Below are 57,671 nucleotides of genomic sequence, written 5' to 3' on the forward strand. Positions count from 1 at the left end.
ATGACTTGCCCCCATGAACAGCCCTAACCCGCCACCCATGATAATGCCATCACCCCAAACAATCAGTGGTTTACCAAAGTTGTGCAGTAGATAGTCAACTTGATACTCAGCAATAAAATATTCACTCACGACCTGCTGCTTAGCCTCATGACCCTTAGTGGCCACTAACACTTGTTGTAATGATTTAACATCGCCACCGGCACAAAAGGCTTTCTCGCCAGTGCTGGTCAACAATACACTGACAATACGTTTATCATCCTGCCAAGCCAGTAACTGCCGATGTAACAAAGGGAACATATCGGCGCTCAGAGCATGCAACTGTCGTGCTTTATTAAGGGTAATAATACCAATGGCATGACCATCATCCGTGGCTAACTCATCAAATAATACGCTTGCTTCCATGTGAACTCCGACTGATAAAAAACCAGTGTAGCGACATCAACCGTTAGAAGCTATTGTGAGATACCCAAAATACTTCCGCTGTGGCATAATAGCCCCACAAAATTTAGAGGATTAATCAATGACTATCGAAACAACGCTATTACAACGCAGTGGTTCTAAATGTGAAATGTGCACAGCAGAATCTAACTTAACCGCTTATGAGCTACCTGAATCACCAGAAAAAAGCTCTGACTGTGCAGTAATGCTTTGTGGTACTTGCCTTGAGCAAATCAACAACTCAGATACTCTTGATGAAAATCACTGGCGTTGCCTAAACGACAGCATGTGGAGCCAGGTACCAGCAGTACAAGTACTTGCATACCGCATGTTAAGCCGCCTAGATGCAGACTGGTCACGTGACCTACTTGATATGATGTATCTAGAAGAAGATGTTAAAGCATGGGCTGAAAAAGGCGTATTAATTGCGGCGATGACTGACACGCCTGCGCGTGATGTTAACGGCACAATCTTAAAAGCTGGCGACAACGTAAATATCATCAAAGACTTACCAGTTAAAGGTTCAAGTTTAGTGATTAAACGTGGCACCGCAGTGCGTAATATCGGTTTAACCGATAACCCATTACACATTCAAGGCCGCGCCAACGGTACTGCAATGGTGATTATTTCTGCATACTGCAAAAAAATGTAATTTGCTTAGCTTGTTTCGTTATTGAACGTGACTGTTAACCAGATCAAAAAAGGCCGATTACTCATTCTGATAAAGAAACGGTAATCGGCCTTTTTTATGCGCGGTGTTAATAACCGCTTATCATTGACTAATTAGTCAATGATTGCATTGTGATATACGTCTTGTACATCATCACTGTCGTTTAGTGCTGCAAGGAAACGTTCGAACATTTCAGCATCGTCACCAACAACTTCAATTTCTACTTGTGGTAAGAATGTAATGTCTTCTGCATCAAATTCAATACCTGCAAATGCGTCTGATAATGCTACTTTCGTTTTGTAGAATTCAGTGTGTGGAACATAAACAGTAATCGTACCGTCTTCGTTCTCAACATCAGCAACATCAATTTCCGCTTCCATCAATGTTTCTAATACCGCATCTTCGTCATCAAATTTGAATTCGAATACCGCTTGATGATCGAACATGTGTGATACTGAACCTTGAGCACCCAATTTCGCGCCATTCTTAACGAATGCTTGACGAACTTCAGTGAAAGTACGTTTACCGTTGTCCGTTAGACATTCAACAATAACCATACAGTTACCAGGACCAAAACCTTCATAACTTGCGCGTTCATAATCTTCACCACCAGCGCCTGATGCTTTTTCAATTGCACGCTCAATAACGTGACTAGGAACTTGATCTTTTTTCGCTTTTTCAATGATGCGGCGAAGACTTAAGTTGTGGTCAGGGTCGCCACCACCAGTTTTTGCACAGACATAGATCTCTTTACCATATTTAGAGTAGATCTTAGTTTTCATGCCAGCTGTTTTAGCCATCGATAATTTACGGTTTTGGAACGCTCTGCCCATCTTAATTCACTCTCATTTTAAATTTGAAATAAATACTTACCGATTTTAGCAGGATTAACAGCATTTTTTCCACAAAAGCGTAAATATCTTATCTTTCTCCAACAAAAATTGACTAAACATCCCACGGAACTATAACCAATATAGGCTATCTGACTATTTGTCATTGTTATCAGTTAATAATATGTTCTACTATGTTAACTAGTATTTACTTAGTTTTCATCGCATAGGTCGCCACTTGTATTTAAAAAAAATGTATCTCAAAAAAATATTACGTTTGACCAGTACAGCATTATTTGTCGGCGCGTTAGGTCTCGTTAGCTCAGTACAGGCTAGCAATAAACTGCCCGAAATCGGTACCGCAGGTATTACCGCCTTATCGATCGACCAAGAACGCCAATACGGCGCGGCTTTTATTAAAGTGGCGCGAGGCTCTTTCCCTATGGTCAGCGATCCGGTGTTACAAGAATACATTGCTGAATTGGGCGCTAAACTCATTAGCCAAGCCGATTCAGTACGCTTCCCGTTTAATTTTTTCCTGATCAAAAATGATGAAATCAATGCCGCGGCTTTTCTTGGTGGTTATGTAAAAGTGCACACTGGCTTATTCTTATATGCCGAAAGCGAAGCTGAATTTGCATCAGTTATTGCCCATGAGATCTCACACATTACCCAACGCCACCTTGCCCGTAGCTTAGAAGCACAAGCAGGCAATAGCCAACTTACAGTAGCTGGTTTAGTCGGTGCGGTATTATTAGGTATTGCTAATCCAGTAGCTGGTATTGCCATGTTACAAACCACTGTCGCCATTAATGCTCAGTCTGCGATTAACTATACCCGCGCCAATGAATTTGAAGCCGACCGTATTGGTATTCAGGTTATGGTGAATGCGGGTTACGATCCGACTGCAATGTCGACATTCTTTGGTAAGTTATCCGAGCAATATCGTTTTAGTTCAACACCACCACAAATGTTGATCACTCACCCATTACCAACCACCCGGATCACCGAAGCACGTGACAGGGCCGCGCTGTACCCAAATAAATACTACCCGCCAAGCCTCGACTATCAATTAGCCAAAGCCCGTATTCAAGTCCGTTATGGCGTATTAAAACCAGAAGAAGCACTGCAATTTTTTCAGCATCAGCTTAAAACCAGAACGTTCAAGCTAAAAGATGCGGCACTCTACGGTCAAGCGTTGGCGTTACTGCAATTAGACAAAAATAACCAAGCGAAGAAGATTGTGGTCGAATTGGCGAAAACGCAGCCAAACAACCTATTTTATCTTGATACCCTTACCGATATCGATTTAGCCCTCAAACACAATGACGAAGCCATCGCACGATTACAGAAAGCCAATAACAGATATACCAATAACCCAGTTACCACCATCAATTTAGCCGTGGCGCTACAGCAAGCAAAAAAATATAATCAAGCGAAAAAACTCATTCGAGATTATTTACGCAGTAATGAAACCGATATGATTGCGTTGAGTATTTATATTGATTTACTTAATCAAACCGATGATAAAGTAATTATGTATATGCAACGTGCCAATATGGCGCAACTCAGTGCTAACTATCCAAAAGCCCTAAACGAGCTGCAATCTGCCCGCACACTCGCGACAAGCTCGGCTGATATAGCACGCATTGATGCGCATATGGAGCAAATTGAGTTAGAAAAGCAAGAAATGCAAGCATTGCAAAACTAGCCAAGGGACAGGAAACAAGGCAAAATGGGGACTTTAAGGATCCCAATTTATTTTAAGATTGTTTTAAGGAATAAACCAAGCCATGACTAATGTCACTATTTATCACAATCCGCGTTGCTCTAAAAGCCGCCAAACTCTTGCATTATTAGAAGAACAAGGCGTGCAGCCTAGCATCGTGAAATACCTCGAAACGCCACCATCAGCAGCACAACTGCAAGAAATCCTAACCTTACTCGCATTAACTCCTCGTCAATTAATGCGTATTAAAGAAGCTGAATATAAAGCACTTGGTTTAGATGATGAAAGCTTGTCTAATGACGAACTCATTGCCGCAATGATCGCAACACCGAAATTAATCGAACGTCCAATTGTGCTAGCAAACGGTAAAGCTACGATTGGCCGTCCACCTGAAAATGTTTTAGCCATTCTCTAACAACGAGCAAATAATGCAAACAACACAAGAAAGACAAAAACGTATTACGCAGTACCGATTTCTGGGACTGTTTGGCTTCTTTGGCCTGATCATACTCATGTTCGTATGGCAGTTATGGCTAACGCCAGAAAAACTACAAGACCATACCCAATCACAAGCATTAGCTGAATTAACAGCAATGGCAGAAGCAAATCCAGAATTATTACCGCAGGTTGAAGCTGAAAAACAGAAATGGTTAGAGCGCCAAGCATCACACGAGTCAAATCCATTAGCCAAAGCCTTTATTTGGATCTTGCCATTATTATTCCCCTTCTACGGATTAGTCAAAGGCAAACCTTACACGGCCGCTTGGAGTAACTTTGTGGTGATGATCTATTACATGCATTCATTAACCATCATGTATACAGATCCAGATGAACGTTATCTTGCGATCCTAGAGTTTGCCTTAGCCAACTGTATGTTGTTTGGTAATGGCCTTTATGCCCGGATGCAGGGCAAAGAGTTAGGGCTAGGTTTTGATAAGCTAAAAGTAGTGATGGCTGCAGAAAAAGAACGCGAAGAAGCATACAAAACGCAAAGCAAAGATTAACCTTGTGTAGGCTCGTGCTAACAGTCACACTGAAATAACAAAAAGGAAATAGTGTCATCGACCCTATTTCCTTTTTACTTTTTACTTTTTCAATATGTTGTAAGTCGTTTTGGCTTTGTTAATTATAAAGAAAGGGTTTCTTTTACAAAGGGGATAGTCAATCGACGTTGCGCACTAATTGACGCTTGGTCTAATCGATCTAATGTGGCAATAAGCGTTTTCATATCACGTGATGAGCGGTTTAACAGAAAGCGAGCTACATCCATTGGCAGCTTCAATCCTCTAAACTCAGCACGTAGTTGCAGTGCAGCTAACTTGCCATCATCATCCAATAACTGCAATTGGTAACTCACACCCCAATCTAATCGCGATAACAGATCTGGTAACTGAATACCTAAATGTCGCGCCGCGCTATTACCGGTGACGATCAATGAACCTGGGGTATTTTTATCATGGCTATCGAGCCAACGGTTATAAAAGTTGAATAAGGCCACTTCCCACTCACGGTTCCCCGCGATCAATTCAATATTATCGATACATACAAGATCAAGATGTTCCATACCATCAAGTACGGATGGAATCATCATAGAAGACATTTCCATCGGTAAATAAGCCGCTGAGCGATCAGCATCGGAACATTCAGTACACGTAGCATGAAGTAAATGAGAGGTGCCGGAACTCCGGTTACCAAATAGATAAATAAATGGATCACCGTCGCCTACAGCGGCATTTTTTAGCGCTGTCAGTAGCTGGACATTAGCACCGGGGTAAAAACTCGCGAAAGTTTCACCGTCGGGTAATTGTACTGGTAAAGAAAGTTGTGCTGGAGTGTTCAATATCACCCTTTCATACAATCATAAGATTAGTGTGGCCATTGTAGCATCTCAATGGCCGATAGAAAACGACTAGTAAAAAAACACATTATAAAATGTGCTTAATTTATCGAGTTCCACTGGAAATTCATGTCACCAAAGGCATTTTCACTACTTTTGATCCGTTGATCTAACGACAGTTCCATTAATAGATCTTGCTGGGTACCCAGTAACACCAATTTTAATTGAATACTTGATCCTGACACGGCTTCAAGATCAGCTTGAGCAACGGCTGATAACTCAGAAAACATCTCAATTAACTTGGCATAATCAGTAATGCCAGATACTGCATCAACATTTAAAAACACCACTTCATTGTTTCCGGATGCTTTTACGCTATAACGTTCAGCAAGATGGTTAGCGAGATTATCTGTTAGCTCAGTACCGATTACAGTAAGCGCACCTTGACCTTGGCCATTCAACCAAACCTCATACGCTTGCTTGCTATTGCTGCGACCGTACATACTCCAATCTAGTTTATAATCATCATTCTGTTTAATTATCTTAGCAATAATATAATTGTCGGCGGCATAACGGGTTGAAGCAAGTTCTACCGGATCGGTAAATTTACCCCATAAATCGCGACTACTTACTTGCAATTGATCATCGAGATCCATGACTGGAAATAATACCGGGATCGCACGTTTATTTGCTTGCGCTTTAATCGCATCAATGAACTCTGCATAGTCACTGTCACTTTCGCCTCTGACACTGCGGCTAAAATCTTCATCAACGACTAACCACACAATTAACTGTGGACGATTCGAGCTCCACACACCAAATTTGCTGCTGCGTAATAAGCGGTTTATTTTTTGATCATTAAAACTTGTTTGTAAATAACGTTCGCCATCAACATGTTCTTCAGCTTGTTTCACTAAATATTGACGTGCATTGATTAACGCTTTTTTGATTACCGGATCCGCAGTTATTGTGGCATTGCCAGAAACTTTAACCAGCACTTCAGCAAAGGCGACTTTTTGTAAAGTGCGGTTAGACTGATTATTCTCCGCCATAACAGATGCAGAATACAACTGCTCAACCTCAACCGCACGCGTGGTGAGAGGGAGAAGAGATAACAATGATAATAAAATAGGAAATAAACGCTTCATACGATCCTTTTAAGAGTAACGTGATGACTCAAATTGATGATGGGATAATAATAACCAAACCATTCGCTATGTCCAAACATATTCCATCGCATTAACTAATTAGCGAGATAGAGAAAGAGTGACCATACTAAAGTATCAAGGAGTTAGATTAAAATGAAGGAATAATAGCGATGGATAATAAACAAACTGAAAATGACCGATATTTTGATATCGATATTGAAGATATATATATATTAAATATGTTATTGCTGTGGGGCGGATATTTGGTCGGAAATCAAGTTGAGTAAAAGAAAGAACAAAGAAACAGACATCAATAGTAGCAGTTGATGTCTGTCGAATTCAATTAAGATTGAATCTGGATACTATTTAGTACCAAAGATCTTATCGCCTGCGTCACCAAGACCAGGAACGATATAACCTTTTTCGTCTAAACGCTCATCAATAGATGCAGTGTAAAGCTCGATATCTGGGTGTGCTTCTTCTAACGCTTTTAGACCTTCTGGTGCCGCAACAAGTACAAGTACTTTAATGCGCTTACAACCTTTTGCTTTTAGCAGGTCTAATGTTGAGATCATAGAACCACCCGTTGCTAACATCGGGTCAATTACAATCGCTAAACGCTGGTCTATACTGTGAACGATTTTTTCAAAGTAAGGTATTGCTTCTAATGTTTCTTCATCACGGTAGATACCAACAACGCTTACTCGTGCACTTGGCATATGTTCTAACACACCATCCATCATGCCTAAACCAGCACGTAGGATTGGCACAACAGTTACTTTTTTGCCTTTGATTTGATCAACGGTAACATCACCATTCCAACCTTCAATTGTCTTCTGCTCTAGCTCTAAATCAGCCGTTGCTTCATAAGTAAGTAGGCTGCCCACTTCTGTTGCTAATTCACGAAAACGTTTAGTGCTGATATCAGCCGCGCGCATTAAACCCAATTTATGACGTACTAACGGGTGTTTAACCTCAACAACTTTCATGGAAACTCCTAATAAAATCAAAGTAAGTGCAATATAAAAACGCGTAATATTACCAATAACGCCCATATAATGATAGCTTATTCCAAGGAAAAGCCAGAGTTAAGAATAAAATCTATTAGCAGGTCAAACAAGGCATAATATTGTTTCTATTCTGTGATTAAAATTGTTAACATGGCGGCGATTTTTTAATCCAATTGATACGATTAGTTTGTGAGGGATCCAGTGAGCAACCAAAATACTTCTCTAAGTTATAAAGATGCAGGCGTTGATATCGACGCAGGTAATGCATTAGTAGAACGCATTAAAGGTGTAGCGAAAAAAACTAAACGCCCAGAAGTTATGGGTGGTCTAGGTGGCTTCGGCGCTCTTTGCCAAATACCTACTGGTTATAAAGAACCAGTGTTGGTCGCAGGAACAGACGGTGTAGGAACGAAACTACGCCTCGCTATCGATTTAGCTAAATATGATACGGTTGGTATTGATTTAGTTGCTATGTGTGTGAACGACCTTATTGTACAAGGTGCTGAACCACTCTTCTTCTTAGATTACTATGCAACAGGCAAGCTAGATGTAGATGTAGCGACAGCTGTTGTTACCGGTATCGGCGAAGGTTGTTTATTATCTGGCTGTGCATTAACAGGTGGTGAAACAGCTGAAATGCCTGGTATGTACCACGATAAAGATTTTGACATTGCTGGCTTCTGTGTTGGTATTGTTGAGAAAGCAAATATCATTGACGGCACTAAAGTTGCTGCGGGTGATAAACTTATCGCTTTAGGATCGAGTGGCCCTCACTCAAACGGCTATTCTTTAGTGCGTAAGATCCTTGAAGTTTCAAAAGCAGATCCAAGTCAAGCATTTGGTGATTCAACGCTAGGTGATACGCTGCTAACGCCAACTAACATCTATGTTAAGTCTGTGCTAGCTGTGCTGAAAGAGTGTGAAGTTCACGCTTTATCACACATTACTGGTGGTGGCTTCTGGGAAAATATCCCACGTGTACTACCAGCACTAACAAAAGCGGTCATTGATGAAAATAGCTGGCAGTGGCCTGAAATTTTCAACTGGTTACAAGAAAAAGGTAACGTTGAACGTACAGAAATGTATCGTACGTTTAACTGTGGTGTAGGTATGGTTATTGCGCTACCTGAATCACAAGTTGAAAAAGCACTGGAAATCTTCACTGCACACGGCGAAAATGCGTGGCTAATCGGTGAAATTGCAGACGCTGCAGAAAATGAAGAACAAGTAGAGATAAAATAATGTCTAAACAAGCATCTATCGTAGTATTAGTGTCTGGTCATGGCAGTAATTTACAAACCATTCTAGACCAGTGCGAACAAGGTTCTATTAACGGTAAAGTAACTGCCGTTTTTAGTAACAAAAGTACTGCATATGGCTTAGAGCGCGCACAACAAGCAGGTGTGGACGCAATATCACTGGCTCAAGGTGATTTTGCTGACCGTGCTGCATTTGATGCAGCGTTAATGACACAAATAGATCAGTATCAACCCGATCTAATTGTGTTAGCAGGCTATATGCGTATTCTGAGTGATAACTTTGTACAGCATTATGCTGGCAAGATGCTTAATATACATCCTTCTCTATTACCTAAATATCCAGGTTTAGATACACATCAACGTGCAATTGATAATTGCGATGAAGAACACGGTGCTTCTGTGCACTTTGTAACGCAAGAATTAGATTCCGGTCCTGTTATCTTGCAAGCAAAAGTACCTGTATTTGCTGACGATAGCGTCGATGATTTAAGTTCACGGGTGCAAACTCAAGAACATATGATCTACCCTATGGTTGTGCAGTGGTTCTGCGCTGAACGTTTAGCAATGATCGACGGTAAAGCCGTACTTGATGGTAAAGAATTAGCACAAAGCGGTTATGCTGCTGACTAAGCTAATTCATTGAACCTAGATAATAAAAAGCCTTTATCGCATTGCTGCATAAAGGCTTTTTTGTGATTGTAATTTTTATAGCGGTAATAAAATTAAGCGCTACTTATTCGTTAGCATGATCGTGCCGCGACAGAACACACAATACTCACCCGGCTGCATTTTGTGCCACACTTCATTATCCGTCAGCGGTTGTGTCGCGATTATAGCGACAACGTCAGAGTCTGACGTTTCATTCGCAAAATTAATTTCAATATTTTCATCAATTAACTGGGCATGACCAAACGGTGCTTCGCGTATAATATGATGTAAATTATTAGTACAGTAGGCAAATACAAAGTCGCCATCTGTTAATAACAAATTAAATACACCTAATGCCCGCAACTGATCACATAAGCTAGCAATAAAACGAAACACAGGTTTCATATCATCTGGCTTAACTGGAAACTGTTTACTTACTTCTTGTAAGATCCAACAGAATGCGAGCTCACTGTCAGTCTCACCAATTGGCGTATAAAAACCCGTCGCTAAACCTTGATAATCGGTTAGTTGACCATTATGCGCATAGGTCCAATTTTTACCCCAAAACTCACGGGTAAAAGGATGGGTATTCTCTAATGCAACACCACCACGATTAGCTTGGCGAATATGTGAAATAACCGCTTGGCTTTTAATCGGGTAATTTTTGACTAATTGCGCGACTTTTGATTCGCAGCTTGGCTTTGGATCACGAAAAGTACGGCAACCTTTGCCTTCATAAAAAGTAATTCCCCAACCATCAGAATGCGGTCCAGTCTTACCACCACGCTGCATCAGCCCAGAAAAACTAAAACAAATGTCGGTAGGTACATTTGCGCTCATACCTAATAATTCACACATATACTGATAACTTCACTTTTATGGCTGACAACATTAACCACTCAGGGTTAAATTAATTTCACACTCTTTCATTCTACTTAATGCCAAGCCGCTGTCTATGGAAAATACCACAATAAACCGTATTATTGGGTACTGTCATATAACGAAATACGTTGGCTTAATCAGCATAACCCATCATTTTTTCAACTAACTGGATTAATAAGTGGATCACTTTAATGTGGATCTCTTGAATACGGTCAGCATAACCAAAGTGTGGCACACGAATTTCGATATCAGCGATACCCGCCATTTTGCCGCCATCTTTACCTGTTAAGGCAATCGTTTTCATGCCTTTTGCTTTCGCTGCCGCAAATGCATTTAATACATTTTGTGAGTTACCACTGGTACTTATACCTAATAGCACATCACCTTTCTGGCCAATGCCTTCAACATAGCGTGAAAATACATATTCATAACCAAAATCGTTGCTAACACAAGACATATGGCTCACATCAGAAATGGCAATACCTGGCATTGCTGGACGATTTTCACGATAACGGCCTGATAACTCTTCAGCAAAATGCATCGCATCACAATGTGAACCGCCATTACCACAAGATAATACTTTACCACCGGCTTTAAATGAATCCGCTAATAATGCCGCTGCGGCTTCGATATTTTCACCCTGTTTCGGGTCGGCTAAAAAATCATTTAAAACTTTTGCTGCTTCGACTAATTCTTGCTGAATTAAGCCTTGATAATTTGTCATTTAATATCGCCTCTATACCAAAAATATATTTCTATAATAGTACTATTCTTTCACAAAATAATGTACCTGTATCACCCACATAAATAAAAGGTTAACCATCACCAAAAATAAGCAAAAGGCATTGAAAAGTGCTTAGTTAACACCCACTTAATACCTACTTGTGAGTAAGTTTAAGTCCAGTTTCTTGACCGAACTGACCTAAAATAAAAGCAAATAGGCAATTAAATTATCAATTCAATAACGCTACTATCAGTGAACACTTGTAACCCCAATGGGTCAAAAACAAGCGTTTAGTTACAGGTTCTATAAATAGTATGTAAATTGCATGTAAAAAACTTGCTAATTTAATAATTATCAACTAGAACTAATACTCAAACCAGTCTTCTGGTCTGACCTCTGACTTTGCTATTTAGTTGCTTAATGAAAGGAGAAAATCATGGCAACCACAATTTCACTCTTAGCCTTAGTGGCAATATTTGGTACATTATCTTACCAAAGAGCATCATTAGCTGCTTTTACCGGTGCGTTTTTTATTGCACTTGCAGCCGTTTCATATTTCGGTGATGTGCCATTAGCTATCTGGATAATAACAGCTGTAATTGCGATACCATTAAATATAACCAGTATTCGTCAAAGCTATTTAACAGCGCCTATCTTAAAAGGCTTCCGTAAGATCATGCCGGAAATGTCTCAAACAGAGACAGAAGCATTAGAAGCTGGTACCACTTGGTGGGACGCAGATTTATTCAGCGGTAAGCCAAATTGGGAAAAACTTCATAACGTGCCAGCGCCTGCGCTAACTGCTGAGGAACGTGCTTTTCTAGACGGTCCAGTAGAAGAAGCATGTCGCATGGCTGATGAGTTTGATATCACACATAACCGTGCTGATTTACCTCCAGAGCTGTGGGAATTCCTTAAAACTAAGGGTTTCTTCGCCATGATCATCAAGAAAAAATACGGTGGTCTCGAATTCTCTGCATTAGCACAATCAATGGTACTACAAAAATTAACTGGCTCAAGCGCAGTAATGGCGAGTACAGTTGGTGTACCTAACTCATTAGGACCTGGTGAACTACTACAACACTACGGTACTAAAGAGCAACAAGATTACTACCTTCCTCGTCTTGCAGCTGGTGATGAAATTCCATGTTTCGCACTAACAAGTCCTGAAGCGGGTTCTGATGCAGGTGCGATCCCTGATTTCGGTATCATATGTAAAGGCGAATTCGAAGGTAAAGAAGTTCTAGGTATGAAACTGACTTGGAACAAACGCTACATTACACTGGCACCTATTGCGACTGTACTTGGTCTTGCGATTAAACTGCGCGACCCAGATGGTCTAATCGGTGATAAAGTAGACATCGGTATTACTTGTGCGCTTATCCCTACGGATATCCCAGGTGTTGAAACTGGTCGTCGTCATTTCCCACTTAATTTACCGTTCCAAAATGGTCCAACTATAGGTAACGAAGTATTCGTACCATTAGATTACATCATTGGTGGTCCAGAAATGGCTGGTCAAGGCTGGCGTATGCTAGTTGAATGTCTATCTGTGGGTCGTGGTATTACCTTGCCATCTTGTTCTGCGGGTGCCGTTAAACTTGCTGCACTAGGCATGGGTTCTTATACTGCTATTCGTCGTCAATTTAAAGTGGCGATTGGTAAAATGGAAGGTATCGAAGAGCCACTAGCACGTATTGGTGGTAATGCTTACTTAATGGGCGCTGCATCGACGTTAACTACAAGTGCCATTGATTTAGGTGAAAAACCATCGGTGATCACTGCGATTATTAAAATGCATTTGACCGACCGCGCACAGAAATGTGCAATCGATGCAATGGACATTTCAGGTGGTAAAGGTATCTGTCTTGGTCCAAATAACATGGCAGGTCGTGGTTACCAAGCGGCGCCAATTGCAATTACGGTAGAAGGTGCAAACATTCTTACCCGTAACCTGATCATTTATGGTCAAGGTGCTATCCGCTGTCATCCGTTCGTATTAGCTGAATTAAATGCAGCAGCACTTGACGATCAAAACAAAGGCCTGCAAGACTTTGATGCCGCATTATTCGGTCACGTTGGCTTTGCAATGTCTAACTTCTTCCGTTCATTTGTAATGGGTATTACTAACGGTAAAGGTTCTGCAGCACCATTTAAAGATGAAACTGCACAATACTACCAACAGATGAACCGTTTAAGTGCCAACCTAGCCTTCCTATCTGATGTAGCGATGGGTGTACTTGGTGGTGAGCTTAAACGTAAAGAACGTGTTTCTGCTCGTCTTGGTGATATCTTAAGTCAACTGTACCTATCATCAGCAACGCTAAAACGTTTTGAAGATGAAGGTCGTCAAAAAGATGATTTACCATTTGTTCATTGGGCACTACAAGATTCATTATTTAAAGCTGAGCAAGCAATTGATGAGTTATTACGTAACTTCCCTGTTCGTGTTGTAGGTATCGCACTTCGTGCAATGGTATTGCCAACTGGTACGCGTCTATCACGTCCGACGGATAAGCTAGACCATGTTGTGGCAGGTTTACTACAAGTTCCTTCTGCAGCGCGTAGCCGTCTAGCAACAGACATGTACCTAACTGAAGAAGAAGGTAACCCTGTTGGTCTACAAGAGAAAGCCTTGAGAGACATCATTGTTGCTGAACCTATCTTCATCCGTGTTTGTAAAGAGAATGGCGTTAGATTACCACTTATTTACTTAGACAAATTTGCTGACGAAGCACTGGCTAACAAGCAGATCACAGCTGATGAAGCGGAACTATTGAAAGTTGCTGAAGAAGGTCGTTTACGTACAATTAACGTTGATGACTTTGATCCTGAAGTACTTGCTGCAGATAAGTCGTTAGTTAACCAACTAAACGGTGACTGGCGTGCACGTGCAAATGGCACAGCGAAACCAGTAAAAAAGAAAAAAGTAAAAACTGAAGCTGTTGCTTAGGTCGTTACGAAACAAGTCGCGATGAATCAATAACGGTTAATCGCAACATAAAAAAATCCCACTGGTCATCATTGATGACAGTGGGATTTTTTTTAGCCGTTAAATTTTATAACCACAGAAATTGAAGCTAATAACTTAAGCGTCTAATAATGTTTTAGCTAATGTACGTATACCGTGCCCTTTCGCGCCAGTCGCCCATAAATCATTGGCCGCTTTTTGATACGAACCCGCTAAATCTAAATGTAACCAACCTTGCCCATCTTCACGCACAAAACGCGATAAGAATGCTGCAGCTGTAGATGCCCCAGCACGTCCTTCTCCGGCATGGATGTTCGCCATATCAGCAAAGCTTGACGGTAATTGTTGTTGATGCCATTTTTCGAGCGGTAGTTGCCAAGCAAACTCATTTTCTGCTTTGGCATTCGCTAATAATGAATTAACAAAGCGCTGATCAAAACCAAATACCGCATTATAATCACGGCCAAGTGCCATCTTAGCTGCACCAGTCAGTGTAGCAGCATCAATCAAGCGCTGTGGCGAGTTTTCTTCTGCGGCAAGTAAACCGTCAGCTAACACTAAGCGGCCTTCAGCATCAGTATTAAGCACTTCTACTGTAATGTCATTTTTGTAGGTAATGATATCGCCAAGTTTAAATGCATTGCTGCTGATCATATTTTCTGCACAGCACAAGAATAACTGCACGCGTTGGTTTAAACCTTGGCGGATTGCTAATGCTAACGCACCAGTCAATGTCGCAGCGCCGCCCATATCACTCTTCATGGCCGTCATCGGCTCTGATGGCTTGATACTGTAACCGCCCGAATCAAAGGTAATGCCCTTACCCACTAATGCCGTCACTACAGGTGCATCTGCGTCACCCGTAGGATTGAAATCCAATTGCAGCATTGCAGGCGGGTGTTGACTGCCACGACCAACAGTATGGATCCCGGTAAAACCATGGGTTAACAAATCATCACCAGCAATAATCTTGTAAGTAATCGATTCTGGTGCCAATTGTAATAATAAGTCTGCCGCACTTTGCGCTAATTTAAGCGGGTACATTTCTTCTGCATCGGTATTAATGGTTTTACGCACCCAATGACTTGCTTGTTGAAAATCAATGAACGCCTTTTTTTCAATACTGCTCACTTGATCTAAACCAAAACAAGCTTGTTGATTTTCTTTCGCAGTGTAATAACCTTGATCAAATGCAATACGTAATTCAGTATTCCATAACTCGCCTTTTAAGGTTACTTTAGCTATGCCTTGATTCGATAGCTTACGTGCAGCGCGTTGAACTTGTAATGCACTCTCTGCACCATCTTCACCAAGGTGAATCGATGCGACGCCAGCATTAAAACTGATTAATGCATTATTACCCCAAAAACTGTCAGCAGGAGCAACCGTTAGCTCAACGCTCATGAAATCCTTCATTGAATATCCTTTATTTAGACGTGTTAGCAATACGTTATGTTATATAGCACTTATTTAGCTTTCATATTAACAAGTTAAAGCACAAAAAAAAGCCCATACTCAGCGTTATGCTAACTATGGGCTTATTCAGTATTTAATATTCATCAATCCAAGCAAGCATTACGGCTTCCAGTACTCTTTCACCACAATGATTAGGATCATCGGTAAAATCGTCCAACCCTAATATCATCCTACGCAAGTCTGTAAACCTAACTTGCTGCGGATCTTGCTCTGGATAATTTTCAGCTAATGTAATGGCAATTTCTGTACTATCCGACCACGCTAATGCCATAAAAAACCTCCCTAAAAATAGGTGCCGCAACAAATAGGCTGCACAGTTACTTTCAGTTTAGTTTGCTTACGCTATTTATGCGTAGGATAAAGATACCTTAGCTGCACAATCAATTAATGGCTTTCAGATACCATGTTGATCGTGTATTTAGGGATCTCTACAACCAAATCTTCATCTGCGACGATCGCTTGACAACCTAAACGAGAGTCGGGTTCTAAACCCCATGCTTTATCTAACATGTCATCTTCAAGTTCATCACTTTCTTCTAATGAATCAAAGCCTTCACGTACAATCACATGACAAGTAGTACAAGCGCATGATTTCTCACAAGCATGTTCAATGATAATTTTATTTCTTAATGCAACATCAAGAATGGTTTCACCTTTCTCAACCTCTACAGAGAGACCTTCTGGGCATAAATCTTCATGAGGTAAAAATATAACTTTTGGCATTTCTTAGACCTTATCTACCGACTGACCCTGCAACGCTTTACGGATTGATGCATCCATACGACGAGCAGCAAAATCTTGTGTTAATTTATCGACTGTTTCAATTTCTTTTTCAATAGCATCTCTATCATCACTTTGGCGAGTTTGATAAAGCTTTTGCATTGCTGTTTCAATCGCATTTTGTTCTGCATCTGACAATAAAGCTTTACCATCTTGCTGCAAGGCAACAATCAGACTTTCCATGACACGGTCTGCTTCTAGCTGTTGTTCAGCTAGCATACGCGCAGTCACATCTTCTTTCGCATATGTCATTGAATCTTTAAGCATGTTAGCCACTTCATCATCACTTAAACCATAAGACGGTTTAACTTGGATAGAAGCGGATACACCCGATGATTTCTCCATCGCTGATACACTTAATAACCCGTCTGCATCCACTTGGAACGTCACACGAATATGCGCTGCACCCGCTGCCATCGGTGGAATACCCGTTAATGAGAATCGCGCTAATGAACGGCAATCACTGACCAATTCACGTTCGCCTTGCAACACATGGATTGTCATGGCAGTTTGACCATCTTTAAAGGTGGTAAACTCTTGCGCGCGTGCGACAGGTATAGTGGTATTACGTGGGATCACTTTTTCAACTAGGTTGCCCATGGTTTCTAAACCAAGAGATAACGGCGTAACATCCAGTAGTAATAAATCTGAATCAGGTTTATTACCGACTAATACGTCAGCCTGGATCGCAGCGCCAATCGCAACCACTTTATCTGGGTTGATACTGGTCAGTGGCTGTTGGGCAAAAAACTCACCGACTTTTTCACGTACTAATGGCACCCGTGTTGAACCGCCAACCATAACGATTTCAAGTACATCGTCTTTACTGATATCAGCGTCTTTTAACGAACGACGACAGGCTAATAAAGTGCGTTTAACTAATGGTTGAATAAGACCTTCAAATGTTGAACGGCTTAATGTTCCCTGCCAATTAACATCATCTAATACGATATTAATCGCAGCGCTATCGCTATCTGTTAGTGCTTGTTTCGTATGTTTGGCTTCCGTTAGCAGCAGACGTTGCATCGCTAGCGACTGCTTACCCACAAGTCCGGCTTCAGCACAGATCCAGTCAACGACTAAATGATCAAAGTCATCACCGCCCAGCGCAGAATCACCACCGGTTGCAAGTACTTCGAAAACACCTTTGTGCAGACGTAAGATGGATATATCAAACGTACCACCACCAAGGTCATAAACCGCAATAATACCTTCTTGACCGGCATCCAAACCATACGCAATAGCGGCTGCCGTTGGCTCGTTTAATAATCGTAAAACATTTAACCCTGCAATATTTGCAGCGTCTTTCGTGCCTTGACGTTGTGCATCATCAAAATAAGCGGGTACCGTAATAACCACACCATTAAGTTCACCTGCAAGTGTCTCTGTTGCACGTGCTGCTAATGCTTTTAGAATTTCTGCGGATACTTGTACCGGATTGAGCTCACCTGCCACCGTCTTAATTAACGGTTGGCCCGATGCCGATTCAACCAGTATATTCGGAATACGCGTAGGATCAATATCAGTGAATGCTTTGCCCATCAAACGCTTGACCGAAGAAATAGTATTTTCTGGATCAGTTATCGCTTGTTGTGCAGCCTCGTCACCAACCACAACTGAATCTGTAGTATAACGAACTACTGACGGTAAAATATCCCGGCCAGTCTTATCAACTAACGTTTCAGCACTGCCACTACGGACACTTGCCACTAATGAATTGGTTGTGCCTAGATCGATACCAACAGCAAGTTTATGCTCATGAGGTGCTGCCGCTTGTCCCGGTTCAGCAATTTGAAGTAATGCCATGTTTTAGGTTCTTAAATTTAAATTATTTGATTAGTAATCAAGTAAACTATCTTCAAGTGTACTTAATTGTGCTTGTAGTTTGTAGACAAACTTTAATTTACGCACTACATTTGCCGCGTCGTGATAATGCTCAGCGCTGATTAATTTATTAAATTCTTGCAGGTACGCTTTAATGGATAATGTTAATTCATCATCAAAGTCTGCAATTTCTTGTTCAGGATCAGCGGTGTGTGGGATGTCTTCAAGACGCTCGTGTAGTTCCATTTGCTGCATTAAAAACACTGGATCTTGCAATGTCTTTTGCTCACCACGAATATCTTCATGGCAAACGGCGAGCATATATTCTGCACGTTGAATAGGCGACTTAAGAATTGAATAAGCATCATTAACTTGCGAGGATTTTTGCACCGATAATAAGCGCTCTCGCTCACTGCTATTGGCAAATTTATCCGGGTGTAGTGTGCGCTGTAATTCTCGATATGTTGTTGCTAAACCGGCACTATCTAGTTCAAAAATAACGGGTAAACCAAACAGCTCAAAATGGTTCATCTGACGACCTTCAATGAATAGATTAAATAAACAAAGCCCAAATAACCAGGTTATTTGGGCATTTCATCTCATTATTACACGTTGAAGCTTTCACCGCAGCCGCATTCGCCTTTCAAGTTAGGATTGTTAAATTCAAACCCTTCATTAAGGCCTTCTTTAACGAAATCTAATTCGATCCCGTCAAGATAAACGAGGCTTTTTTTATCCACGATAACGGTGACGCCTTTTTCAACAAAAACTTCATCGTTTTCATCAATCGAGTCAACAAACTCGAGGACATAAGCCAAGCCAGAGCAACCAGATGTTTTTACACCTAGGCGTAAACCGGCACCTTTACCACGTTTATCAAGGTAGCTCGCAACGCGTGCTGCAGCAGAGTCTGATAAGGTAACAGCCATATTTAGCTCCTAAGACGCTTTTTTCTTTTTGTAATCATCAATTGCAGCTTTAATTGCATCTTCAGCAAGAATTGAACAGTGAATTTTCACTGGTGGTAATTCTAGCTCTTCAGCAATAGTCATATTGGTGATTTCGCCCGCCTGCTCAATACTCTTGCCTTTTACCCATTCGGTAACAAGTGAGCTTGATGCGATCGCTGAACCACAACCGTAAGTTTTGAATTTAGCATCTTCGATAATGCCGTCATCATTAATTTTAAGTTGTAACTTCATTACGTCACCACAAGCAGGTGCGCCGACCATACCGGTTGCGATAGATGGATCATTTTTATCAAATGAACCTACGTTACGTGGGTTTTCATAATGGTCGATTACTTTTTCGCTATAAGCCATGATATAACTCCTTCAAACTGAATATAAATCTTCGTGAAACAAGAGTGGTCGATTTTAGTGGTGATCCCACTCGATAGTGCTTAAATCGATACCATCTTTAAACATCTCCCATAAAGGCGACATGTCACGTAGTTTACTGATGTTGTCTTTAATGATGCTGGTTGCGTAATCCACTTCTTCTATCGTCGTAAAACGACCGAATGAGAAACGAATTGAACTATGCGCCATTTCATCGTTTAGACCTAATGCACGCAGTACATATGACGGTTCTAAACTTGCTGATGTACAAGCAGAGCCAGAAGAAACCGCAAGGTCTTTCAGTGCCATCATTAATGACTCACCTTCAACAAAGTTGAAGCTTACGTTTAGGTTACTTACGATACGTTGTTCAGCGTGGCCATTTAGATATACTTCTTCGATATCGGCAATGCCTGCCCAGAAACGTTTACGTAATGCTTCAGCATGGTCTGTATCTTGTTGCATTTCTTCTTTAGCAATACGGAAAGCTTCACCCATACCAACAATTTGGTGAGTAGCTAATGTACCACTACGCATACCACGTTCATGACCGCCACCGTGCATTTGTGCTTCAAGACGGATACGCGGTTTACGTTGTACGTATAGTGCACCAATACCTTTAGGGCCATAAATTTTATGTGCCGATACTGATAACATATCTACTTTCAGTTCTGAGAAATCGATTGGTAATTTACCCGCACTTTGCGCAGCATCTACATGGAATAAGACTTTCTTAGAGCGACAAAGTTCACCCAATGCAGCGATATCATTAATCGCACCAATTTCGTTATTCACGTGCATGATACTAACAATGATTGTATCTTCACGGATTGCAGCTTCAAGGATTTCAACCGTAATTAGACCTTCAGGTGTTGGGTCTAAATAAGTTACTTCGTATCCTTCACGCTCAAGTTGGCGACAAGTATCCAGCACAGCTTTGTGCTCAATTTTACTTGTGATGATGTGCTTGCCTTTCTTCTTATAAAAATGCGCTGCACCTTTAATAGCAAGGTTGTTTGATTCAGTTGCACCCGAAGTAATTACAACTTCACGTGGGTCTGCATTTACTAAATCTGCAATTTGATTACGAGCAATGTCTACTGCTTCTTCTGCTTGCCAGCCGAAACGATGTGAACGAGACGCAGGGTTACCAAAAATGCCGTCCATAGTTAAGCATTGCATCATTTTTTCTGCTACACGTGGATCTACAGGCGTAGTGGCAGAATAATCCAAATAAATAGGTTTTTTCATCTAGTCATTGCTCCATACAACACAGTTAAACCGCTAACCGTGTTCATACTTATAATTATAATTATAATTCTATTATGTTTAATTAAACAATTATCAAATAATATTTACATCAATTTTATTTAACATTTGACGGTCATGATCTTGATCATTGACGATCTGCTTTATCTCATTATTTGTCATCAAATCAGCAAGCGATATGTTATCAAGAAAATCACTAATTCGCTTACTTAAATCATCCCAAAGTGAATGCGTTAAGCAACGTTTTCCATCATTACAACCACCCGAAGAATCACACTTAGTCGCTTTTACATTCTCATCAACTGCATCGATGATCATACCAACAGAAATATCCCCAGGTAACATGCCTAATTTATAGCCACCACCGGGTCCTCGTGCACTTGCTACCAGGTTCTTTCGACGTAATCGAGAGAATAACTGCTCCAAATACGACAGTGAAATACTTTGCCGCTCGGATATTTCAGCCAGTGGTACAGGCTTCATATCTGCGTGCAATGCAAGATCAATCATAGCTGTAACGGCGTAACGTCCTTTCGATGTCAATCGCATAGCAACCTCTAAAACTGTTATTTAAAGCTATGGTTACATACCCGACTGAAATGGTCAAGTATATACCTGACTAATTTACTCAGGTATTATTTTAACGTCACCAATTGCGCTACTTCGACGCGACTATTTTTTAAAATTACGCTGAATAGACACCAATGCACCACGTAAAATATTTAATTCTATAGTTTCAGGACGAGCACGGGTGAAGAGTCGACGTAAACGATTCATCACAACACCTGGGTGGGCTTTGTTAATAAAACCAGAATCCCACAATGTCTGTTCAAGATGCGTATGGAACATTTCAAGTTCCTCTTGTTTTGGATACGGGTTCTCTTGTTCAGGATAAGTGTTGGTAGCAAGATATGCCATACGTGTTTCGTACGTTAAGATCTGTACTGCCATGGCTAAATTCAATGAACTGTATTCAGGATTTGCAGCAACACATACATGATAAGTACATTTTTGTAGCTCTTCATTGGTCAAACCAATACGCTCACGACCAAATACCAGTGCCACTGGATAATTCGGTACTTCTTCAATTAATTTTAACCCTGCTTCACGTGAATCCAGCATTGGCCATTGCAGCGTGCGTGAACGCGCACTTGTACCAATCACAAGGCCACAGTCTGCTACCGCTTCTTCTAAGGTATCGACGATCGTTGCATTCTCTAATACATCTGCAGCACCGGCAGCTAATGCGACTGATTTCTCATCAATCTCACATAAAGGTGCCACTAGCACTAATTGCGTGAACCCCATGGTTTTCATTGCTCGAGCAGCAGAACCAATATTACCAGGATGAGATGTACCGACTAATACAACTTTTACGTTTGCTAACATAATTAATACCTAAAAAGATGCATAATAGTCAAACAAGCTATTTAAACCACAGGTTAAAAGCAAGAGTTAGACTATTATTGGAGTTGTTAATTTATGGTCGCGAATTCTAGCACAATTAACCCGTAGCGGATGTAATAAGCCGCGGTGAAAACGTAAAATATACTAAGAATAAATATAAGGCGTAAAAAGTTATGAAAATTACTTTGGATCTTTACCTTAAGTTGGTTATACTCCGCGCCCTAATTCCCGTTCTTTCAAAAATTTGGTGGTAATAGTATGCATCCGATGCTAACAATCGCGATCCGTGCTGCGCGTGACGCAGGCAATGTAATCGTAAAAGCTTATGGCGATCCTAGTAAAACTAAGGTTGAGCAAAAAGGCACAAATGATTTTGTGACTAACGTAGAAAAAGAAGCTGAAGCAGCTATTATCGCTACAATTAAAAAAGCTTACCCAGAGCATACGATCATCGCTAAAGACAGCGGTGCGACTACTGGTGCAGATACAGACTACCAGTGGATCATTGACCCACTAAACGGTCATATTAACTTTATCAAAGGTATTCCACACTTCGCAGTGTCTATTGCTTTACACGTTAAAGGTAAAGCTGAAGTTGCTGTTATCTTTGATGCTATCGGTGATGAAATCTTCTCTGCTTGTCGTGGTAAAGGCGCTCAATTAAACGGTTTCCGTTTACGTGCTGGTTCTGCTAAAGATCTATCTGGTACTGTTTTAGCGACAGGCTTCCCACACAGCATGAAGCATCAGCAAGATACTTACATGAACATCTTCGGCGCATTATTCTCTGAATGTGCTGATATCCGTGCAGCTGGTTGTCCTGCACTTAACCTTGCTTACCTAGCAGCTGGTCGTATCGACGGTTTATGGAGCATGGGTCAAAAACCTTGGGAAACTGCAGCGGGTAACTTAATCGCTACTGAATCAGGCGCTATCGTCACTGATTTCGCTGGCGGCCATGACTTCTTCAAGTCTGGTAACTCAGTTGCTGCATCGCCACGTGTACTTAAAGATATGCTTGCTAAGATCCGTCCTAACCTGACTGAATCTTTAGCTAAATAACTTGATTTTAACTAGATAGTAGCGTTAACGCGCCACATTATTAAGTAAAAAATTAAGCACAAAAAAGCCCAGTACTTGTTACAAGTACTGGGCTTTTTTAGGTTTTATTTTAGGAATAAGATTACGCCATAGATAATGTCTTCTCAGCTATCCCTTCATTTACGCTTTGTGCTGCACTTGCCGGTTCACAGTCATGTTCACTATCATCATTGGTCCATTGGATAACATGTTCATTTTCAAACAAATCAAATGCTGGAACGGGTAATAAATCATTAATGATTTTAGCAGAGCGCCAAGCCATTAAGCTCAGTTGAGGATCGGCAATACCATGACTATCTAATCCCGCATTAACGGCATAAATATGGTTATCTTGACCACCAGACCATTTCACTCTGAAGTTTGGATCAAGTTGCAATAAACCACCCTCTGATAAATCCAGCATCGGCGTTAACGCTTTAATACAATTAGGAATTTTTGACTCAAACCCGGTCGCTAAAATAACGACAGTGGCGGCATAATGTTCCTCTTTACCAGTTAAAGTATTATTAGCCATTAACTTAAAACCATTGGTCGTATTGCTCATTGCATTTACAGTTCGATGTGGCAATAAGCGCACCCATTTACGTTGTTTTTGCACTTCAAATTTATCATATAGTTCTTGATAAATAGCTAATAATGCTTCGCTTGTGATCCCATCACTGGTTAACTTCTGCGCCCGGATCTCTTGCTGTTTTACCGCTTCATCCAAATGATAGAACTGCTCAACATAACGAGGCATAAAGTATTCATTACTAAACGCTGCCTCATCTAAAGCTTGGAAATTTGCGCGTCGTGATAACCAATCTAGCTGAGCAGGTTGCCCCCAATTTCCACGTAACGCATTTAAAAATACATCAGCGCCGGTTTGACCACCACCGACCAGCACAACGCGCTTGCCAGTCAAATCAATATTACGTAAGCCAATTTCACTGGCATGGAAACAATTGTCACCTAAATAAGGTTTTATTTCTGTCGGGATATAAGGCGACTTGCCAGTCCCTAAACAAATGTGCTTAGTCTGATATTGCCCTTGGTTCGTCGTAACAATAAAACGATCGTCAACAAATTCAATCTGTTCAACAGTCTGCGAAAATTTCACATTAGTGAGTTGTTTTGAGGCCCAAGATAAATAATCAGAGAACTCAGCGCGGGTAATCGTTTTTTGCTCAGTATTTAAAAAACGATAGAACTTTTTATTTCGGACTAAATAAGCAATAAAACTATATGGACTTTCTGGTGCCACAGCGGTGACAAGATCCTTTAAGTAGGATGTTTGCATATACGTGTTTGGCAGCATTAAACCTTCATGCCAAATAAATTCTTTTTTATGCTCTAAAAAGCAGCTTGTTAAACTTGGAACCTGTTCAAGTAGCGCGGCAATACTTAAGTTAAAAGGGCCAACACCTATACCCATAATATCTGTTAATCTTTCCATCTTGCTCATCCTTAAATAATACGCTCAAAAAAATCATTCCGTTCACTACACAGTAATGCAGCTCTTTTATGCGGAAAATCGAACTCTTTTAACTTCTGTAAACCAACCTTACTCGCGATCGTCGCCACGTGTTTATTATCAGCTCGCGGCTCGCCCAATACATTTCCTGTGCGCTGCTCATCGGTATAAATGGCATGCTGTAGACAACTCGCCCAATTAACAAAGTAGCGCCCACCTAAGAACAATGGATTGCCCACCAGCATATGTACACCACGATCATAATGCTGACAGTCATAATAAATGCCGAGACGATCTTCAGGCGTCCAATACACTTCTAAATAGCCAAATGCGACACCATCAACATAACCAATCACAGCCATGCTATGCGGATCCGCTGTTTGTTTTTCAAGGTATTGTTGATGCTCAGATTTTGTTCCTGCGAGTTCCCACATTCGGTTCACTTCAGGACGATTATGCCAATGGCTGAATGTGGCTACATCCAAGCTAATGTCTGCACATTTAAAACTAATCACCCGATCAAGATCATAGGCGTATTGCTGATACCAAATACCTTGAGGCTGCGGTGGACGTTGTGGATACTCAATGCCTTGCTCAGATAGCAATAAGGGAGAGTCTACATTCGTGTTTGCTTGGTTTTGAGACCAAATGTTAGCGAATTGAAAAAACGCAGCGCGTTGAATATGCACGTCATCACCGACACTTTCAGCCCACTTCGGTATTTTCGCTGTGGTCATTGTTAACCATAACGACTGGTTGATAGTGATGGTTTTACGATTAACGCCCATACCAGAAAACGTGTGTTCAAGAATATTAAACCACTGTGCTTGGTTTAACGTATCAGTGCTGGTATCCATCACTGTATGTAAGCCATGCTCGTCATAACTAAACGACCACAGACTTAAGCAGCTCGTTACCGTAAATTGCTTTCCAGTGGTTTCAAATACCAGCTCAGATCCCGTTTTATTGGTATGACCGCTATCAGCCTTACCAATAATGCCTTGCTGTCGGAATAACGGTTTAAATACAGTCTTAACTTCCTTCTTCACCGCCAACTTAAAAATATTCGGATAGTTGACATAAATTTTACTTGGGTCCGCGATCTCAGTTTCATTTTGCGCTGACAAGAAACAGAAGAAATTACTTTTAATCGTTAAGCTGTCGCTATTGAGCAGATAATCATAAAACGAGCGATCATAAAAACTCTGTTGCGCTAATTTACGCCATAGATTTTGGCTCAACTGAATCAACTGCTCATGTGATACGACACTATCCTCAGTACTGCGATTCAGTAACGGTAAGTCACTTTGCAATGCCGCTATCACGCTATTGAGTGAATTAACGATAAGGTAATAACTGAAATACGAATTCACATTTTCATTCTGCATGAAATATTCTGGCGCATTTTCTTGTAGTAACGGAAAACGTGTTACTGCCGTTTCTGTAAACCCGGTTCCCTGACAATCTCTGAATTTAGCGCCGCAAGGCAAGCCATGGTCAAAATCCACCAAAATGTTTTGTTGATGTGCCAATAACACCAAGCCGTAATCACTGCGAGCAACGCAGATTGGTTTTATCACCTGCTCTAAGAATTGTTCGAACCATACCAAACTTGCGTCACGATAAGATAGCGACTGATGTTCAGCAAATTGCATGATTAAATCTTGAATGAAATTACTACCATCGGCCTTAGTCTGGGTTAATGTCGCTAACACCATGCTTGGCTCTTTACCTGTTGGGAACGGATTTTCACGCCAACAGAACAAGCTATCAACAATCGACTCACCAGCAAGATCATTTAATCCACACCATGCAGGTTCTTGTAATACCGAGAAGCGAGGGAAGCGTTGCCACAACTCTGCACCCGCTACTTCTTCACTAACCTGCTTGAACAATACTCCACGTTCCAGCTCTTTAACCGATAAGTAACGGACTGAGTTTGTCAGCTTCACCGCTAAAGAAAACTTCAACATCCAGCGGCTATCTTGCTGCCATAACGCGCGGGTTGATGATGTCGGATGCCAAGCCCTACCCTGCTTACTATCCGTAAACTCAATAATCAAACCATCAGCAAAATATTGTTGTATGCTGGTATTCTCACGCAGTACTTTGGCTTGATGTGGGTGCACAGGGAAAGCCAGATAACCGTCAGGGATAGTGTCAGGAAATGTCGTGGTATTAAATGTATCTTGATAGGTTTGCAGCAGTAAGGCTGAAATTGATTCGCCATGACTATTGCCCGCCAATAATGTCGGCGCGACAAAATACCACTGCAACGAAAAGCTATTCGCGTAATCAGGGCTATACAGTTTAGACTCTGCTGCGGTCCAACCTTGATGACTCTTACCTGCAGGATGTAAATTATGCCCACCGATAAGGCTCTGCTCCGCCTGAATAAAACCATCAATACCGACAGGAGCAAGTCGTTCCGCCAATACATTTTCCATATGCGCCTGACTGGCAAACACTTGTTGTTTAAAGCCCGTCAATTGGGTTTGACTAAAATCACCGGTGATCTCATGATGCTTACAAATCAATTCAATTACGTCAGCATAAGCGATATCTGACTCACCCTGTAAATCACGAAACTTAACCGGGTAATTAAATTGAAAACGCTGAACGGGAGAATACTGTAATAATGGCAGTACTATTTGTCCTTCCGCCATATCGATACAAATTTCATGCTGCGTTGTCGCATAACCTTGCCATTCATTAAGCAATGCATTTAAAAACGCATCTAATGATAGCTTCTCAGCATAACTATACTGCATCGCTGTTCTCCTCTGTCGCAAATAGTGGTACTAGTTTTCCATCGCCTTGCCATTGATAACAATGCTTATCCACCTCGCCACGCGGTTTAATACGCTCTGTTTTTTTAGTCCCCAGCATAATAAAGGCCACAGGTTCTTGTTGCGCCGTTAAGCCAAATAATTGTTGCACGCGGGGTAACTCCGCCGCATCGGTGCTGTACCAAATAGCCGCAACACCTTGCTCTTCAGCCGCCAGTAAAATATTCTGACACGCAGCTGCGGCTGATAATACTTGGTCTCGGCGAGACACAGGGTGAGGACTGGTAATGTTAGCCGAGACAACGACAACCATAGGCGCATCACCAAGATAATGAGTAAGTCGACGCACCTTGGCGGGATCAATATCACCACCTTCTTCCAACCAAGCCTCACACATTAACTCACACATTATCGGTACTTTTTCATTGGCAACAACAACCAAATGCCAAGGCCGAATATTGCCGTGGTCGGGGGCGCTCATGACCGCCTGAAAGATACGTTTCAACTGCATTTCATCCGGTGCAGGCTGACACATTTCATGGACGTGACAAGAGCTACGCTGATAAATAAAATCTAAAACAGGCATGATCAATTCCTTTTATAACCAAGTAAAATCAAACAAATAAAGTAAAGTCCGCCAATGATCGAAACTAATATGCCACTGGCAATCTCAAATGGTGCAATTAAGGTACGACCGAGTCCGTCGGCGAGTACTAATAGCCAAGCGCCAATCGCACCACTGCCAAGCAGCAATACCCAATGACGAGTTTGTCCACATAAACGCAATAAGTGTGGCGATAACAATCCAACAAACGCAATCGCACCAACGGACGCGACGGCAGCCGCGGTAATCAACACCACCAACAATAAGATCAACATGCGTAATTTAAATAACGGCTGGCCGAGGTTATGTCCCCATGTCTCACCGAGCGTGAACAGATCAAGATGACGCGCAAACGTAAAGAGTAATAAACAACAAGGTATAGTGACCGCAAGCAGCAGTAAGCCGATTTGACTATCAGCACCATAGGTAGTGCCCGTCAGCCAAAGGACGGTGACCGACGCAGCGCCCGCACCAAAGGTTAATACCATCGATGCAACGGTGCCGCACCATGCTGAGATGGCGATACCCAATAAAGCGAGTTGCGAAACATTAAATTGATAACGCATCGCAATAAACAAAATAGTCACCACAATACCCGCACCAATCAAGGCACAAGCAAACAGAAATACCCGAGAAGCATCAGGCCATACTTGCAGTGCTAAAATAATGCATAATACCGAGGCTGAAGTAGCGCCTGAAATGTCAGGGCTGGCCATCGGGTTACGAAACAGTGCTTGTAATGTACAACCCGCAACGCCTAAGCCAAAACCAGAAAAGACCGCAACGACAATGCGCCATTGTGTAAAGTACTCGCCATCAACAGTCGGCCAGAAATAGGCCACTGTCAGTGTCAACGCTAGCGCAGGTAAAGACAGTGCTAACCACTTAGGTAGCTGAATAAGCGACGCTAAGCCAAACCCAGTTTCTTGCATGACCATGCCCGCTAAACCTTGTTTTCGCATAAGTAAATACAAGAAAAAAGGGGTACCCAATAGAACGGTTAATACACCCGTTGGTAAGCGATAACCAGCCAATGGCATAGCACGAGAGAATAGCTCCGCAAAGATAACTAATAACGCCCCTATCGCACTGGCAAATAGCAATTTTTCACGATGACGATAGTAACCAAGTAACTTCGCCATGTGTGGTGCCATCAAACCAATAAAGCCTAATACACCGACCATTGCGGTCACTAAAGATGCTTGCAATACCGCCAACATTAATAGACCGACTCGCCAGCGATTGACTTTAAGGCCTGCCGTATTCGCCATTTCATCACCCATGCTGAGCATATCCAGATGACGATGACACAATAAAGGCAATAACAATAACAACAGCGCTGGGGTTAAAATGATCGCCGCTAATTCGCCATCACTTTGGCTAATGTTGCCGCTTCCCCAGAGGAATAACCCATCCATACGTTGTTCAGCATAAAGCATGATGGCAGATGACACGGCACCCACCGCTAAGCTCATAGCCATACCAATTAAGATCAGCTGTAACTTACCGCCACCAATCACTTGCGATAAGATTAAAATGAGTCCCGCAACCATCACCGCCGTAATAAATGCCGCGATCCACAACATCCAGATGCTCGGATCAGGGATAAATAAATTAACCAGCATCGCGCCTAACAACGCCCCAGAGCTAATGCCGATCGTGGACGGTGATGCAAAATCATTACCTAAGGTAACCTGTACTACGGTGCCTGATTGCGCTAATAACGCACCACTTAATACGGCAATTAATAGCGTGGGTAACAACAGCTGAAATACATAAGTTTGTTGGTAACTATCAAATAGATTCATTGTGGGAACGAGAGAAAAAGTACCCACAGAAAGTAAACCAAGCACAAACAACACAGCTAAGAACACCGAGCTCCCCAGCATTTTCTTATCAACATTAACTAACATCGGAACCCTCCAATAATGCAGCCGTAAACGCCCGAGCCATCCGGATCACCGATACCGGACCACCAAAACTCCACAATGCGGGTACATAATAGATATCATCGTTTTTAACAAACTCATGCTGCGTCCATAACGGTGATAACGTCATGCGTTCGCCTTTTGATTGTGTTTCTTGGACTAAAATTAATGCGGTATTGCCGAGCAACTTGATCTGTTCCAACTGTAAATGAGTAAAATCTTTACCTGGTAAGTTAGTAGCCCACACGTAATTTAAGCCAATGTCATTAGCGACAGAAGCGGCTAAACTTTGCTGTGAAAACACCCTTAAGCCGTAGCCCATTCCCACAAACTTGCCATATGCCACCGGTTTATCCGCTAAGCCAGCGGCAAATATTTTCTGTTTAAGGCGAGCTAATTCGGTATCCATCTCCCGGAGCTGAACTTGTGCTAACTCCGCTTTACCAAGTTGCTTTGCAAGGGTTAAATAATTACGACGCATTTGCTGCATATAACGATATTGCGGTTGGTCTATACGGCCAAACTGTTGTAACAATAACGTGGGTGCGATGCGATTAAGATCACCACGAATACGTGCATGACGAAACGGGTAACCAACAATTAAGTCGGGCTGTAATTGCATCAGTAAGGGAAAACTCGGAAATGCACGGTTACCCACATCAACCACATCATCAGGTAACGCAGGTGAATTAGACTGCCACTGGCGATAACCATTTCGAGACGTCACCGCTTGTGGTTGTATTCCCAGCGACAGGAGCATTTCTGCCGCACTCCAATTAAGCGCAACGACTTTAGGCTCTTGCTGATATGTCTGCATTAATCCGGTGAGTGGCAAGGGTTGTGCTAACGCTTGAAAAACTTGCTCATTAATCTCTTTAGCAAATACTTGAACTGGTAATAATGTCATCGCAGCGAACATGAGACCAGCTACTGTTCGAAGCCGTCTCATTGATTCACCTGCTGTGGTAATAAGTGCTCGTCACTCACAGCTGCCGTACAAGGCCACAATAATGTTTGATCATTCACTTGCACTCGCGTGATCGGCGTTTGATAAACCTCACTAATACGTTCTGCGGTAAAGACATCATCAACCGTACCACTGGCAACCACTTCACCTTTCAGCAACATGATCGCTTGATGGCTAAATTGCTGCGCATGATTAAGATCGTGTAATACCCAAATAATGGTTTTACCATAATCTTGATTTAAGCGTTGAACGATATGTAAGAGTTCGATTTGATGGGCGATATCAAGCCAAGATGTGGGTTCATCCAATAACACAATATCGGTATCTTGTGCGAGCACCATGGCTAACCAACAGCGCTGCGCTTCACCACCCGATAATGTTTCAATGGCTAAATCAGCAAATTCAAGTACGCCAGCTTCTGCCATTGCCCAGTGCATTCTTTCTTTATCTTGAGCTGAAAGTGGTGCGAACCAACGACGATGCGGATGACGACCAAATTCAACCAGATCTGCCACTGTCAAGCCGACGGGCACTGCATGACGCTGCGGTAACATCGCTAAACGTAAGGCCATATCAGCACGGGAATACTGCTTTATTCCCTTTCCTTCCAATAATATTTCGCCCTCTTCATTCGGGGTCAGTCCTGCAATTATTTTTAGCAAGGTACTTTTACCTGAGCCATTGGGACCAACCAATGCGGTAATTTTACCCTGTAAAAACTCACAGTTAATATTATTAAGGATTAACTTGCCGCCTAAACGGCAAGTTAATTTATTCACAGTTAACAAAGGAACCAACGTTAGAACTCAACACTGTAGTTAACAGAGTAAGTACGGCCTTGACCTTTGAAACGAACCAGAGATGTATTAGGGATTAAAGCGCTATATATCTCCTCAGAACGCTGAGACCATAGTGTATTATACTCAGTGTTCAATAAGTTCGTAATACCAAACTGTAATGAACCAACAGGTAAACGAACGCCAGTTAATAGGTCCACCGTATTATAGCCATTTAATTTTTTGTCGCTGTCATCTTCATAACTAAACATTTGCATCGTTTGTAAACGAGCTTGTAACAGGTCCGATTGCCAAGCTACATAAGCTGATGCCTTTGATGGACTTGCATAAGAAATACCTTTATCTTTCCATTTATCATCAGCTTTTACTTCACTAATAATGTAGTTAAAATTAGTACCTATGCTAACTTCAGAAGTAACAAAGTAATCCAATTTTCCTTCTAAGCCATAGTTACGTTCATCTTTATCTATAATATTAATTGTTTGCTCAGTCTTGTCATAATGAACTTGTTTATCTGACTTTGAATAATAAGCAACAAGTTGTGCCGATACATCATTTGAATTTAAACGCCAGCCAAGTTCTAACGCATTAGTTTTGACCCCATCAAGTGGATTGTCAGCAACACTTACAGCTTTAATAAGAGTATTCCCAAGCCCATCGCCTGCGTTTACTAGATCGCTATATTTACCCTGTCCGTAATATTTTGCAGGGTCTGGAATTTCAAAACCTTGGGCAAAGCTCAACCAGACCTGTTGCTCTTTACTTATTTTATATAGAGCGCCTGCATTAACGAGGGTATTAGAATACCCTTTATCTCCACCTTCAACTGCTTCAGCAGAACTATAATAACCTTTTGAAATAACAATTTGCTGCTTTGCTGGCACAAATGTTTCAACATCTACATTTGTATATTGGTAACGAACACCTGCATTTAATATCAATGAAGGTGAAACTGCATAATCACCCTGCAAGAACGTGGCAAACGAAGTATTCTGTATCTCAGGATAACGGCCAATTTCATCCGTTTTATTATTAATTAAACCACCCGAAGCGGCTGACGTATTATAGTCATATAAACTTTGTGACGACTCAAATGATTCAAAATCAGCGTCTAAACCATATACAAGATTCATGTTATTTGTTGGTTCAGCAGTAAATACGATTTTAGTTCCGAAGACTTGTGTATTTTGTTGAGATGCCCCCATGCTTTGAGTTGTTGGATCTGGGAATGGATTGTATCTTAGCTCTTCATTTCGGTAGAAAAGCTGTAAATTTAAAGTCTGATTATAAAAATGACTATCACTGTAATTTAAAGTGATCAAACCTCGAACTGACTCTGCTTGTTGATCCGAGACGTAGCCTTTCTTCATTCCGATTTGTTTACTCGGATCATATAAATACCCAAACCCGGAACCATAATCAACACCGTAGTCACTATCCTGCCCACTATCATAATATTGCGCTAACAACTCAAGACGTTTCGTTGATGAAATATTGAAACCCATGTTTGCCATTATGTCTAATTGCGATACAAACTGAGAACTAGTTTGGGTTACATCTTGTAAGACCATATCACCATTTGAATCGTACATTGCGCCAGTATCAACATAAGATACCGCAATACGTGCATCCATTTTGTCACTGCTCGTGGATACAGCTTGTGCGACTTGCCACTCTAAATCTTCACTACTATTAAAACCTGATTTAGCGCCTAACCACGTTTCGCTAACACCATCTGCATCGCGGCCTTTTTTAGTAATGATATTGATAATACCGCCGGTACTGCCACCACCATACATAGCAGATGCACCAGAGATCACTTCAATACGGGCAATATTAAACGGATTAATCGCATCAAACTGACGACTGATACCACGTGAAGAATTCAATGAAATACCATCAATCATCACCAGCGTTTTACGACCACGCATGTTTTGACCAGCATTAGTTCGCGATTGGCTACCCACGTCTAAACTTGGGATTAAGTTAGCGAGCATTGCTTTAAAATCGATACCCGATTTTGCCTGTTCTGCAATTTGAGCTTCGTCGATGACAAGCACGGTTGCCGCAATATCACTGATGCTCTGCGTACTACGGTTTGCAGTTACCACAGTCATGTTGTCATTTTTATCTGCGGCATGAACAGATGCTTGAGCAGCAAGAGGCGCTGACAGTCCTAACATCGCGATAAGAATGGGGTTGAGCATAAATGTGGTTTTATTCGACTTAGCAATTTTCATTATTAATTCCATTTATTAAGAGTTGTTTTATTATTTATTATTTATTCAATTACAGACTGTCGTGGCAAGTTCACAACAGCATTATTAAGACGTATTGATTGCTGATAAAGGCGTGACCACCCTAATACAATCAACAACATCAGAATGACAAAACCTGGGAATAGATAATTGCTATCCCAAGCCAGTAATAACCCCGCCAGTAACGCACCAAACGCATTACCCAATGTATGGCCTTGTGAGATAGATGCTGATGCTTGTGCTTTTTGATTGTCAGTACTGCGCATGGCAACCGCGGTATACCAAGCAGGTGCCATCGCAAGCGCAGAACTAATCAACATCACGCTAAGCATGAGTTGTATTTGCAGTACAAATAGGATCGTGCCAATAAAGAAAGAGACCGTGATAAAAACCAGAAACAATGGCGTCGAACGGATAAGTAATTTATACAAGAAAAATAAAGAAACCAGCGCGCTCACACTCGCTGATAACAATAATTCAGCCACCATTGCACTGGCTTGAGCAGCCGTCATCAAGCCATTACTTAATAACGGACCAAGACTGAATTGTAGCTGCGACGAGAATAAGGTAATTAAGAATGCCGTGACAATGACCGTTGAACCGATCAATTTCATATTTTGATGAGCACTTGCATCAAGGGGGATATGGTTGGTAACAAGTAACGATTCAGCATCTTTTGTAGTTGGTGATTTAACTAACATCAAGCAACTAAGCACAAACGCTAACACGGTCATAGCAGCAACGAACCACAAACTGAAATACTCAATATCAAGTGGTAAAAACGTCAATAGTGGTGCTGTCAAACGACCTATGTTAGTAGATATAGTGACCCAAACTAACTTTTCACCACGTTGGTCTTCTTGCGATAACCACAACTGTGCAGTTGGGATCACCCCACTGCAAAACATACCATGCAGCACACGGCTAAAACACAAACCGATAATCAAACTTATTCCAGTTAATTGACGGCTCTCTAGTAAAGCTAAAAAGCTTAACTGTGATAGCGTAAAACCAAATAATATCAGTGTTAAAATCCCCGCCAAGGGGCGCTTATTCGCGACACTGCGATCCAGCCACTTTCCCCAATAACCAGAACCAACAAAAAAAATAAACGTACCTAACGATAAAGGGATCGCGATCATCCATGCCGTTAGCTGTCCTTGTGCCATCATGACAGGTACGAGAATGAGGATAACGCCTTGTAACGCCCCCAATACCCAACACGATAGACCGACAATCGCTTTCATTTTAGCTAATCCCTTAGTTCAATTCTTATATTTTGCAAGCATACTATTGCAAATGAGAATCATTGTCACTAATATTATTATAACTATTGATAATAATTTAAAACAATGGACTTACAAATGGTTAACATATGCAGTGAACAATGGACTAACATCAATAACGAATTAAATGCAAAGATAATCAGTGAATTACATTATGAAGAAGTGATATTTCCCGACCCAATAAACACCAATGACTGGATATGGGAAGTGGATGGTGCGACTTGGGTCTTTAAAGCAAAGCAGCATATTTGGCAGAACCTGGTGATAGACAGTGACTCTATTACTCGTAATGGTAAGCCTAATATTAACAGTGCAGAATTAATAACCGATATTGCGAAATCCATTCGACTTGATGATATTATTCTGGGTAATTTAATCGAAGAAATACAGCAAACATTATATGCTGACCTCATCGCCTACCAACATAGGGACAGCTATTCTCTCGCACAATTAACCGCATTATCAGGTATTGCTTTACAGGCTATTTTAAAAGGTCACCCAAAGGCGATAGCGAACAAAGGCAGGTTGGGCTGGGGGGTTAATGAACTTGCGCGTTATGCGCCTGAAGCCGCGCAATCGTTTCAGTTACATTACTTAGCCATCGATAAATCACTCACGCAAATTGGTATCGAATTACCTCTCCCTTTAGACAAGGAAAGTCGGTCAGAACCAGTCAATACACAAGCATTATTACTTGCACAATTGATGTCTACAGCCGATAAAAACCGGCTCTTAGACAAGTTAAATCAACACGGTATGAAGAGTGATGAATACTGGATAATCCCAATCCATCCGTGGCAATTCAGTCAATTTATCGTGCCACAATTTACGGCTTTATTTGCCAATAATAGTCTTATCGATTTAGGTGTCACGGGTGACTTTTATCAAGCGCAACAGTCAATTCGCACATTATCTAATTTAACCTCACCGACTAAAAATGACATTAAATTACCGATTACAATTTTGAATACCTCCTGCTATCGAGGCATACCAGGTAAATACATTACCTCAGGTGCAGTGCTGTCAAAAACAATTAATCAGTTGTGCCAGCAGGATGAATTCTTAACGCAATGTAACTTGCAAGTTTTGCAGGAATGGGCCGGAATTCATGTCCCACAAACAACACAGATGAGAATTCCAGGCACCCCTTATCGCTATAATGAAATGCTCGGTGTCATCTTCCGTCAAAGTCCAGCCGCGCTGTTGCAATCTGGGCAGCAGGACAAACTAGCCGCAGCCTTAATGCAAACGGATAATCAAGGAAATAGCTTCATAGCTGCCTACATCAAAGACAGTAAACTCGATGTACAAACATGGCTAACGCGATTATTTGACTGCACTGTTATTCCGCTCTATCACCTTATGTGTCAATACGGTATTGCTTTAGTATCACACGGCCAAAACTTGACGATCTTATTCGAAGATAATATTCCCACAGGCTTAGCGATTAAAGATTTCCATGGCGATTTACGTCTGGTAGATCAGGAGTTTGAAGAACTCAATATTTTTCCAGCACACATTAAAAAAACATTAACACGATTACCCGCTAATTATCTCTTACATGATTTGTATACCGGAAATTTCGTCACTGTTTTACGTTTTGTCTCACCTTATTTACAAGCCGAAATGGGCTATAGCGAAACCGAATTTTATCAATTACTCAATGCTAGAATTCGCCATTATCAAGCCCAATTTCCCACGTTGAAAGAACGATTTGAATTATTTGATTTACTTGCCCCAACAATGGAAAAAATATGCATTAACCGGGTACGCTTTAAAGTGGGGTATCAGGATACCAGTGAGCGTTTATTACCAGAGCTCGGCACCCCTATTGCAAACCCACTATTTCGTGAGCAAGAACAGCATTATTCAATTAAGTAATCAAATTAGGCATTAGTTTAAAACAAACTGGTTTATGCTACGTCATTAATTTAATGACGTAGCCACCTCAATTTCAAGGATGAAACAGTGATGATGACCTTCAGACGACCTAAAATATTACCTTTCGCAGTAGCCTTAGCTGTAACAGCAAGCTTAAGTTTAACAGGCTGCTCAAGTATGCAAGATGCTGTATCCGCTAGCCCTACGATAAGCAGTGTTTGGGGAATTGGGGAAATGCCGATTGCAGACCTCAATGCGCTATATGCCAACGAAGAATCACAGTGGATGGATATTAATGGTATGCGTATTCACTACCGTGACGAAGGTAATCCCAATGGTCAACCGATTGTCTTAGTCCATGGGATTTTGTCATCATTGCATACTTGGGATGAGTGGCATAAAGGCTTAACAGCCGACTACCGGATCATCAGCCTCGATGTACCCGGTTTTGGCTTAACAGGTGGACCTGAAAATCCAGATGACTACTCTGAAACCCTATTGCATTCATCTTTCGAACAATTCGTAGCCCAATTACAACTCGATGATTTTATTTTAGTCGGTAATTCACTCGGCGGTTATATTTCAGCTCAGTATGCAGCGAACAATCCCGGTAAAATAAAAAAACTTATCCTTATCGATCCTGCTGGCGCCCCACAAGAACTGCCGTTTCTGTTAAGTTTTGCAAGTATGCCGGGTATCAATAGCCTGGCTGCCAATGTATTCCCACCTTTCATTGTCGCGATGGGGGTAAAAGATGTCTATGGCGATCCAGAACGGATCACTAAAGCCAACATGGACCGCTACATTCATCTGTCATTGCGTCCTGGTGCTAAACAAGCTTATGCCAATACCATTGCCATGTTAGCTGAAAAAAACGACCGACACGCACCGCTAAACTTCAGTAGCATCACAGCTCCGACGTTACTGATGTGGGGTGAAAAAGATATTTGGGTTCCTGCCACACTGAGTGAGCAATGGCTCGCTAATATCTCGGGCTCAACCTTGATCACTTACCCTAAAGCTGGTCATGTACCAATGGAAGAAATACCACAGCAAACCTTGCAAGACGCGCTTACTTTTATTGATTTGAAATAAACCCTTATTTAAATACTGATGATGACGGTGGCACCACCAGCTTCATCATCAGTTTCCCCGACGATTAGTCAACGCCTTCTAGTTTTTGTCACCATAACATCATCCTTGCTTCACTTAGCTGTCACAGTCTTATTCAATACTTATCAAGTAACACAGATACACATAACTACCAAATTCTGGTATTTACTCTACGCTTGTTATACCCATTGAATACATAGTTGGTGGTTAGAACAAGTAAATATATCGAGGTTGCTATGATTAAAACAGCACTTGTTGTTGAAGGCGGTGGTATGCGCAGCGTATTTACTGCTGGAGTATTAGATACCTTTTTAGACCATGGTTATGATCCTTTCGATCTGTTTATTGGCAGCTCTGCTGGCACCTTAAACTTATCTGCATTTATTGCTGGGCAAAAGAAATATTCGCTACGACTGATTAATCACCTTGCTAAATCAACTACCTTTGTTGATTGGACGCGCTTTATCAAAGGTGGTAATGCCATGGAATTGGCTGAATTACATGATATATTGGCGCTACATGATCCTATCGATCTGATTCAAGCAAAACGACGTTTAAACTCCCGCCCTTTTGTGATCACCAGTTGTGACAAATCAAAAGGCCAAGCAAGTTATCAAAATGCAGAACCGAGCCGTTGGTTTCAACAGATAATAGCCTCGTGTGCCTTACCCATAGTGTTTCGTCCAGGGGTTAAGCTTGGTAATGATATTCATATCGATGGCGGGCTCGTCGATCCGATACCGGTAAAGAAGGCGGTCGATTTAGGGGCGAATCATATTATTGTGATCAGGACCAGAACCCGACATTGGGTAGAAAAACTATCCGTTTTAGAACGCTTACTTACCTACTGGGTTAGGCACGATACCGTACTCACCAAGCTGCTTGATAATTACAGCAAAGAATACAACAGCACTTGCGAGTTTATGCGAAATCCACCAGCAGGTGTCAATATTATCGAAATAGCACCGGATGAAGAACTACAAACGCCCACCTTAACACGTCAAGTTAACACGCTCGAAGGCGATTATAGTGCAGGTATTAAGGCCGCGACGTTATTCTTACAGCGTCATTAAGCGTCCATAAAAATGGGCTGAACACGTTATATAACGTATTCAACCCAACATCGAATTATTATTCGCCGGTAAGTAAAGGGTGGTCAGCCGGTAATTTTCGAGAGATCCAAATAGCTAATTTATGTTTAATATTAAGGGTGCTTTCTTGATCTTTAGCCAGAGGCTGCATCAGTTTATCAAACACTAACGCTTTATAAATATATTGCGCTTTAACGTCTTCTGGATCTGTCGTTGTAAATGTACTACCACGTTGCTGTAGGTACTGAGTACCTAAGGCGATCGCAGCTTTAAATAATTTTTTTTCATTTTTCAGTTTAGCCATCATTTCCTCTTCACATAACAGACAGTTAATCTCGCTGAGTACACACTGTTATAGCACGATTAAGAAAGAATGAATGTGACTTTTAAATTATAAATCAGGTTTTAATTGACTGGTATTGTCCAGCATCAATAAGTGGATGTGCTTCCATCGCATAAATGTCATTATACTCATGCTCAATCAGCAAGCCAAAATGTGCAGAGAGTAAGCCGATATCTTGTAGTGACAAGTCTTCAAGTGACCAGACTGGTGTTGCATAATCACAAATATAATAACCTTGTAATTGTGCACTGGGATTTTCAACGATCATGATGCGATCGATGGCGTAACACTCATCAATACCAGGCACAGACAAGCAGGCTTTATCTGCTATGAGTAATACACTAAATGTCACTTTAGAATCAGGCAGTTCCAATAAATAACATAGTTTTCTGGGCATTATTACACTCATCATAAAAGTTAAACTTAGACTTCAAGACTAGAGTACATTTGCACGACCGCACTGGTATTAAGCAAATTAATTTAATTTTTAGCAACGCTAAAATACGGCTCTCATATGCACATTAAAATCACAAGCCTGAGCGGACTATGCTAAAAAATCAGCCTAAAACATTCTCTCGGTAATAAGCTCAGCGACTATCGTCAAAATAGTCACTAGGAAAGGCTGCTCTAACATGCCTTTCCTAGCATATAGGCTAAATCGCAGCGGCTAACTCAGAACCTTGTTTGATCGCACGTTTGGCATCCAGTTCCGCAGCGACATCAGCGCCGCCAATCAGGTGCACTTGTTGCTCAGCAGCGACCAATTGCGCTTGTAGCTCGCGTAATGGGTCTTGACCAGCACAGATAATGATATTATCAACATTCAATACCTGAGGTTCACCAGCGACCATAATATGCAATCCCTGATCGTCAACTTTAACGTACTCAACACTGTTTATCATTGCTACTTTCTTACTCGCGAGACCCGCTCTATGCACCCAGCCAGAGGTTTTACCTAACCCAGCACCAACCTTACTGGCTTTGCGTTGTAATAAATAAATCTCACGTGCAGCAGCCGGTTTTTCAGCTGGCATTAAACCACCGCGATTTTGCATGGTTAAATCAACCCCCCACTCACGCATGAAGGTATCAATATCCTGACTGGCGGTTGGCGCGGTTGACTGATGATCATGAGCAAGGTATTCCGCGACATCAAAACCAATACCACCCGCTCCAATAATGGCCACTTTACTACCGACCGGTTTTTTATCTCGTAACACATCAAGATAAGACAATACTTTGCGATGACCAATACCCTCAATAGCTGGTGTACGCGGCGCAATACCGGTCGCTAATACCACATCATCAAAACCGTTAGCGATAAGCTCATCGGCAGACACGCGCTTATTCAACATAATTTCGACGCCAAGCTTTGCAGTCATCGTAGTGAAATAACGTAACGTCTCAAAAAACTCTTCTTTACCTGGCACTTGTTTGGCAACATTAAATTGTCCACCCAGTTCTGACTTATCATCAAAAATAGTAACTTTGTGCCCGCGCTGCGCAGCGACGGTTGCAAACGCTAATCCTGCAGGACCAGCACCGACCACAGCAATACGTTTGCTCACTGGTGATTTCAGATAAATAAGTTCCGTTTCACGGCAAGCGCGAGGGTTAACCAAGCAAGACGTTAACTTCATACTAAAAGTATGATCTAAACACGCTTGATTACAGCCAATACAAGTGTTGATCTCGTCACTCTTTCCAGCTGCCGCTTTATTCACAAATTCAGGATCGGCTAAAAATGGTCGTGCCATCGACACCATGTCTGCATGACCTTGCGCGAGTACTGACTCTGCGATCTCGGGGGTGTTAATGCGGTTTGTGGTGATCAACGGGATCGATACTTCGCCTTTCAATTTTGCAGTCACTTTGGTAAATGCTGCTCTTGGTACTTTCGTGACGATCGTGGGGATCCGCGCTTCGTGCCAGCCGATACCGGTATTAATGATGGTTGCACCCGCTTTCTCAATGGCTTTTGCCAGCGTCACGACTTCTTGCCAAGTACTGCCTTTCTCAATCAGATCCAGCATCGACAAACGATAAATAATAATAAAATCAGTGCCGACCTTTTCGCGTACCTGTCTGACAATCTCAACCGGGAACCGGATACGGTTTTCAAAACAGCCTCCCCATTCATCGTCACGTTGATTGGTGTGCTCAACAATAAACTGGTTAATCAAATAACCTTCCGACCCCATGATCTCAACACCATCATAATTCGCTGATTGTGCAAGTCCGGCACAGTTAACAAATGCAGCGACCTGTTGATAGACCTCTTCCGTTGTTAGCGCACGTGGACGCGCAGGGTTAATCGGGGCTTGGATTGCTGATGGCGCGACAGGTTGCTTGCTATACGCATAACGACCCGCGTGTAAGATCTGCATACAAATTTTACCACCCGCAGCATGCACAGCGGCAGTGACCTCTTTATGCGCTTCAGCTTCTTCAACGGTATCCATTTTTGAACCACCTTGAAACACCGCGCCTTCAGGATTAGGTCCGATACCGCCAGTCACAATCAGGCCAACACCACCCGCTGCACGTTCGGCAAAATAAGCCGCCATACGAGTAAAACCATTGCTGACTTCTTCAAGTCCGGTATGCATGGACCCCATTAATACGCGGTTTTTTAACTGGGTAAAACCCAGATCGAGTGGTGTTAATAAATTTGGATAATTATTTTGTGCTGACATGGTTCACCCCATTGCTTTGGCTATTTGGTTCAGAGTTTATTATTTTTATATTATTAAAAAATTTATTAGTTCTTATTTTTGTTAAAAGTAGCGTTAAAGCACAACGGATACAATGCTCATGATATACAATTAACTATCTTTAGTTAGCAAAGATGAATTCTTGGCTAGCATGTGTGATGACGGATATGGATTCAATGACGGAAACAATAGATTCAAAAGTAAGTTTGGGGGATATTTCGGTTAACTTTTTGCAGCAAATGAGTTTAACCAGTAATAAGCTCAGTTGCGATATCAATCCTATTTTAGCCAAATACAATGTCTCCATCGCGCAGCTTAGTGCCCATCATGGTCGCTTATCTATTCCCAAATATATGCGCATAGGTTTTGAGTTAATTCAACAAACGGGGCGCGAAGACCTAGGCTTACTGATGGGCGAAAATGTCTGCTTTCAACATTATGGTATGCTGGGATTCACCTGTATGTCGGCCATTAATATCAGTACCATGGCACAAGTACTCGCCCAATATGAAAGTTTGTTAAGCCAAAATGTACGGGGTCATTCAACGTTTATTACAGCACCAGAGCCGACACTGACCTTTTATTCGATAGCCCCGTATAATCCGTATAATTATTTTGTGGTTGATTCTGTGTTAGCAAGTTGGTTCACCTTACTGACCTCCCGAGCCATGCACTTAACCCAGCCTGTCAGTATTGTTAAAGCGGTGCATATTGAATACCCAGAGCCAAAGAACAGCGAGCGCTATCATGCATTTTTCCAATGCCCGGTTATTTTTAATTCCACATTTAATGGTTTAGTATTAAATAGCCAGCATATCCAGACGCCATTACCCGATGCCTGCATGAGCAGTTATCTGCAAGCACAACAGTTATGTCAAAATGAACTGCAACAGCTGCAACAAAATCAGGATTGGCAAACCAAGGTTATTGAAAAAGTCAGCCATAACCTGGTGGGTAACATGCCTGATATTAATCAAGTAGCTGAACTACTGGGGACATCAGCCTGGACATTAAGACGCCGCTTATACAAAGAAAAGACTAACTATCAAAGTATCATGGATACAACTAGGAAAGGTCTGGCATTAAGTTATGTCCGCGATACCCTGCTTACCTTCAGTGAGATATCGTATTTATTGGGCTTTGCCACTCCGGCAGCATTTTATAAAGCCTTTCGACGTTGGACGGAAAGTACACCAAAGAATTACCGACATGCGTTTATAAACAAGCGCGAATAAACGCCTTAAACTCTAATCTTAGTTGCTCAGCTTCTGGTTCGCGTTGCTGCAAGCGTAGCAGTTCGATCACACATTCAATGGTACTTAACCCGCCGTCAACTTGATTGGCGCGTAAAATAAACTCAGATGCTTGTGGCGCGGTTAACGTGACCTTAGGTAAATCTTTTAAATAGTCACTGCGACTATACATTTTCCGCGCTTCTTGCCAGGTACTGTCCAGCAATACCAAACTATCAAAATCACTTATTTCATGTTCGCCTTCTGCGTCTGGAGCCAAAATTGCCACCCGACCGGATTTGATCGCCGTTAGCAATTGATTATCGGGTTCTTTACGACGCCAATGCACAACACTTGTTTCATCGGGGAGAAACTGTTGGACTAATTTGCCGGTATTACTGCGGCGCGAGAACTCTCTCTCGTGGGTAACCAGGTATATGTGCATGAATTTATAACTTCAGTCGATGAAACAGGATAAATATTAAATAAGAGGTAAAGTAACCGCTATCATTATACTCTACAGTAAGTCTTAACTAAGCTGTAAGTATGACGAGGATCTACTATGTTCGCATTGAGTAAACACATTATCAGTAAATTAAACTATATCTTATCACTGTTTTTTCGTCCTAACGAACCTGCTCAAACCAATATAACCTTTATGACGATATAATCATCAGATAAAATACACATTACTATCATCGATAAGATGCGTCTTACACTTTCATCTTATCTATTCATCAAGGGAATACATGTCTAAGATCCAACTTTATCAGCGTCTTGCCCAACAAGCTGACGCTTTAATGGCTGAAGAAACCCATTTAATTGCCAATTTAGCTAACCTAAGTGCGTTATTATTTATGGAACTAGAAGATATTAACTGGGTAGGTTTTTATCTTTACGAGAATGACGAGTTAGTATTAGGTCCTTTCCAAGGTCAACCTGCATGTATCCGCATTCCAGTAGGGCGTGGAGTATGTGGCACAGCAGCAAGTACATTACAAACTCAATTAGTGACAGATGTGCATGACTTCCCTGGCCATATAGCCTGTGATGCTGCCAGCAACTCAGAGGTCGTGGTACCGATTGTGGTTAATGACAAATTAATCGGCGTACTGGATATCGATAGTCCAAGTATTGGCCGGTTTGATAATGATGACTTAGTCGGCGCAGAATTGCTGGTTAGCCAACTTGTGAAGCGTTTAACCGCCTAATAACTTATATTAGTTAATAAACTGTAAATAATAACATCATGATAAGGCCTGAAGCTGAGAAGCGCAGGTCTTGGTGATGATAGCAATACGACGCCCCAGGTACTTCGCGGTATCGAGATCACTGCGGTGCACTTCGCCTTCCGGATTATGCCCAACTACACCTAACTGACATCCGAGACGATTTAGCCCCACGCTGTTATAACCACCGGCAATATCGAGCCCAATCCATAACATGCCATGCTGACTGGCTAATGTCGCCATATACTGAAGCGTGTTGGCCTGATCACCGTTAAGACAGCTACCAACGGTAAAACCACCGGCAAATTTATTACGCCATTGTTGGCTATCCCAACGCTCACTTGTCGCATCGGCAAACGCTTTAAACTGAGCTGATACCCCACCCATGTAGGTTGGCGAACCAAATATAATAGCATCGGCGTTATCCAATAAGCACATCAGTTCATCGTTATCAAAACGACCTTCAAATAAATCCCAGGCCTGCACCTGACATTCAATGACTTTTACGTCTTCAACGGTGTTGACACCAGAGATCACTTCGCGAGCGAGCGCCTCAGTTGAACCTGAAGCTGAAAAATACACGACTGCAACTATGGTCAAACAAAACCTCTCACACTATCCATATTCATTAACCTATATCCCTATTTAAATCTAACACTACTGTAGTGCAGTGCGGCACTGAATATCTGCGACCTAAATACAGGCATTCAGCTAATCACAAATAATATCAGTCTTTACGCTAAGGTATACACTTAAACACCGAAAATATGATTTAAATATTCCTTTCCCTGATTCACAGGCATAAAAAAAGGCCTGTAAAAACAGACCTTTCTATCAATAACAACTGACGCTATTATTTTTTACTTTTATAGTGCGACATCATGCGACGGCGTTTTTTCTGTTGCGATAATGATAACTTATTTTTCTTATCTGCAAACGGATTATCACTGTCACGGAATTCAACTTTAATCGGCGTGCCCATAATTTTTAATGAACGGCGGAAGTAGTTGATTAAGTAACGACGGTATGAACCCGATAATTTGGTTACTTGGTTACCATGCACAACGATCAGTGGAGGATTGTAACCACCCGCATGCGCATAACGCAGCTTAACACGACGTCCTGCATGCATTGGCGGCTGATGATCATCAACAGCCATACGTACGATACGCGTTAGCATAGACGTTGATACACGCTTAGTAGATGAATCGAATGCTTCTGTAATCGATTCAAATAAGTTACCAACACCCGTACCGTGCAATGCCGAGATGAAATGGATACGTGCAAAGTCAATGAAGCCTAAGCGACGATCTAATTCAGATTTAATACGATCTTTCACGCCAGCATCTAAACCATCCCATTTATTAATGGCAATCACAATTGAACGGCCTGAGTTAATCGCAAAACCTAATAACGTTAGATCTTGTGAGGTAACACCAACACGCGCATCCAATACCATCAATACCACGTTAGCATCATCAATTGCTTGTAATGCTTTAACAATCGAGAACTTCTCAACTGCTTCATTGATATTTTTACGACGACGTACACCAGCAGTATCGATAAGCATGTAGTTACGACCAGCACGCTCCATCGGAATGTAGATGCTGTCACGGGTAGTGCCCGGCATATCATAAACAACAACACGTTCTTCACCTAAAATACGGTTAACCAGTGTTGATTTGCCTACGTTAGGGCAACCAATCATTGCTAGTTTGATTGGTAAACGCGCGTAATCTTCCGCAGTTTGCTCATCTTCCTCACCTTCCTCTTCTTCTGGTAATAACTCACCATTTACAAAAGGGTCTGCATCTGAGAATTCTTCTTCATCTTCAGCATCAGCAACTTCAACGTGTGCTAATGCTTCTTCAATAAGAATGTTAATGCCACGTCCCTGCGATGCAGCAATTTGGTAAATATCACCAAGTGCAAGCGCATAGAATTCAGCAACAGCAACATCGCCATCGAGGCCATCTACTTTGTTGGCAACAAGAAATACTTTTTTCTGTTGCTTACGTAAATGTTCGGCAATTGCTTGATCAGCGACCATTAGGCCTGCTCGAGCATCTACCATAAATAATACGGCATCAGCTTCTTCAATCGCAAGTAACGACTGATCAGCCATTTTTGCATCAATCCCTTCTTCATCACCATTAATACCGCCGGTATCAACTACGATGAACTCACGACCAGCTAAGTTAGCCTGTCCATATTTACGGTCACGAGTTAACCCTGGGAAATCGGCAACAAGTGCGTCCCGGGTACGAGTTAAGCGGTTGAACAATGTTGATTTACCAACATTAGGGCGTCCAACCAATGCAATTACAGGGGTCATAGTTAACCTCAGCCTCAATACGGCTCTAGTAAAATAAAGTCACTTATTTAAAAGGACAAAATGCGCCTCTCGGCGCAATAAATTAGGTTGATGGTATTCTATCTCATCAGTTAAATTGGTTTTTTTACCGCAACCAAGTCACCACGACGGCTTTGAACATAGAGATATTCATCTGAGTTCAAGGCTTTAGAAAATAATCCATCACTGTCAATTAATTTTTGTGCAACTAACTTACCGGTTTTTCGGTCTAGCCAGTGCAGGTAACCTTCTTTGTCGCCGACAACAATGTTATTGCCCGAGACAGTGGGTGCTGTTACACCGCGTAACGCTAAACGATTCTGCGACCATAAGGTCAAGCCATTACGACGATCGATTGCATGAATACGACCTTCAGTATCGGTTAAAAACAGTTCAAAGCCAGCAACTGTAAGATCTTTTACCGATGCATATGCACGTTTCCAAAGTACCTTACCTGAACGTAGTTCAATCGCCATTAACTCACCGTTAAACGCAGAGGTATATACCTCAGTGCCACGAGCAACTGCTTGACCATTAACATCAACTAAACGATCAATGTCATTGGCGCCTTTTGGCTTAGCAACATTCACTTCCCAGATCAATCGACCATTAGCGAGAAAGACTGCGGCTAGTTTACCATCACTGCGACCATAAATCGCTGCTCCATTGGTGGTGATTGGCGAATTATTACCACGTAAAGTCAACGCCGGTAATTCTGAACTTTGGATCCAGCGCTGTTCACCCGTCTGAACGTCAAAGCCAATCAAGCTACCACTGCCAGTCTGGATGATAACCAGACCTTCATCAACCACAGGACTTGCGATCACTTCACCGTCAGTTTCAACTTGCCAGAGTACTTCGCCCGTGTCCTCGTTTAATGCAAACAATACCGCATTTTCACTACCGACAAAGACCATGCCATAACCAGCAGCAATACCACCAGAAAGCAGCGCATTATCACTGTCATCAAAACGGTTAAAAACGTCTTGATCAGACAAATCTTGCGCCCAAATTTCATTACCTGAAATAGGGTCTAGCGCTTTCACTAAACCAGAACGACTTGCAGCAAAAAGTCGATCATTTACAAGTAAGGTTCGTGTCTGTGAGTAATACTCACCCACACCCGAACCAATACTCTCACGCCATTCAATTTCTGGCGTGAATTCAGCTTGGATCACAGGCAAAGGTGAATACACGTCCTCATCATCGCTGAATAAAGAGCACCCTTGTAAAAAAACTGAAAGAACCGCAGCTGTTGTTATTGTTCTCAGCTTATTGGTCATTCAACTCTCCCGCGATTGCAGCATCAAGATCATCTGCAACGTCGGCAATAGCAAGGTCATCAAGCTTTAATTGTAGCAGCTGTGTATTTGCACCAACACCCGCTAACGCCGTTTCATAAGCACTACGCGCTGCGTTTAAATCGCCTTGCTGTACATAGATATCACCTTTTACTTCTGCTTTCTTACTAGCAAAGGTATCAAGTGTCACTTTATCCAATGTCGCCAGTGCAGCATCAAAGTTTTGTAACTGCGCTTGCACTCGTGCGAGACGAATCTTAGCGATCGGTAAAATACTTGCTTGATTACTGTTTGTCGCTACCCAGCTAAGTTGCGTTTCAGCTTCAGCAAAATCTTGTTTTTTCACCGCTTCAGCGGCAAGTTGTAATGCTGTTAGTGTTGCGTAAGCATTACCACTGTTGGCATCAATAAACGTCTGAGTTGTCGCCTTTGCTGCAAGTCCATTTTCAGATAATTCAGTCACAACAGTATCATAAGCTGCTGATAGTTCTTCTTGTGCTGCTAACTGGCTATCGTTGTAATAACGAAAACCCACTAAGCCAGCTAGGCCTAGTACAGTACCAAAAATAACCGCATTACCATGGGACTTCCACCATGATTTCAGCGCTTCAACTTGTTGTTCTTCAGTAGCGTAACCTTCCACGTCTCACCCTTAATTTTTAAACACAATTAATCAGTATTGCTTACTTGTTGCTTTACTTGCTTAATAGCGTGGTTAATTTATTTACTAACTCAGTGACTGCGATAGTTTGCTGCTGTGTCTTACCAGTCAGATCTTTCACCGTCACTTGTTGGTTTTCGATTTCGTCGCTGCCCAGAATAAGTGCTACTTTAGCGCCATTTTGATCAGCTCGTTTAAGTTGTTTCTTAAAGTTACCGCCGCCGTTATGCATCATAAATTTCACATTCGGCATTTGATCGCGTAACTGCTCTGCTAATAACATACCGTGCATATCAGCGCCTTCGCCTAATGCTGCGATATAAACATCAACAGCGCCAGCAATATCAGCGGTTAATTCTAATGTTTCTAATAATAATACGAGGCGTTCGATGCCCAATGCAAAACCAACTGCAGGGGTTGCTTTACCACCCAATTGTTCCACTAAGCCATCATAACGACCACCACCACACACAGTACCTTGCGCGCCTAAGCTTTCAGTTACCCACTCAAATACAGTGTAGTTATAATAATCAAGGCCACGCACTAAACGATGATTGATTTGATAGTTAACGCCTGCACTATCTAACATCTTACATAGACCATCGAAATGCGCTTTAGTTTCTTCGCCGTAGTAATCCGCTAAGCTTGGTGCATCGTTAAGCAATGCTTGAACATTTGGATTCTTACTATCGAGTACGCGTAATGGGTTGGTATACATGCGACGTTGGCTTTCTTCATCAAGCTGGTCTTTAAAACCTTCTAAGAAGCTAATTAATGCTTCTTTATGCGCACTACGCTCTGCAGAAGAACCCAGAGAGTTCAGCTGTAATGTCACGTGTTGCTCAATACCAAGTAGTCTCCACAAGCGTGCGGTTAATAAAATAACTTCCGCGTCGGTATCCGCGCCTTTAAGACCAAATATTTCTACACCAAATTGGTGGAATTGACGATAGCGCCCTTTTTGTGGACGTTCGTGACGGAACATAGGACCTATGTACCACATACGACGCTCTTGGTTATATAACAAACCATTTTGAATACCAGCACGCACTGTTGAAGCTGTGCCTTCAGGGCGTAATGTTAGGCTGTCACCGTTACGATCATCAAACGTGTACATTTCTTTTTCAACAACGTCTGTTACTTCGCCGATCGCGCGCTTGAATAAATTCGTAGATTCAACGATTGGCATACGAATTTCAGAGTAGCCATAGGCTGCAACAGTATCACGTAATATTGATTCTACTTTTTGCCATACCGGCGTTTGTTCTGGTAAGCAATCATTCATGCCACGAATTGCTTGGATAGGTTTAGCCACGGTCACTCTCGAAAATTAAAAAAGACATATAACCCCGGATTATAAGGAGTTTCTACGTCGAGGTAAAATATTCAAAGGTGTTAGTAGGATATTTATCCTAATTTCAACACCTTTACTGGGAAAATTACGATCCTGCGTCCGTTACTATGATGTTTTCAGGTGCCATCATCGCTGCTTTAGCTCGAATTTTAGCCTCAAGCTGGTCGATTATATCGTTATTATCAAAACGTTCTTTCTGACGTTTGCCATCAAGGTAATAACCGCTCTTATTACTGCCACCAGTTACACCGATGTGTACAGCTTCCGCTTCACCAGGGCCGTTTACCACGCAACCTATAATAGACACGTCCATTGGGATAATAATATCCTCTAAACGCTCTTCAAGTGCATTAACGGTACTGATCACATCAAACTCTTGACGAGAACAGGTCGGGCAAGCAATAAAGTTAATACCACGACTACGGATACGTAATGATTTTAAAATATCAAAACCAACACGTACTTCTTCAACAGGATCTGCAGCCAATGAAATACGTATTGTATCACCGATGCCTTCGGCTAATAACATGCCAAGGCCAACGGCTGACTTAACCGCACCACTTCTGAAACCACCCGCTTCAGTTATACCTAAATGCAATGGTTGCTCGATCAACTTTGCTAATTGGCGGTAAGATGCCACCGCAAGGAACACGTCCGATGCTTTGACACTGACTTTAAATTGATCAAAGTTCAAGCGCTCAAGAATATCAACGTGACGCATTGCTGATTCAACCAACGCAGCCGCTGTCGGCTCACCATATTTCTCTTGGATCTCACGCTCTAATGAACCACCGTTAACACCAATACGAATTGGAATATTCATGTCTTTGGCACAATCCACCACAGAGCGGATACGACTTTCATTACCGATATTACCTGGGTTGATACGCAAGCAATCAACGCCGTATTCAGCGACTTTAAGTGCAATACGGTAGTCAAAGTGAATATCAGCAACCAGTGGCACATCAACTTGTTGTTTAATTAGTTTGAATGCTTCTGCGGCATCCATGGTCGGCACGGAAACACGCACAATATCAGCACCAACGGCTTCTAATGCTTTAATCTGAGCAACGGTTGCAGCAACATCCGTCGTCAAAGTATTTGTCATTGACTGTACTGCAATCGGGGCATTGCCACCAACGGGTACCTTACCAACCATGATCTGTTTTGAGTGGCGGCGAATAATTGGACTTTCCTGATGCATATTTATAACTCGTTAATTAAGCTTCAAAAGGTACTTTAAATTTAGCAAGTTTACCTTGTTTAAAGGTTGATAAATCGACTGACTCACCGGCATAACTCATTGTGACATACTCTGGTGCGCCAAGTTTAATTGATAATGGTGCTAAACCTTGTAATGAAATTGACTGACCGGCTTTTCTCACACCCGTCGACAATGTTTTGCCGTTTTTATCTTTAACTTGTATCCAACAATCTCCGGCGAAGGTCAGTACCAATGACTGAGCAACAATAGCAGGTTTATTATCAGGAGTATTTGTAACCACAGGTGAAGTGATCGTCGGTAGCGCGGTGACGTGTGCCAATACTTCTGCTGGAACGACCTCTGATGATGGAGGTGCGATAACATCCAATGCTGGAGTCTGCGCTACGGTACTATCAAGCTCAGTACTTTCAAACTCAGTGCTATCAAACTCAGGACTTTCAGCAACAACCAAAGGGGCTTGCTCTTCAATAACCGTCACAGCACCAACTGACTCTATCGTTTGCGTGATGATAGGCTCTGGCACAACAACGTCAACATCAACGTCATCTCCTAATCCCCAAATTAAAAATACCGCTAGCATAAAGCCAATAATACCGTAACTCACCAGCATTAAACGGTTATCGTGTGCTTCCAATTTAGTTCGACAGGAAAAGCTCTGTAATTCAGTTTGTTGTTCACATGCTACATTTTGGCCATCATAAGCAGTAATGACTTCATCTTCAGATATTTTAAGATAACGAGCATAACAACGAATGTAGCCACGCATGAATGTAGATGAGATTTGTTTATCAGCAACACTTTGTTCAATATTGTTGATAACGGACAATTTAAGGTGGATATGATTACAGACCTCTTGCACACTGATACCAGATGCAATTCTTGCATCTTGCAACATTTGGCCTGCAGTCACCACATCGATATTCCCCTGCAATTCAGCAGCTTTATCAGGGTCTTTTAAGGTTTCTAAATCAATAGTCATTTGTAATATATTTTTGTGTTTGGAACGCTAATGGAAATTGAGCTAATAATTGCCGACTATATACTTCAGCGACGGCCGAATTATTCAGTTTTTCTGCAATATTAAAACCCAACCAAAGACTACGAGCGGTTACTTTACTGATTGACTCATATATAGTTAATTGTTGTTTGGCCACCGCATAATCGGCCAGTTTATAGTGTAATTCAGCAATAGAGAACAGCACGTTTAAATTTTGCGGTTCATATGCGAAAGATGACTGTAAATACTTTAATGCAAGGGGATTATTGCCTTGTTCATGCGCACAGCGCCCCGCATTTTCATAACTATTCGCAATTTGGTTATAGCTCGGCGACGCGATTGCGGTTAAAAACTCAGTTTCTGCTTCATCAAATCGCGCAAGTCCACATAGAAATACACCAAAGTTATTATGAATATTACCATCATCTGGTGCCAGGTCGAGCGCATATAAATAGGCTTTCTCAGCTTGTTGATGCTCTTTTACTTTCTGATAGTAATATGCATAAGCTAAATAAATATTCGCATCGTCAGGTGTATAACGATTAGCTTTATCAAGATTTATTTTCGCATTTTGATAGTGTTCAATTTCAATATACTTAAGCGCTAAGGTGAGTCGGCTTCGGGACGCTGCAATTTTATCAACAGAGTTATCAGTCAAGCCAGCACTGGTTTCAATATAACTTTGTGTGCTACATCCAGCCAGTGCTGTTATTAGTAATCCTACTACAGCGAAACGTTTCATGCCTAAATCCATCTAGTCAAAAGTATTAATCAGCCATCTTGACTGAAATCGCTTCACCTTGCATCCGTTTTTTTAATGTTCTTTTCGTTCTGTCGATTACATCGCCCGCTAATTGACCACAAGCAGCATCAATATCATCACCGCGGGTTTTACGAATTGTCACCGTATTTTCGTATTCCATCAGCACCTTATTAAAGCGATCGATGCGGCTATTACTTGGTTTACCATAGTCACTGCCCGGGAACGGGTTAAACGGGATCAAGTTAATTTTACACGGCGTATCTTTTAATAAATGCGCTAATTCATGTGCTTGATCGGTTGAATCATTCACGTGATCAAGTAATACATACTCAATCGTTACTTTTTTACGATTGGCATTTGATTTACCAATATAGTTTTTAACCGATGCTAGTAACATTTCAATATTATACTTTTTATTGATAGGGACAAGCTCGTCACGTAATGTATCATTCGATGCATGCAATGAAATAGCCAATGCTACATCAATTGAATCCGCTAATTTATCTAATGCAGGTACTACACCAGAAGTAGATACGGTTACACGACGTTTTGATAAACCAAAACCATAATCATCTAACATTATGTTCAATGCCGGGACCAAGTTTGTCATGTTAAGCAGTGGTTCACCCATACCCATCATCACGACATTGGTGATCGCACGTTTCTTATTATTAAAACCGATAACTTGACTTGCACGCCAAACCTGACCGATAATTTCAGATACACGTAGGTTACGGTTAAAACCTTGTTGTGCAGTCGAACAGAATGTACATTCGAGAGCACAACCTACCTGAGATGATACACACAGAGTCGCGCGGTCACCGTCTGGGATGTAGACCGTTTCATATTCTTGACCATCAACTTTTAATGCCCACTTGATCGTACCATCAGCACTGCGTTGCTCTTTGCTAATTTCAGGTGCTTGAATAACAGTTTCACGTAATAATTTTTCTCGTAACTTTTTATTCAAGTTAGTCATTTCATTAATATCATCACAGCCTTCATGATAGATCCATTTCATCACTTGATCAGCACGGAATGGTTTTTCACCAATGTCAGCGAAATATTGGCGCATCGCTTTGCGATCTAAGTCTAATAGATTAATTTTTTTATTACTCATGAAGTGAGCCTCTGTCATTTATTTTATTCGGTTTGAAACAATTTAAGACTCAATTTTAAACCATACTTAAGCATAGTTGGATAAAAAAGACGATACTAAAATTGAGGTTTCAGGGCGCGGGATTGTACAAAGTTTAACGCCTAGACGCTAGCGCATTAGCCGAATTAAACAAAATAATTTATTAACCGTTATTTTCAATAACAAAGAATCGAGTGCGATAACAAATGATTAAGGCTGAATATCAGAGTTTAAAGAGGAAATGCATAGAATGTGGAGGTGGGAAATATAATCATAAAACCGGGCAGTAAATTAATCACGCATCACTACGCAACGACTTTACAGCCCGCTACACTAACTCATTAACGTGGGCATACTTCGTTTTCAGTAAAGAAGTAAGCAATTTCACGTGCAGCTGATTCTTCACTATCAGAACCATGTACCGCATTCAAACGCATGCTCTCAGCATAGTCACAACGTAACGTGCCCGCGGCTGCATTTTCAGGGTTAGTCGCCCCCATTAACTCACGGTAGAAAGTGATCGCATTTTCACCTTCTAATACTTGCACCATGAGCGGACCTGACGTCATAAATTCCATCAATGGTTCGTAGAATACTTTGCCTTCATGTTCTGCATAAAAACCTTCCGCTTGTTCACGGGTAAGGTGAAGCATTTTTGCTGCAACAACATTTAAACCACTTGCTTCAATACGAGAGTAAATAGCACCAATTAAATTTTTTCTTACTGCATCAGGCTTAACAATAGAAAATGTGCGTTGAATCGCCATAATTTTTAACCTTAATTTGAGAAGTTTACAATCTTAGTTTGACTCACTGAATAAAACAGCGAGTCCGTAAGATAACCGTTCAAAATAAAGGTTATCTTATTAACATCGACTTTAATTGCATTACAATTTTTAAACAAGTGTTAATCGCGAAACGACACTTAAATAACGAGTAATGCGAGCCTTATCCTGCACAAATCAGTTACATTGCCTAATTGTTTAAATATCAGACTATTTATCCAGTGAATTAAGATCCAAATCAGTCATCATGCTCTGCTTATCAGTCGATTCAGCAGGCAATTGTGATGCTAAATCATCACCTATTTGGTTCGATATCACTTTTTCAAATTTGCGTTTTTGCCAAAACTTAATACTAAATAATGCTGCAACCGCTAAAAGGAGTAACAAGATCAAACCGCCAATGACCCACAATAATAAATTCCAGTCACTCTCTGAATCTTCGAACATATCCATTGCGGTCTCTGTCGTGTCTGCCTGAGAGGCTGTAGCAGCAAGAATCAGAGCACTATCAATAACAATCGGTCTTGGTATCACAAATGCTTCTGAAGGCATGTTTATGGTAATCTCACGTCCTGCTGTTGTGGTCGCAAACAACACTAATTCAATGCTATAACTGCCAAACTCTGCGGGTCGTGCAAAAGAATGAATTTGTTCTGTCATCCCTGCTTCACCATAAATGATAAAGTCATTACTTTTACCACGATTAACTGATTCGAGACGGCCTTTAATAACAATACTCTCGGGCTTTAATTCGTCAGTATCATAAGTCAGTTTTAACTGCGGGTCGGCATCCATCAGTAAGGGTAACATCTGCGTTTTTATTGGTTTTGGGAACAGGACAATATCTTGATTAAAATGACGACTAAAAGCATTGTTTGTTACTGCCACCTCAAATTTATACTTACCCGTCGCTAAATCAAGTTGCAAATAGGCCGTAAAAAGCCCGTCTTCAGGTACTTCATCAAAAAAAACGCCTTTATCATTAAACTTCGCCAACTCTTGAGAGGTAAAGCTAAAATTTTCGTCTTCTGTGCGATTATAACCATAAGCAGTAACAATCAGTTCGGTATCGCGTAAATACGTGGCGTTAAGGCGCTTTTGCAAATGCAATAATTCACCCGTAATTTTTAAGCGTTCGCCACTATATAACTGAATAGGCAAACGATTAACTTGCAGTTGTACGTCTGACAATAATTGAATACGGTTATCACCTTGGATCTTACCTAATGCTTGCCAGGGTCCAGGCATCGGATTTTCAATCGTGATAATGTCATGCTCTTTGCCTTCAATCCAATGAACGCGATCAGACTTATCCCAAATATAAACTTTGCTGCCGTCAGGACGCACTAAGATAACCGCTTTAGAAAAACGTTCACGCGCAATAATAAAGGTGAGTTGCTCAATGCCATAATCAACCCGAAAACGATTATCTAACAACTTGATATCACTGGTCTGATAAACACTTTTAGCCGATGTAAAGGTGCTGATACCAACTGCACCAATCAATGCCAATAACAACCAAATCTTACGCATGTTTATCCTTATCTTAGTGTACTTGCCACAGCGCATCACCAACGATACCAAGTCGTTCATCATGCGCTTTCAGTTCATCATCTGTTGCTTGCACCACTTTCAATGGCGCTCGGCTTGCTGCAACACGGCGAATACCACCACCCTGCGAATTAGCGCTATCTTGCGATAAATTCAACTTAGTCTGGCCACCCGTCATAAACAGATAAACGTCAGCTAAGATCTCCGCATCCAGTAATGCGCCATGCAGGGTACGGTGTGAATTATCAATACCATAACGAGTACATAGCACGTCTAAGTTATTTCGTTTACCTGGGAAAAGTTTCTTAGCAATAGCTAATGTATCGGTAATCTTACAAATTTCTTTAGTTGCAGGCAGACCTTTATTCAGTAATCTAAATTCATGGTCCAGGAAGTTAGTATCAAACGAAGCGTTGTGTGCAACTAACTCGGCACCAACAATAAAGGCGATAAATTCATCTGCGATCGTTGCGAAACTGGGTTTGTCTTGCAAAAATTCATCGGTAATACCGTGT

Annotated in this window: 55 protein-coding genes (2 of these 55 cut by a window edge); 14 read left to right on the forward strand and 41 right to left on the reverse strand. The window is 41.6% G+C overall.

The window, feature by feature from the left end:
- On the reverse strand, positions 1–402 hold the beginning of the coding sequence (locus tag PE36_RS06490; RefSeq protein ID WP_006031173.1) for an enoyl-CoA hydratase/isomerase family protein. Its footprint begins 720 nt before the window's first position; 402 of the gene's 1,122 nt are visible here — the first part of the coding sequence; the start codon lies at positions 400–402; the stop codon falls past the left edge of the window.
- 118 nt (positions 403–520) lie between these two features.
- On the opposite strand from PE36_RS06490, the gene PE36_RS06495 reads away from it, so the two are divergent.
- Positions 521–1,090, forward strand: a complete 570-nt coding sequence (locus tag PE36_RS06495) for an alkylphosphonate utilization protein (RefSeq protein WP_006031174.1) — start codon at positions 521–523, stop codon at positions 1,088–1,090.
- Between the two features lie 131 nt (positions 1,091–1,221).
- Here the strand turns inward: PE36_RS06495 and PE36_RS06500 are convergent, their stop codons facing one another.
- Positions 1,222–1,941, reverse strand: coding sequence for a YebC/PmpR family DNA-binding transcriptional regulator (locus PE36_RS06500; RefSeq protein WP_006031175.1), 720 nt, complete (start codon positions 1,939–1,941; stop codon positions 1,222–1,224).
- Positions 1,942–2,176: 235 nt separating this feature from the next.
- Between PE36_RS06500 and PE36_RS06505 the strand changes: the two genes are divergently transcribed.
- The 3 genes from PE36_RS06505 (at position 2,177) to PE36_RS06515 (ending at position 4,671) form a co-directional block, all read left to right on the forward strand.
- Positions 2,177–3,649 carry a M48 family metalloprotease gene (locus PE36_RS06505; RefSeq protein ID WP_232286539.1) on the forward strand — a complete coding sequence of 491 codons (1,473 nt, stop codon included), beginning with the start codon at positions 2,177–2,179 and terminating at the stop codon, positions 3,647–3,649.
- An 82-nt stretch (positions 3,650–3,731) separates the two neighbouring features.
- On the forward strand, positions 3,732–4,082 hold the full coding sequence (arsC, locus tag PE36_RS06510; protein ID WP_006031177.1) for an arsenate reductase (glutaredoxin): 351 nt from the start codon (positions 3,732–3,734) through the stop codon (positions 4,080–4,082).
- A gap of 13 nt (positions 4,083–4,095) precedes the next feature.
- A complete protein-coding gene (locus PE36_RS06515) occupies positions 4,096–4,671 on the forward strand; it encodes a DUF2069 domain-containing protein (protein ID WP_006031178.1) in 576 nt (191 codons plus the stop codon).
- A 122-nt stretch (positions 4,672–4,793) separates the two neighbouring features.
- On the opposite strand, the gene hda is transcribed toward PE36_RS06515, so the two are convergent.
- Positions 4,794–5,507, reverse strand: coding sequence for a DnaA inactivator Hda (hda, locus tag PE36_RS06520; protein WP_043994108.1), 714 nt, complete (start codon positions 5,505–5,507; stop codon positions 4,794–4,796).
- A gap of 98 nt (positions 5,508–5,605) precedes the next feature.
- A complete protein-coding gene (locus PE36_RS06525; protein ID WP_006031180.1) occupies positions 5,606–6,652 on the reverse strand; it encodes a DUF2066 domain-containing protein in 1,047 nt (348 codons plus the stop codon).
- Positions 6,653–6,822: 170 nt separating this feature from the next.
- On the opposite strand from PE36_RS06525, the gene PE36_RS06530 reads away from it, so the two are divergent.
- On the forward strand, positions 6,823–6,939 hold the full coding sequence (locus tag PE36_RS06530; protein WP_006031181.1) for a hypothetical protein: 117 nt from the start codon (positions 6,823–6,825) through the stop codon (positions 6,937–6,939).
- Positions 6,940–7,014: 75 nt separating this feature from the next.
- Here the strand turns inward: PE36_RS06530 and upp are convergent, their stop codons facing one another.
- Complete coding sequence (gene upp, locus PE36_RS06535; RefSeq protein ID WP_006031182.1) at positions 7,015–7,641, reverse strand: uracil phosphoribosyltransferase; 627 nt, start codon at positions 7,639–7,641, stop codon at positions 7,015–7,017.
- A gap of 222 nt (positions 7,642–7,863) precedes the next feature.
- Here upp and purM point away from each other — a divergent pair, with 222 nt between their 5' ends.
- Positions 7,864–8,904, forward strand: a complete 1,041-nt coding sequence (purM, locus tag PE36_RS06540) for a phosphoribosylformylglycinamidine cyclo-ligase (protein ID WP_006031183.1) — start codon at positions 7,864–7,866, stop codon at positions 8,902–8,904.
- Positions 8,904–9,551 (forward strand): phosphoribosylglycinamide formyltransferase, encoded by a 648-nt coding sequence (purN, locus tag PE36_RS06545; RefSeq protein ID WP_006031184.1) that lies wholly within the window; start codon positions 8,904–8,906, stop codon positions 9,549–9,551. The genes purM and purN overlap by 1 nt, the downstream gene beginning before the upstream one ends.
- Positions 9,552–9,650: 99 nt before the next feature.
- Here purN and PE36_RS06550 read toward each other — a convergent pair whose 3' ends face one another.
- Positions 9,651–10,427: a class II glutamine amidotransferase gene (locus PE36_RS06550; RefSeq protein ID WP_006031185.1), complete on the reverse strand. Its 777-nt coding sequence runs from the start codon at positions 10,425–10,427 to the stop codon at positions 9,651–9,653.
- A 157-nt stretch (positions 10,428–10,584) separates the two neighbouring features.
- Positions 10,585–11,175, reverse strand: a complete 591-nt coding sequence (gene lpcA / locus PE36_RS06555; protein ID WP_006031186.1) for a D-sedoheptulose 7-phosphate isomerase — start codon at positions 11,173–11,175, stop codon at positions 10,585–10,587.
- A 436-nt stretch (positions 11,176–11,611) separates the two neighbouring features.
- Between lpcA and fadE the strand changes: the two genes are divergently transcribed.
- Positions 11,612–14,128, forward strand: coding sequence for an acyl-CoA dehydrogenase FadE (fadE, locus tag PE36_RS06560; protein WP_006031187.1), 2,517 nt, complete (start codon positions 11,612–11,614; stop codon positions 14,126–14,128).
- 135 nt (positions 14,129–14,263) lie between these two features.
- On the opposite strand, the gene pepB is transcribed toward fadE, so the two are convergent.
- The 10 genes from pepB to trmJ form a co-directional block, all read right to left on the reverse strand.
- Positions 14,264–15,562 (reverse strand): aminopeptidase PepB, encoded by a 1,299-nt coding sequence (pepB, locus tag PE36_RS06565; RefSeq protein WP_043994110.1) that lies wholly within the window; start codon positions 15,560–15,562, stop codon positions 14,264–14,266.
- Between the two features lie 133 nt (positions 15,563–15,695).
- Positions 15,696–15,893 (reverse strand): Fe-S cluster assembly protein IscX, encoded by a 198-nt coding sequence (gene iscX, locus PE36_RS06570; RefSeq protein WP_006031189.1) that lies wholly within the window; start codon positions 15,891–15,893, stop codon positions 15,696–15,698.
- 113 nt (positions 15,894–16,006) lie between these two features.
- Positions 16,007–16,345 (reverse strand): ISC system 2Fe-2S type ferredoxin, encoded by a 339-nt coding sequence (fdx, locus tag PE36_RS06575; protein ID WP_006031190.1) that lies wholly within the window; start codon positions 16,343–16,345, stop codon positions 16,007–16,009.
- A 3-nt stretch (positions 16,346–16,348) separates the two neighbouring features.
- On the reverse strand, positions 16,349–18,208 hold the full coding sequence (hscA, locus tag PE36_RS06580; protein ID WP_006031191.1) for a Fe-S protein assembly chaperone HscA: 1,860 nt from the start codon (positions 18,206–18,208) through the stop codon (positions 16,349–16,351).
- Between the two features lie 30 nt (positions 18,209–18,238).
- Positions 18,239–18,757 carry a co-chaperone HscB gene (hscB, locus tag PE36_RS06585; RefSeq protein ID WP_006031192.1) on the reverse strand — a complete coding sequence of 173 codons (519 nt, stop codon included), beginning with the start codon at positions 18,755–18,757 and terminating at the stop codon, positions 18,239–18,241.
- A 74-nt stretch (positions 18,758–18,831) separates the two neighbouring features.
- Positions 18,832–19,155 (reverse strand): iron-sulfur cluster assembly protein IscA, encoded by a 324-nt coding sequence (gene iscA / locus PE36_RS06590; RefSeq protein WP_006031193.1) that lies wholly within the window; start codon positions 19,153–19,155, stop codon positions 18,832–18,834.
- Between the two features lie 9 nt (positions 19,156–19,164).
- Positions 19,165–19,548, reverse strand: a complete 384-nt coding sequence (iscU, locus tag PE36_RS06595; RefSeq protein ID WP_006031194.1) for a Fe-S cluster assembly scaffold IscU — start codon at positions 19,546–19,548, stop codon at positions 19,165–19,167.
- 54 nt (positions 19,549–19,602) lie between these two features.
- Positions 19,603–20,817, reverse strand: coding sequence for an IscS subfamily cysteine desulfurase (locus tag PE36_RS06600; RefSeq protein ID WP_006031195.1), 1,215 nt, complete (start codon positions 20,815–20,817; stop codon positions 19,603–19,605).
- Between the two features lie 93 nt (positions 20,818–20,910).
- Positions 20,911–21,384 (reverse strand): Fe-S cluster assembly transcriptional regulator IscR, encoded by a 474-nt coding sequence (iscR, locus tag PE36_RS06605; RefSeq protein WP_006031196.1) that lies wholly within the window; start codon positions 21,382–21,384, stop codon positions 20,911–20,913.
- A gap of 123 nt (positions 21,385–21,507) precedes the next feature.
- The gene (gene trmJ / locus PE36_RS06610; RefSeq protein ID WP_006031197.1) at positions 21,508–22,224 is read right to left on the reverse strand and encodes a tRNA (cytosine(32)/uridine(32)-2'-O)-methyltransferase TrmJ; all 717 of its coding nucleotides are present in this window, start codon (positions 22,222–22,224) and stop codon (positions 21,508–21,510) included.
- 276 nt (positions 22,225–22,500) lie between these two features.
- Between trmJ and suhB the strand changes: the two genes are divergently transcribed.
- Positions 22,501–23,304, forward strand: a complete 804-nt coding sequence (gene suhB / locus PE36_RS06615; protein WP_006031198.1) for an inositol-1-monophosphatase — start codon at positions 22,501–22,503, stop codon at positions 23,302–23,304.
- 121 nt (positions 23,305–23,425) lie between these two features.
- Here the strand turns inward: suhB and PE36_RS06620 are convergent, their stop codons facing one another.
- Genes PE36_RS06620 through PE36_RS06655 form a run of 8 tightly spaced genes read right to left on the reverse strand, consistent with a single transcriptional unit; the run spans position 23,426 to position 35,386 of the window.
- Positions 23,426–24,778 carry a lysine N(6)-hydroxylase/L-ornithine N(5)-oxygenase family protein gene (locus tag PE36_RS06620; RefSeq protein ID WP_006031199.1) on the reverse strand — a complete coding sequence of 451 codons (1,353 nt, stop codon included), beginning with the start codon at positions 24,776–24,778 and terminating at the stop codon, positions 23,426–23,428.
- A gap of 11 nt (positions 24,779–24,789) precedes the next feature.
- Entirely contained in the window at positions 24,790–27,567 is a 2,778-nt protein-coding gene (locus PE36_RS06625) for a GNAT family N-acetyltransferase (RefSeq protein WP_006031200.1), read from the reverse strand.
- Positions 27,557–28,171: a nitroreductase gene (locus PE36_RS06630; RefSeq protein ID WP_006031201.1), complete on the reverse strand. Its 615-nt coding sequence runs from the start codon at positions 28,169–28,171 to the stop codon at positions 27,557–27,559. Before PE36_RS06630 ends, PE36_RS06625 begins: the two co-directional genes overlap by 11 nt.
- A gap of 2 nt (positions 28,172–28,173) precedes the next feature.
- Complete coding sequence (locus PE36_RS06635; RefSeq protein ID WP_006031202.1) at positions 28,174–30,102, reverse strand: iron ABC transporter permease; 1,929 nt, start codon at positions 30,100–30,102, stop codon at positions 28,174–28,176.
- Positions 30,092–31,066 (reverse strand): iron-siderophore ABC transporter substrate-binding protein, encoded by a 975-nt coding sequence (locus tag PE36_RS06640; protein WP_043994112.1) that lies wholly within the window; start codon positions 31,064–31,066, stop codon positions 30,092–30,094. The genes PE36_RS06635 and PE36_RS06640 overlap by 11 nt, the downstream gene beginning before the upstream one ends.
- Positions 31,063–31,863 (reverse strand): ABC transporter ATP-binding protein, encoded by an 801-nt coding sequence (locus PE36_RS06645; RefSeq protein ID WP_006031204.1) that lies wholly within the window; start codon positions 31,861–31,863, stop codon positions 31,063–31,065. The genes PE36_RS06640 and PE36_RS06645 overlap by 4 nt, the downstream gene beginning before the upstream one ends.
- A gap of 20 nt (positions 31,864–31,883) precedes the next feature.
- On the reverse strand, positions 31,884–34,121 hold the full coding sequence (locus PE36_RS06650) for a TonB-dependent receptor (RefSeq protein WP_043994117.1): 2,238 nt from the start codon (positions 34,119–34,121) through the stop codon (positions 31,884–31,886).
- 41 nt (positions 34,122–34,162) lie between these two features.
- Complete coding sequence (locus PE36_RS06655; RefSeq protein WP_006031206.1) at positions 34,163–35,386, reverse strand: hypothetical protein; 1,224 nt, start codon at positions 35,384–35,386, stop codon at positions 34,163–34,165.
- Positions 35,387–35,503: 117 nt separating this feature from the next.
- Here PE36_RS06655 and PE36_RS06660 point away from each other — a divergent pair, with 117 nt between their 5' ends.
- The 3 genes from PE36_RS06660 (at position 35,504) to PE36_RS06670 (ending at position 39,492) form a co-directional block, all read left to right on the forward strand.
- Positions 35,504–37,306 (forward strand): IucA/IucC family siderophore biosynthesis protein, encoded by a 1,803-nt coding sequence (locus tag PE36_RS06660; protein ID WP_043994119.1) that lies wholly within the window; start codon positions 35,504–35,506, stop codon positions 37,304–37,306.
- A 90-nt stretch (positions 37,307–37,396) separates the two neighbouring features.
- Complete coding sequence (locus PE36_RS06665; protein ID WP_006031208.1) at positions 37,397–38,401, forward strand: alpha/beta fold hydrolase; 1,005 nt, start codon at positions 37,397–37,399, stop codon at positions 38,399–38,401.
- 254 nt (positions 38,402–38,655) lie between these two features.
- On the forward strand, positions 38,656–39,492 hold the full coding sequence (locus PE36_RS06670; RefSeq protein WP_006031209.1) for a patatin family protein: 837 nt from the start codon (positions 38,656–38,658) through the stop codon (positions 39,490–39,492).
- A 58-nt stretch (positions 39,493–39,550) separates the two neighbouring features.
- Here the strand turns inward: PE36_RS06670 and PE36_RS06675 are convergent, their stop codons facing one another.
- The 3 genes from PE36_RS06675 to PE36_RS06685 form a co-directional block, all read right to left on the reverse strand.
- Positions 39,551–39,814 (reverse strand): DUF5062 family protein, encoded by a 264-nt coding sequence (locus PE36_RS06675; protein ID WP_043994121.1) that lies wholly within the window; start codon positions 39,812–39,814, stop codon positions 39,551–39,553.
- Positions 39,815–39,908: 94 nt separating this feature from the next.
- On the reverse strand, positions 39,909–40,250 hold the full coding sequence (locus PE36_RS06680; protein ID WP_006031211.1) for a hypothetical protein: 342 nt from the start codon (positions 40,248–40,250) through the stop codon (positions 39,909–39,911).
- 256 nt (positions 40,251–40,506) lie between these two features.
- Positions 40,507–42,549, reverse strand: coding sequence for an NADPH-dependent 2,4-dienoyl-CoA reductase (locus PE36_RS06685; RefSeq protein WP_006031212.1), 2,043 nt, complete (start codon positions 42,547–42,549; stop codon positions 40,507–40,509).
- Between the two features lie 152 nt (positions 42,550–42,701).
- Between PE36_RS06685 and PE36_RS06690 the strand changes: the two genes are divergently transcribed.
- Entirely contained in the window at positions 42,702–43,802 is a 1,101-nt protein-coding gene (locus PE36_RS06690; RefSeq protein WP_006031213.1) for an AraC family transcriptional regulator, read from the forward strand.
- On the opposite strand, the gene PE36_RS06695 is transcribed toward PE36_RS06690, so the two are convergent.
- Positions 43,783–44,244 carry a tRNA-uridine aminocarboxypropyltransferase gene (locus tag PE36_RS06695; protein ID WP_006031214.1) on the reverse strand — a complete coding sequence of 154 codons (462 nt, stop codon included), beginning with the start codon at positions 44,242–44,244 and terminating at the stop codon, positions 43,783–43,785. The genes PE36_RS06690 and PE36_RS06695 overlap by 20 nt on opposite strands.
- Before the next feature lie 304 nt (positions 44,245–44,548).
- Between PE36_RS06695 and PE36_RS06700 the strand changes: the two genes are divergently transcribed.
- Positions 44,549–45,010, forward strand: a complete 462-nt coding sequence (locus tag PE36_RS06700) for a GAF domain-containing protein (protein ID WP_006031215.1) — start codon at positions 44,549–44,551, stop codon at positions 45,008–45,010.
- Positions 45,011–45,046: 36 nt separating this feature from the next.
- Here PE36_RS06700 and PE36_RS06705 read toward each other — a convergent pair whose 3' ends face one another.
- The 12 genes from PE36_RS06705 to dnaQ form a co-directional block, all read right to left on the reverse strand.
- Complete coding sequence (locus PE36_RS06705; protein ID WP_043994126.1) at positions 45,047–45,628, reverse strand: flavodoxin family protein; 582 nt, start codon at positions 45,626–45,628, stop codon at positions 45,047–45,049.
- Between the two features lie 253 nt (positions 45,629–45,881).
- Positions 45,882–47,363: a ribosome biogenesis GTPase Der gene (der, locus tag PE36_RS06710; RefSeq protein WP_006031217.1), complete on the reverse strand. Its 1,482-nt coding sequence runs from the start codon at positions 47,361–47,363 to the stop codon at positions 45,882–45,884.
- A 110-nt stretch (positions 47,364–47,473) separates the two neighbouring features.
- Complete coding sequence (gene bamB, locus PE36_RS06715) at positions 47,474–48,664, reverse strand: outer membrane protein assembly factor BamB (RefSeq protein WP_006031218.1); 1,191 nt, start codon at positions 48,662–48,664, stop codon at positions 47,474–47,476.
- A complete protein-coding gene (locus PE36_RS06720) occupies positions 48,654–49,325 on the reverse strand; it encodes a tetratricopeptide repeat protein (RefSeq protein WP_006031219.1) in 672 nt (223 codons plus the stop codon). The genes bamB and PE36_RS06720 overlap by 11 nt, the downstream gene beginning before the upstream one ends.
- 52 nt (positions 49,326–49,377) lie before the next feature.
- On the reverse strand, positions 49,378–50,658 hold the full coding sequence (gene hisS / locus PE36_RS06725) for a histidine--tRNA ligase (protein WP_006031220.1): 1,281 nt from the start codon (positions 50,656–50,658) through the stop codon (positions 49,378–49,380).
- A 124-nt stretch (positions 50,659–50,782) separates the two neighbouring features.
- Entirely contained in the window at positions 50,783–51,901 is a 1,119-nt protein-coding gene (gene ispG / locus PE36_RS06730) for a flavodoxin-dependent (E)-4-hydroxy-3-methylbut-2-enyl-diphosphate synthase (RefSeq protein ID WP_006031221.1), read from the reverse strand.
- A 16-nt stretch (positions 51,902–51,917) separates the two neighbouring features.
- A complete protein-coding gene (locus PE36_RS06735) occupies positions 51,918–52,901 on the reverse strand; it encodes a RodZ domain-containing protein (protein WP_006031222.1) in 984 nt (327 codons plus the stop codon).
- Positions 52,891–53,661, reverse strand: coding sequence for a type IV pilus biogenesis/stability protein PilW (gene pilW, locus PE36_RS06740; RefSeq protein ID WP_043994129.1), 771 nt, complete (start codon positions 53,659–53,661; stop codon positions 52,891–52,893). Before pilW ends, PE36_RS06735 begins: the two co-directional genes overlap by 11 nt.
- A 25-nt stretch (positions 53,662–53,686) precedes the next feature.
- A complete protein-coding gene (locus tag PE36_RS06745) occupies positions 53,687–54,802 on the reverse strand; it encodes a bifunctional tRNA (adenosine(37)-C2)-methyltransferase TrmG/ribosomal RNA large subunit methyltransferase RlmN (protein ID WP_006031224.1) in 1,116 nt (371 codons plus the stop codon).
- Between the two features lie 359 nt (positions 54,803–55,161).
- Positions 55,162–55,587: a nucleoside-diphosphate kinase gene (ndk, locus tag PE36_RS06750; protein ID WP_006031225.1), complete on the reverse strand. Its 426-nt coding sequence runs from the start codon at positions 55,585–55,587 to the stop codon at positions 55,162–55,164.
- A gap of 228 nt (positions 55,588–55,815) precedes the next feature.
- A complete protein-coding gene (locus PE36_RS06755; protein ID WP_006031226.1) occupies positions 55,816–57,138 on the reverse strand; it encodes a TIGR03503 family protein in 1,323 nt (440 codons plus the stop codon).
- Between the two features lie 13 nt (positions 57,139–57,151).
- Positions 57,152–57,671, reverse strand: the 3' portion of a protein-coding gene (dnaQ, locus tag PE36_RS06760) for a DNA polymerase III subunit epsilon (RefSeq protein ID WP_006031227.1). Its footprint extends 218 nt past the window's final position; only the last 520 of its 738 coding nucleotides appear in the window; the start codon falls outside the window, past its right edge; its stop codon occupies positions 57,152–57,154.

Source organism: Moritella sp. PE36 (genome assembly GCF_000170855.1).
Lineage (GTDB): Bacteria > Pseudomonadota > Gammaproteobacteria > Enterobacterales > Moritellaceae > Moritella.

Excerpts from the sequence above, each read along its gene's own strand:
- PE36_RS06495 (WP_006031174.1), top strand. The coding sequence starts at position 521 with ATGACTATCGAAACAACGCTATTACAACGCAGTGGTTCTAAATGTGAA.
- PE36_RS06500 (WP_006031175.1), bottom strand. The coding sequence starts at position 1,941 with ATGGGCAGAGCGTTCCAAAACCGTAAATTATCGATGGCTAAAACAGCT.
- arsC (WP_006031177.1), top strand. The coding sequence starts at position 3,732 with ATGACTAATGTCACTATTTATCACAATCCGCGTTGCTCTAAAAGCCGC.
- PE36_RS06515 (WP_006031178.1), top strand. The coding sequence starts at position 4,096 with ATGCAAACAACACAAGAAAGACAAAAACGTATTACGCAGTACCGATTT.
- PE36_RS06525 (WP_006031180.1), bottom strand. The coding sequence starts at position 6,652 with ATGAAGCGTTTATTTCCTATTTTATTATCATTGTTATCTCTTCTCCCT.
- PE36_RS06530 (WP_006031181.1), top strand. The coding sequence starts at position 6,823 with ATGGATAATAAACAAACTGAAAATGACCGATATTTTGATATCGATATT.
- upp (WP_006031182.1), bottom strand. The coding sequence starts at position 7,641 with ATGAAAGTTGTTGAGGTTAAACACCCGTTAGTACGTCATAAATTGGGT.
- purN (WP_006031184.1), top strand. The coding sequence starts at position 8,904 with ATGTCTAAACAAGCATCTATCGTAGTATTAGTGTCTGGTCATGGCAGT.
- PE36_RS06550 (WP_006031185.1), bottom strand. The coding sequence starts at position 10,427 with ATGTGTGAATTATTAGGTATGAGCGCAAATGTACCTACCGACATTTGT.
- lpcA (WP_006031186.1), bottom strand. The coding sequence starts at position 11,175 with ATGACAAATTATCAAGGCTTAATTCAGCAAGAATTAGTCGAAGCAGCA.
- fadE (WP_006031187.1), top strand. The coding sequence starts at position 11,612 with ATGGCAACCACAATTTCACTCTTAGCCTTAGTGGCAATATTTGGTACA.
- pepB (WP_043994110.1), bottom strand. The coding sequence starts at position 15,562 with ATGAAGGATTTCATGAGCGTTGAGCTAACGGTTGCTCCTGCTGACAGT.
- iscX (WP_006031189.1), bottom strand. The coding sequence starts at position 15,893 with ATGGCATTAGCGTGGTCGGATAGTACAGAAATTGCCATTACATTAGCT.
- fdx (WP_006031190.1), bottom strand. The coding sequence starts at position 16,345 with ATGCCAAAAGTTATATTTTTACCTCATGAAGATTTATGCCCAGAAGGT.
- hscA (WP_006031191.1), bottom strand. The coding sequence starts at position 18,208 with ATGGCATTACTTCAAATTGCTGAACCGGGACAAGCGGCAGCACCTCAT.
- hscB (WP_006031192.1), bottom strand. The coding sequence starts at position 18,757 with ATGAACCATTTTGAGCTGTTTGGTTTACCCGTTATTTTTGAACTAGAT.
- iscA (WP_006031193.1), bottom strand. The coding sequence starts at position 19,155 with ATGGCTGTTACCTTATCAGACTCTGCTGCAGCACGCGTTGCGAGCTAC.
- iscU (WP_006031194.1), bottom strand. The coding sequence starts at position 19,548 with ATGGCTTATAGCGAAAAAGTAATCGACCATTATGAAAACCCACGTAAC.
- PE36_RS06600 (WP_006031195.1), bottom strand. The coding sequence starts at position 20,817 with ATGAAAAAACCTATTTATTTGGATTATTCTGCCACTACGCCTGTAGAT.
- iscR (WP_006031196.1), bottom strand. The coding sequence starts at position 21,384 with ATGCGATTGACATCGAAAGGACGTTACGCCGTTACAGCTATGATTGAT.
- trmJ (WP_006031197.1), bottom strand. The coding sequence starts at position 22,224 with ATGTTAGCAAACGTAAAAGTTGTATTAGTCGGTACATCTCATCCTGGT.
- suhB (WP_006031198.1), top strand. The coding sequence starts at position 22,501 with ATGCATCCGATGCTAACAATCGCGATCCGTGCTGCGCGTGACGCAGGC.
- PE36_RS06620 (WP_006031199.1), bottom strand. The coding sequence starts at position 24,778 with ATGGAAAGATTAACAGATATTATGGGTATAGGTGTTGGCCCTTTTAAC.
- PE36_RS06625 (WP_006031200.1), bottom strand. The coding sequence starts at position 27,567 with ATGCAGTATAGTTATGCTGAGAAGCTATCATTAGATGCGTTTTTAAAT.
- PE36_RS06630 (WP_006031201.1), bottom strand. The coding sequence starts at position 28,171 with ATGCCTGTTTTAGATTTTATTTATCAGCGTAGCTCTTGTCACGTCCAT.
- PE36_RS06635 (WP_006031202.1), bottom strand. The coding sequence starts at position 30,102 with ATGTTAGTTAATGTTGATAAGAAAATGCTGGGGAGCTCGGTGTTCTTA.
- PE36_RS06640 (WP_043994112.1), bottom strand. The coding sequence starts at position 31,066 with ATGAGACGGCTTCGAACAGTAGCTGGTCTCATGTTCGCTGCGATGACA.
- PE36_RS06650 (WP_043994117.1), bottom strand. The coding sequence starts at position 34,121 with ATGAAAATTGCTAAGTCGAATAAAACCACATTTATGCTCAACCCCATT.
- PE36_RS06655 (WP_006031206.1), bottom strand. The coding sequence starts at position 35,386 with ATGAAAGCGATTGTCGGTCTATCGTGTTGGGTATTGGGGGCGTTACAA.
- PE36_RS06660 (WP_043994119.1), top strand. The coding sequence starts at position 35,504 with ATGGTTAACATATGCAGTGAACAATGGACTAACATCAATAACGAATTA.
- PE36_RS06665 (WP_006031208.1), top strand. The coding sequence starts at position 37,397 with ATGATGACCTTCAGACGACCTAAAATATTACCTTTCGCAGTAGCCTTA.
- PE36_RS06670 (WP_006031209.1), top strand. The coding sequence starts at position 38,656 with ATGATTAAAACAGCACTTGTTGTTGAAGGCGGTGGTATGCGCAGCGTA.
- PE36_RS06675 (WP_043994121.1), bottom strand. The coding sequence starts at position 39,814 with ATGGCTAAACTGAAAAATGAAAAAAAATTATTTAAAGCTGCGATCGCC.
- PE36_RS06680 (WP_006031211.1), bottom strand. The coding sequence starts at position 40,250 with ATGCCCAGAAAACTATGTTATTTATTGGAACTGCCTGATTCTAAAGTG.
- PE36_RS06685 (WP_006031212.1), bottom strand. The coding sequence starts at position 42,549 with ATGTCAGCACAAAATAATTATCCAAATTTATTAACACCACTCGATCTG.
- PE36_RS06690 (WP_006031213.1), top strand. The coding sequence starts at position 42,702 with ATGAATTCTTGGCTAGCATGTGTGATGACGGATATGGATTCAATGACG.
- PE36_RS06695 (WP_006031214.1), bottom strand. The coding sequence starts at position 44,244 with ATGCACATATACCTGGTTACCCACGAGAGAGAGTTCTCGCGCCGCAGT.
- PE36_RS06700 (WP_006031215.1), top strand. The coding sequence starts at position 44,549 with ATGTCTAAGATCCAACTTTATCAGCGTCTTGCCCAACAAGCTGACGCT.
- der (WP_006031217.1), bottom strand. The coding sequence starts at position 47,363 with ATGACCCCTGTAATTGCATTGGTTGGACGCCCTAATGTTGGTAAATCA.
- bamB (WP_006031218.1), bottom strand. The coding sequence starts at position 48,664 with ATGACCAATAAGCTGAGAACAATAACAACAGCTGCGGTTCTTTCAGTT.
- ispG (WP_006031221.1), bottom strand. The coding sequence starts at position 51,901 with ATGCATCAGGAAAGTCCAATTATTCGCCGCCACTCAAAACAGATCATG.
- PE36_RS06735 (WP_006031222.1), bottom strand. The coding sequence starts at position 52,901 with ATGACTATTGATTTAGAAACCTTAAAAGACCCTGATAAAGCTGCTGAA.
- pilW (WP_043994129.1), bottom strand. The coding sequence starts at position 53,661 with ATGAAACGTTTCGCTGTAGTAGGATTACTAATAACAGCACTGGCTGGA.
- PE36_RS06745 (WP_006031224.1), bottom strand. The coding sequence starts at position 54,802 with ATGAGTAATAAAAAAATTAATCTATTAGACTTAGATCGCAAAGCGATG.
- ndk (WP_006031225.1), bottom strand. The coding sequence starts at position 55,587 with ATGGCGATTCAACGCACATTTTCTATTGTTAAGCCTGATGCAGTAAGA.
- PE36_RS06755 (WP_006031226.1), bottom strand. The coding sequence starts at position 57,138 with ATGCGTAAGATTTGGTTGTTATTGGCATTGATTGGTGCAGTTGGTATC.